General features: G+C 69.9%; 54 protein-coding genes and 1 tRNA gene (1 of these 55 only partly in view). 40 read left to right on the top strand and 15 right to left on the bottom strand.

Annotation, left to right across the window (positions count from 1 at the left end; genetic code table 11):
• The 5 genes from CJ226_RS13985 to CJ226_RS13965 form a co-directional block, all read right to left on the bottom strand.
• Positions 1 to 171: the start of an ABC transporter ATP-binding protein gene (locus CJ226_RS13985; RefSeq protein ID WP_102209560.1), read on the bottom strand. Its footprint begins 1,479 nt before the window's first position; the window shows 171 of its 1,650 coding nt (coding positions 1–171); it begins with the start codon at positions 169 to 171; its stop codon lies beyond the left edge, outside the window.
• 1 nt (position 172) lies between these two features.
• Positions 173 to 1,087, bottom strand: coding sequence for an ABC transporter permease (locus CJ226_RS13980; RefSeq protein ID WP_082758500.1), 915 nt, complete (start codon positions 1,085 to 1,087; stop codon positions 173 to 175).
• Entirely contained in the window at positions 1,084 to 2,127 is a 1,044-nt protein-coding gene (locus tag CJ226_RS13975; RefSeq protein ID WP_060921166.1) for an ABC transporter permease, read from the bottom strand. Before CJ226_RS13975 ends, CJ226_RS13980 begins: the two co-directional genes overlap by 4 nt.
• A gap of 72 nt (positions 2,128 to 2,199) precedes the next feature.
• Positions 2,200 to 4,005, bottom strand: a complete 1,806-nt coding sequence (locus CJ226_RS13970) for an ABC transporter substrate-binding protein (protein WP_257996672.1) — start codon at positions 4,003 to 4,005, stop codon at positions 2,200 to 2,202.
• A gap of 314 nt (positions 4,006 to 4,319) precedes the next feature.
• Entirely contained in the window at positions 4,320 to 5,468 is a 1,149-nt protein-coding gene (locus CJ226_RS13965) for a M20/M25/M40 family metallo-hydrolase (protein WP_102209558.1), read from the bottom strand.
• 93 nt (positions 5,469 to 5,561) lie between these two features.
• On the opposite strand from CJ226_RS13965, the gene CJ226_RS13960 reads away from it, so the two are divergent.
• From CJ226_RS13960 to CJ226_RS13910, 11 genes are all read left to right on the top strand, one after another.
• On the top strand, positions 5,562 to 6,338 hold the full coding sequence (locus CJ226_RS13960; protein ID WP_146008248.1) for a GNAT family N-acetyltransferase: 777 nt from the start codon (positions 5,562 to 5,564) through the stop codon (positions 6,336 to 6,338).
• Entirely contained in the window at positions 6,335 to 7,018 is a 684-nt protein-coding gene (locus tag CJ226_RS13955) for a MurR/RpiR family transcriptional regulator (protein WP_102209556.1), read from the top strand. The genes CJ226_RS13960 and CJ226_RS13955 overlap by 4 nt, the downstream gene beginning before the upstream one ends.
• Positions 7,015 to 8,163 carry an o-succinylbenzoate synthase gene (gene menC / locus CJ226_RS13950; protein WP_102209555.1) on the top strand — a complete coding sequence of 383 codons (1,149 nt, stop codon included), beginning with the start codon at positions 7,015 to 7,017 and terminating at the stop codon, positions 8,161 to 8,163. The genes CJ226_RS13955 and menC overlap by 4 nt, the downstream gene beginning before the upstream one ends.
• Before the next feature lie 31 nt (positions 8,164 to 8,194).
• Positions 8,195 to 9,082 (top strand): aminotransferase class IV, encoded by an 888-nt coding sequence (locus CJ226_RS13945; protein WP_102209554.1) that lies wholly within the window; start codon positions 8,195 to 8,197, stop codon positions 9,080 to 9,082.
• Positions 9,066 to 10,196: a dipeptidase gene (locus CJ226_RS13940; RefSeq protein WP_257996671.1), complete on the top strand. Its 1,131-nt coding sequence runs from the start codon at positions 9,066 to 9,068 to the stop codon at positions 10,194 to 10,196. The genes CJ226_RS13945 and CJ226_RS13940 overlap by 17 nt, the downstream gene beginning before the upstream one ends.
• Positions 10,193 to 10,906: a type 1 glutamine amidotransferase gene (locus CJ226_RS13935; protein ID WP_062634125.1), complete on the top strand. Its 714-nt coding sequence runs from the start codon at positions 10,193 to 10,195 to the stop codon at positions 10,904 to 10,906. Before CJ226_RS13940 ends, CJ226_RS13935 begins: the two co-directional genes overlap by 4 nt.
• Positions 10,903 to 12,429 (top strand): serine hydrolase, encoded by a 1,527-nt coding sequence (locus tag CJ226_RS13930; RefSeq protein ID WP_102209553.1) that lies wholly within the window; start codon positions 10,903 to 10,905, stop codon positions 12,427 to 12,429. Before CJ226_RS13935 ends, CJ226_RS13930 begins: the two co-directional genes overlap by 4 nt.
• 84 nt (positions 12,430 to 12,513) lie before the next feature.
• Positions 12,514 to 14,127, top strand: coding sequence for an ABC transporter substrate-binding protein (locus CJ226_RS13925; RefSeq protein ID WP_102209552.1), 1,614 nt, complete (start codon positions 12,514 to 12,516; stop codon positions 14,125 to 14,127).
• A 46-nt stretch (positions 14,128 to 14,173) separates the two neighbouring features.
• Positions 14,174 to 15,121 (top strand): ABC transporter permease, encoded by a 948-nt coding sequence (locus CJ226_RS13920; RefSeq protein WP_102209551.1) that lies wholly within the window; start codon positions 14,174 to 14,176, stop codon positions 15,119 to 15,121.
• Positions 15,118 to 15,930, top strand: a complete 813-nt coding sequence (locus CJ226_RS13915; protein ID WP_102209550.1) for an ABC transporter permease — start codon at positions 15,118 to 15,120, stop codon at positions 15,928 to 15,930. Before CJ226_RS13920 ends, CJ226_RS13915 begins: the two co-directional genes overlap by 4 nt.
• The gene (locus CJ226_RS13910) at positions 15,927 to 17,435 is read left to right on the top strand and encodes an ABC transporter ATP-binding protein (protein ID WP_102209549.1); all 1,509 of its coding nucleotides are present in this window, start codon (positions 15,927 to 15,929) and stop codon (positions 17,433 to 17,435) included. The genes CJ226_RS13915 and CJ226_RS13910 overlap by 4 nt, the downstream gene beginning before the upstream one ends.
• Here the strand turns inward: CJ226_RS13910 and CJ226_RS13905 are convergent.
• Positions 17,425 to 18,066, bottom strand: coding sequence for a pentapeptide repeat-containing protein (locus CJ226_RS13905; protein ID WP_102209548.1), 642 nt, complete (start codon positions 18,064 to 18,066; stop codon positions 17,425 to 17,427). The genes CJ226_RS13910 and CJ226_RS13905 overlap by 11 nt on opposite strands.
• A 364-nt stretch (positions 18,067 to 18,430) precedes the next feature.
• On the opposite strand from CJ226_RS13905, the gene CJ226_RS13900 reads away from it, so the two are divergent.
• From CJ226_RS13900 to ndk, 5 genes are all read left to right on the top strand, one after another.
• Positions 18,431 to 19,303, top strand: a complete 873-nt coding sequence (locus CJ226_RS13900) for an endonuclease domain-containing protein (protein ID WP_257996670.1) — start codon at positions 18,431 to 18,433, stop codon at positions 19,301 to 19,303.
• Positions 19,304 to 19,615: 312 nt separating this feature from the next.
• Complete coding sequence (gene ileS, locus CJ226_RS13890; RefSeq protein WP_102209547.1) at positions 19,616 to 23,038, top strand: isoleucine--tRNA ligase; 3,423 nt, start codon at positions 19,616 to 19,618, stop codon at positions 23,036 to 23,038.
• Positions 23,035 to 24,387, top strand: a complete 1,353-nt coding sequence (locus CJ226_RS13885; RefSeq protein WP_102209546.1) for a folylpolyglutamate synthase/dihydrofolate synthase family protein — start codon at positions 23,035 to 23,037, stop codon at positions 24,385 to 24,387. The genes ileS and CJ226_RS13885 overlap by 4 nt, the downstream gene beginning before the upstream one ends.
• Complete coding sequence (locus tag CJ226_RS13880; protein WP_257996669.1) at positions 24,384 to 24,800, top strand: DUF4233 domain-containing protein; 417 nt, start codon at positions 24,384 to 24,386, stop codon at positions 24,798 to 24,800. Before CJ226_RS13885 ends, CJ226_RS13880 begins: the two co-directional genes overlap by 4 nt.
• A gap of 1 nt (position 24,801) precedes the next feature.
• On the top strand, positions 24,802 to 25,218 hold the full coding sequence (gene ndk / locus CJ226_RS13875; RefSeq protein WP_025104977.1) for a nucleoside-diphosphate kinase: 417 nt from the start codon (positions 24,802 to 24,804) through the stop codon (positions 25,216 to 25,218).
• Positions 25,219 to 25,285: 67 nt separating this feature from the next.
• On the opposite strand, the gene CJ226_RS13870 is transcribed toward ndk, so the two are convergent.
• A complete protein-coding gene (locus CJ226_RS13870; protein WP_025104976.1) occupies positions 25,286 to 25,897 on the bottom strand; it encodes a vitamin K epoxide reductase family protein in 612 nt (203 codons plus the stop codon).
• Positions 25,898 to 26,179: 282 nt separating this feature from the next.
• On the opposite strand from CJ226_RS13870, the gene CJ226_RS13865 reads away from it, so the two are divergent.
• On the top strand, positions 26,180 to 28,612 hold the full coding sequence (locus tag CJ226_RS13865) for an Rne/Rng family ribonuclease (RefSeq protein ID WP_102209544.1): 2,433 nt from the start codon (positions 26,180 to 26,182) through the stop codon (positions 28,610 to 28,612).
• On the opposite strand, the gene CJ226_RS13860 is transcribed toward CJ226_RS13865, so the two are convergent.
• Positions 28,574 to 28,843 carry a DUF4031 domain-containing protein gene (locus tag CJ226_RS13860; protein ID WP_025104974.1) on the bottom strand — a complete coding sequence of 90 codons (270 nt, stop codon included), beginning with the start codon at positions 28,841 to 28,843 and terminating at the stop codon, positions 28,574 to 28,576. The genes CJ226_RS13865 and CJ226_RS13860 overlap by 39 nt on opposite strands.
• 213 nt (positions 28,844 to 29,056) lie before the next feature.
• On the opposite strand from CJ226_RS13860, the gene rplU reads away from it, so the two are divergent.
• The 11 genes from rplU to CJ226_RS13805 all read left to right on the top strand — a co-directional run bounded on the left by rplU (position 29,057) and on the right by CJ226_RS13805 (position 36,707).
• Positions 29,057 to 29,365 (top strand): 50S ribosomal protein L21, encoded by a 309-nt coding sequence (gene rplU / locus CJ226_RS13855; protein ID WP_025104973.1) that lies wholly within the window; start codon positions 29,057 to 29,059, stop codon positions 29,363 to 29,365.
• Between the two features lie 18 nt (positions 29,366 to 29,383).
• Complete coding sequence (gene rpmA / locus CJ226_RS13850; protein WP_025104972.1) at positions 29,384 to 29,641, top strand: 50S ribosomal protein L27; 258 nt, start codon at positions 29,384 to 29,386, stop codon at positions 29,639 to 29,641.
• A 98-nt stretch (positions 29,642 to 29,739) separates the two neighbouring features.
• Entirely contained in the window at positions 29,740 to 31,239 is a 1,500-nt protein-coding gene (obgE, locus tag CJ226_RS13845; RefSeq protein WP_025104971.1) for a GTPase ObgE, read from the top strand.
• The gene (gene proB / locus CJ226_RS13840; protein ID WP_025104970.1) at positions 31,236 to 32,021 is read left to right on the top strand and encodes a glutamate 5-kinase; all 786 of its coding nucleotides are present in this window, start codon (positions 31,236 to 31,238) and stop codon (positions 32,019 to 32,021) included. Before obgE ends, proB begins: the two co-directional genes overlap by 4 nt.
• 9 nt (positions 32,022 to 32,030) lie before the next feature.
• Positions 32,031 to 33,284, top strand: coding sequence for a glutamate-5-semialdehyde dehydrogenase (locus CJ226_RS13835; RefSeq protein WP_062634149.1), 1,254 nt, complete (start codon positions 32,031 to 32,033; stop codon positions 33,282 to 33,284).
• Positions 33,285 to 33,351: 67 nt separating this feature from the next.
• Complete coding sequence (locus tag CJ226_RS13830; RefSeq protein ID WP_102209543.1) at positions 33,352 to 33,573, top strand: hypothetical protein; 222 nt, start codon at positions 33,352 to 33,354, stop codon at positions 33,571 to 33,573.
• Positions 33,574 to 33,579: 6 nt separating this feature from the next.
• Positions 33,580 to 34,182 carry a nicotinate-nucleotide adenylyltransferase gene (gene nadD / locus CJ226_RS13825; RefSeq protein ID WP_029989831.1) on the top strand — a complete coding sequence of 201 codons (603 nt, stop codon included), beginning with the start codon at positions 33,580 to 33,582 and terminating at the stop codon, positions 34,180 to 34,182.
• Positions 34,179 to 35,240, top strand: a complete 1,062-nt coding sequence (locus tag CJ226_RS13820) for a hypothetical protein (protein WP_102209542.1) — start codon at positions 34,179 to 34,181, stop codon at positions 35,238 to 35,240. The genes nadD and CJ226_RS13820 overlap by 4 nt, the downstream gene beginning before the upstream one ends.
• Entirely contained in the window at positions 35,240 to 35,620 is a 381-nt protein-coding gene (gene rsfS / locus CJ226_RS13815; RefSeq protein ID WP_062634155.1) for a ribosome silencing factor, read from the top strand. The genes CJ226_RS13820 and rsfS overlap by 1 nt, the downstream gene beginning before the upstream one ends.
• Position 35,621: 1 nt before the next feature.
• The gene (locus CJ226_RS13810; RefSeq protein ID WP_102209541.1) at positions 35,622 to 36,311 is read left to right on the top strand and encodes an SDR family oxidoreductase; all 690 of its coding nucleotides are present in this window, start codon (positions 35,622 to 35,624) and stop codon (positions 36,309 to 36,311) included.
• A gap of 138 nt (positions 36,312 to 36,449) precedes the next feature.
• Positions 36,450 to 36,707 (top strand): hypothetical protein, encoded by a 258-nt coding sequence (locus CJ226_RS13805; RefSeq protein ID WP_231868195.1) that lies wholly within the window; start codon positions 36,450 to 36,452, stop codon positions 36,705 to 36,707.
• A gap of 61 nt (positions 36,708 to 36,768) precedes the next feature.
• Here CJ226_RS13805 and CJ226_RS18160 read toward each other — a convergent pair whose 3' ends face one another.
• A complete protein-coding gene (locus CJ226_RS18160) occupies positions 36,769 to 36,942 on the bottom strand; it encodes a hypothetical protein (protein WP_180964609.1) in 174 nt (57 codons plus the stop codon).
• Positions 36,943 to 37,348: 406 nt separating this feature from the next.
• Here CJ226_RS18160 and CJ226_RS13800 point away from each other — a divergent pair, with 406 nt between their 5' ends.
• Entirely contained in the window at positions 37,349 to 38,074 is a 726-nt protein-coding gene (locus CJ226_RS13800) for a hypothetical protein (RefSeq protein WP_146008247.1), read from the top strand.
• A 60-nt stretch (positions 38,075 to 38,134) separates the two neighbouring features.
• On the opposite strand, the gene CJ226_RS13795 is transcribed toward CJ226_RS13800, so the two are convergent.
• Entirely contained in the window at positions 38,135 to 39,142 is a 1,008-nt protein-coding gene (locus CJ226_RS13795; protein ID WP_102209539.1) for a CPBP family intramembrane glutamic endopeptidase, read from the bottom strand.
• 117 nt (positions 39,143 to 39,259) lie between these two features.
• Between CJ226_RS13795 and CJ226_RS13790 the strand changes: the two genes are divergently transcribed.
• Positions 39,260 to 39,760 carry a hypothetical protein gene (locus tag CJ226_RS13790; protein ID WP_102209538.1) on the top strand — a complete coding sequence of 167 codons (501 nt, stop codon included), beginning with the start codon at positions 39,260 to 39,262 and terminating at the stop codon, positions 39,758 to 39,760.
• Entirely contained in the window at positions 39,757 to 40,089 is a 333-nt protein-coding gene (locus tag CJ226_RS13785) for a transcriptional regulator (protein WP_102209537.1), read from the top strand. Before CJ226_RS13790 ends, CJ226_RS13785 begins: the two co-directional genes overlap by 4 nt.
• Positions 40,090 to 41,425: 1,336 nt before the next feature.
• Here the strand turns inward: CJ226_RS13785 and CJ226_RS13780 are convergent.
• Positions 41,426 to 41,498 (bottom strand) — tRNA-Ala (locus tag CJ226_RS13780).
• A gap of 134 nt (positions 41,499 to 41,632) precedes the next feature.
• On the opposite strand from CJ226_RS13780, the gene CJ226_RS13775 reads away from it, so the two are divergent.
• From CJ226_RS13775 to CJ226_RS13755, 5 genes are read left to right on the top strand one after another with little or no spacing between them, the layout of a single operon-like run.
• On the top strand, positions 41,633 to 42,700 hold the full coding sequence (locus tag CJ226_RS13775; RefSeq protein WP_102209536.1) for an NAD(P)/FAD-dependent oxidoreductase: 1,068 nt from the start codon (positions 41,633 to 41,635) through the stop codon (positions 42,698 to 42,700).
• Positions 42,701 to 42,742: 42 nt separating this feature from the next.
• Positions 42,743 to 43,534 (top strand): hypothetical protein, encoded by a 792-nt coding sequence (locus tag CJ226_RS13770; protein WP_102209535.1) that lies wholly within the window; start codon positions 42,743 to 42,745, stop codon positions 43,532 to 43,534.
• Positions 43,531 to 44,058 carry a hypothetical protein gene (locus CJ226_RS13765; RefSeq protein WP_102209534.1) on the top strand — a complete coding sequence of 176 codons (528 nt, stop codon included), beginning with the start codon at positions 43,531 to 43,533 and terminating at the stop codon, positions 44,056 to 44,058. The genes CJ226_RS13770 and CJ226_RS13765 overlap by 4 nt, the downstream gene beginning before the upstream one ends.
• 28 nt (positions 44,059 to 44,086) lie before the next feature.
• A complete protein-coding gene (locus CJ226_RS13760; RefSeq protein WP_102209533.1) occupies positions 44,087 to 44,743 on the top strand; it encodes an SDR family oxidoreductase in 657 nt (218 codons plus the stop codon).
• Positions 44,744 to 44,748: 5 nt separating this feature from the next.
• The gene (locus CJ226_RS13755; RefSeq protein WP_180964608.1) at positions 44,749 to 45,957 is read left to right on the top strand and encodes a glycoside hydrolase family 3 N-terminal domain-containing protein; all 1,209 of its coding nucleotides are present in this window, start codon (positions 44,749 to 44,751) and stop codon (positions 45,955 to 45,957) included.
• A 3-nt stretch (positions 45,958 to 45,960) separates the two neighbouring features.
• Here the strand turns inward: CJ226_RS13755 and CJ226_RS13750 are convergent, their stop codons facing one another.
• Genes CJ226_RS13750 through CJ226_RS13740 form a run of 3 tightly spaced genes read right to left on the bottom strand, consistent with a single transcriptional unit; the run spans position 45,961 to position 48,527 of the window.
• Complete coding sequence (locus tag CJ226_RS13750; protein ID WP_062634228.1) at positions 45,961 to 46,824, bottom strand: hypothetical protein; 864 nt, start codon at positions 46,822 to 46,824, stop codon at positions 45,961 to 45,963.
• 1 nt (position 46,825) lies between these two features.
• Positions 46,826 to 47,851 carry an App1 family protein gene (locus CJ226_RS13745; protein ID WP_062634229.1) on the bottom strand — a complete coding sequence of 342 codons (1,026 nt, stop codon included), beginning with the start codon at positions 47,849 to 47,851 and terminating at the stop codon, positions 46,826 to 46,828.
• A 4-nt stretch (positions 47,852 to 47,855) separates the two neighbouring features.
• Entirely contained in the window at positions 47,856 to 48,527 is a 672-nt protein-coding gene (locus tag CJ226_RS13740; RefSeq protein ID WP_102209532.1) for a DedA family protein, read from the bottom strand.
• A gap of 41 nt (positions 48,528 to 48,568) precedes the next feature.
• Here CJ226_RS13740 and CJ226_RS13735 point away from each other — a divergent pair, with 41 nt between their 5' ends.
• The 4 genes from CJ226_RS13735 (at position 48,569) to CJ226_RS13720 (ending at position 54,154) form a co-directional block, all read left to right on the top strand.
• A complete protein-coding gene (locus tag CJ226_RS13735; protein WP_062634231.1) occupies positions 48,569 to 49,891 on the top strand; it encodes an anthranilate synthase component I family protein in 1,323 nt (440 codons plus the stop codon).
• Between the two features lie 46 nt (positions 49,892 to 49,937).
• Positions 49,938 to 52,502, top strand: a complete 2,565-nt coding sequence (gene leuS, locus CJ226_RS13730) for a leucine--tRNA ligase (RefSeq protein WP_102209531.1) — start codon at positions 49,938 to 49,940, stop codon at positions 52,500 to 52,502.
• Positions 52,503 to 52,671: 169 nt separating this feature from the next.
• Positions 52,672 to 53,277, top strand: coding sequence for a ComEA family DNA-binding protein (locus CJ226_RS13725; RefSeq protein WP_062634235.1), 606 nt, complete (start codon positions 52,672 to 52,674; stop codon positions 53,275 to 53,277).
• 85 nt (positions 53,278 to 53,362) lie between these two features.
• Positions 53,363 to 54,154: a hypothetical protein gene (locus CJ226_RS13720; RefSeq protein ID WP_102209530.1), complete on the top strand. Its 792-nt coding sequence runs from the start codon at positions 53,363 to 53,365 to the stop codon at positions 54,152 to 54,154.
• A 311-nt stretch (positions 54,155 to 54,465) separates the two neighbouring features.
• On the opposite strand, the gene CJ226_RS17855 is transcribed toward CJ226_RS13720, so the two are convergent.
• Entirely contained in the window at positions 54,466 to 55,695 is a 1,230-nt protein-coding gene (locus CJ226_RS17855) for a DUF2510 domain-containing protein (protein WP_146008246.1), read from the bottom strand.
• Positions 55,696 to 56,175 lie beyond the last annotated feature (480 nt).

Below are 56,175 nucleotides of genomic sequence, written 5' to 3'. Positions count from 1 at the left end.
GACGCTCATGGCGAGAGTGGACTTGCCGGAGCCGGACTCGCCGGCGATGCCGAGCGTCTGCCCGGCGGGGAGGGTGAGCGAGACGTTGCGCACGGCCGCCACCTCGTCCCGACCCGACCGCCCCGAGGTGCGGTACGTGATGGAGACGTCGTCGAAGATCAGGTCGGGCATCTCAGCGGCTCCTCAGCGTCGGGTTGGTGATGTTCTCGACGGCGCGGCCCATCAGGGTGAACGACAGCACGACGAGGACGATGGCGATGCCGGGCACGAGCACGTACCACCAGTAACCGCTGGTCGCCGCGGAGACGTCCATCGCGTTCTTCAGGATCGAGCCCCACGACTGCAGGGTGGTGTCGCCGAGGCCGAGGAACGCCAGGGTGGATTCGGAGATGATCGCCGAGCCGACCGTGAGGGTCGTGTTGGCGAGCACGAGCGGGAGCACCCCGGGGAGGAGGTGCTTCATGATGATGTGCCAGTGCCCGGCGCCGAGGGCCCGGGAGCGCTCGATGTAGTCGCGCGATTCGACGGACAGGGTCTGCGCGCGGACGACGCGGGCGGTGCCGGCCCAGGAGGTCAGGCCGATCGCGATGATGATCGTCCAGACGCCGCGGCTCAGCACCGACGACAGCACGATCGCGAGGATCAGCGACGGCAGCACGAGGAAGAAGTCGATGATGCGCATCATCAGCCCGCCGAAGAAGCCGGTGAAGTGGCCGGCCGAGAGACCGACGAGGGTGCCGATGATCATCGACATCGCCGTGGCGGCGAGGCCGACGAGCAGGGACACCCGGGCGCCCCACACCATGCGGACCCAGATCTCGCGACCCTGATGGTCGGTGCCGAGGGGATGCTCCCAGGACGGCGGGGCGAAGCGCTGCACGTCGACGAGCTTCGTGACGTCGAGCATGCTCGCGGGGGCGATCACGGGAGCGAAGATCGCGATGAGCGCCACGATCACGAGGAAGACGAGGCCCACCATGCCCGCTCGGTGCTGGGCGAACTGCCGACAGAAATCGACGAAGGCGGTGCCGCGGCGGTGCCACGCCAGAGCGCGGGGCGAACGGATGGTCGGGGATGCCGTGGTCATGCGCGCCTCACCCTCGGGTCGAGCTGCCGGTAGATGAGGTCCGCGATGAGGTTCATCGCGATGATGATCGTGGAGAACACCACGAAGGTGCCCTGCAGGAGCGGGAGGTCGGGGCCGGAGATGGCCTCGAAGGTGAGCTTCCCGAGCCCGGGCCAGGAGAACACCGTCTCCACCGTGACGGCCCCGGCGATGAGACCGCCGATGTGCATGAAGACGAGGGTGACGGTCGGCAGCAGCGCGTTGGGGACGGCGTGCCGACGGCGGACGAGGTCCTCCCGGAGGCCCTTGGCCCGCGCGGTGGTGAGGTAGTCGGCGCCCATCTCCTCGAGGAGCGAGCTGCGCATCACCATGAGGTACTGCGCGTACACGACCGCGACCATCGTGATCACCGGGAGCACCATGTGCGAGATCACGTCCAGGACCGCGCCGACCGGATCGGTGGGCGGGTTGGGGGAGACCATGCCCCCGGTCGGGAACCAGTGCAGCGTGCCGCCGAAGACCATCAGGAGCAGCAGGGCCAGCCAGAAGGTCGGCACCGACCAGAACACGAGCGACGTGCCGGAGACGATGCGGTCGAAGGTGGAACCGTGCTTCCAGGCCGCCTTCTGTCCGAGCCAGAGGCCGAGGGCGATCGCGATGATCGCCGCCGTGCCGGTGAGGAGGATCGTGTTCCAGAAGTACTGGCCGATGAGGTCGGACACCGACGTGCGGTAGACGTAGCTCGTGCCGAAGTTCAGGGTGAAGACGTTGCCGAGGTAGTCGATGAACTGTTGCCACAGGGGCTTGTTCAGACCGAGCTGCTCGCGCAGCTGATCGGCCTGTTCGGCGCTCATCCCGCGCTCGCGGGCGATCGAGGCCACCGGATCGCCCGGCAGGATCTTGAAGGCGAAGAATCCGAGGAGGATCACCATCGCCAGGCTGATGGCCGCGCCGCCGAGCTTGACCAGGAAGTAGCGGAGGGCGCCGACGCCCTTCGGCTGCTCCTCGGCCGCGGCGCTCGTCGCGATGGCGGAGGTGGACGGGGGTACCGCGTTGGACATGGGGGTCTCCTTACAGCGGACCGGGAGACGCCGCGGAGGCGGAGGCCCGCCACCCGCGGCGTCTCGCCGGACTCATTCGACGTCGGCGATGTTGCGGCGACGGATCAGGAAGAAGATGAGCCCTCCGATGATGACCACCCCCACGACGATGCCTCCGATGAGGAGTCCGGTGTTCGTGCCGGTGCCGCCGGCGGTCGCGCCCTCGACGGGCTCGACGGTGAGGTAGCCCCAGTAGCCGGCCTGGTTGGCGATGATGCCGCCGTCCTTCGGCTGCAGCGTGAAGCCCGTGAAGCGGTCGGAGCGGTAGGCCTCCAGCGAGTTGGCGTACCAGGTGGCGACCTGCGCGGTGTCGGTGTAGTTCAGCGCGAGCATGTCGTGCACGATCTCCTGGCGCTTCTCGGCGTCGATCTCGGAGCGCTGCGCGGCGTACATCTCGTCGAACTCCGGGTTGCAGTACCCGTCCTGCGTGGTGCCGCCGGTGCCGTCGGTCGCGGTCGGCAGGTTCATGCAGGTGTTGATGCCCAGCTGGTAGTCCGGGTCGGGGTTGACCGACCAGCCGCTGAAGTACAGGTCGTAGTCGCCGGAGGTGGCCTTCGCGCTGATCGTGTCGGAGTCGGTGGACTCGACCGTGATCTCGATGCCGATGTCCTTCATCCACGGGACGAAGAAGTCGGAGATGGACTGCTCGTTCGCGTCGTCCGCGTCCGTCAGCAGGCGCAGGCTCAGGCGCTGGCCGTCCTTCTCGCGGATGCCGTCGGCGCCGGGATCCCAGCCCGCCTCGTCGAGCTTCGCCTGCGCGGCCTCGGGGTCGAAGCCCACGATCACGTCGTCGTCGTCCGACAGGTGCCACTTCGGGAAGGACGCCGGGATGAAGCTCGTCGCGAGCGTGCCCTCGCCGTCCAGGACCTTGTCGAGGAGGGTGGCCGTGTCGGTGCCGAGACGGATGGCCTGGCGCACCTCGAGCTCCTTCAGCGCGGCGTTGCCGGTGCCGTAGGGCACGTTGTCGCGGGTCTGCTGACCGACGTTGATGCTGATCGAGTGGTAGCGGCGGCCCTCACCGGAGTGCGTGGTGATGCCGTCGACGCCCTCGAGTGCCGAGAACTGGGTGGGGGTGAGGCCGGTGACGAGGTCGACGTCGCCCGCCTTGAGCGCCTGCACCTGGGCGTCCGAGTTCGTGTAGTACACGTACTGGATCGCGTCGATCTTGGGGGCGCCGCGCCAGAAGTTCTCGTTCGCCTTCAGCACGATGGACTGGTTGGCCGAGTAGCTGTCGAGGACGAACGGGCCGGAGCCGACCACGTCCGCGTCGTTGGTGAAGGTCGTCGGGTCGTCGACCTCCTCCCAGATGTGCTTCGGGACGATCGGGATCTCCGAGCCGGGGTTCGGGGCCTGCGGGGTCTTCAGGGTGATCACGACGGTCTTGTCGTCCGGGGCCTCGACGGTGTCGAAGTTGGAGACGAGGTTGCCGTTGGCGGTGCCGAGGGCGGGCACCGTCATCATCTGGTCGTACGTGTACTTCACATCGGCGGAGGTGATGGGCTCGCCGTCCGACCAGACGAGGTCGTCCTGGAGGGTGAAGGTCCACGTCTGGCCGCCGTCGGTCGCCTCCCAGCTGTCGGCGAGGCCCTTCGTGGGGGAGCCGTCCTCGGCGTCGTTCTGCACGAGCGACTCGTAGACGTACCGGATGATGTTCGTCGGCGTCAGGTAGATCGAGATGAACGGGTTGAACGTGTCCACGAATCCGGAGGTAGCGATCCGGAGCGTCGTGTCGGAGGCCGGGGATTCGGTGGCGGCGCTGACGGACTGCGCCTGAGCGGCACCGACCGGAGCGGCGAGGAGGAGCGCGGAGGCGATCGCGGCGGCGGTCAGACTTCGCACGGTTCTGGAGCGGGGGGCAAGACGCATGGAAGGTCCCTTCGGGCGCCGCCCGGATCCACAGTGAAGCCGGGTCGGTGCTGACCATGCAAGCGGAAGACGGCCCCGTGGTCAAGACATTCGATGCGTATCGCGGAAGAAAAATCGCGCAGATCGGAAAGATCGCCGGCCGTCGAGCGGGTGTAACACGGCGGAAACACGCGGATGCCAGGATGCGCGCATCGGAACGAGGGGAGCGAAGGATGACTCCTCGATGCGGACATCCGGAACGTATCTCGGGCCGGTTCGGGTCGGGCACGGGAACCGGAATCGTATCGTCACTCTGCCGGGACGGTGAGCACGGCACGCAGAAGCGCGATGCGTTCGTGCAGGGAGGAGCGCAGGAAGTGCTCGTCCAGCGCATGCGCACCGCCGCCCCGGGGGCCGAAGCCGTCGACGGTCGGCAGACCCTGTCCGCCGAGGAGGTTCGTGTCGCCCGCGCCGGCCGCGGGGCGGCCGTCGACCTGCTGGCCGAGCGCGGCACCGGCCGCGGCGATCCGGGTGAGGAGGTCGGTGTCCTCCGCCGAGGCCTGCCAGGCGGGCCGGGCGCTCAGCACGGCGACCTCGAGGCGGGCGCCGGGGCGCACCGGTGCCAGCTCCTGGAGGGCGCTGAGGACGCGCTGCTCGCTGTCCGGGTCTTGGAAGCGGAGGCCGATCTCGGCGGCCGCGTGCGCCGGCACCACGTTGGTCCTCGCGCCGCCGTCGATGACGCCGACGTTGCACAGCACCGGACTCGGAAGCTCCGGGTCCGCCACGATCGTGCGGACCAGGAGGAGTTGGTCGACGAGCTCGTCGATCGCGGAGACGCCATGCTCGGGGTCGAGGGCGGCGTGGGCCGCGCGGCCGGTGACGGCGATGCGCACCCGGGCGCTGCCGCGGCGGCCGACCTTGAGGGCGCCGTCGGGATGCGGGGACTCGAATCCGATGGCGCAGGCCGCGCCCCTGGCCCGTTCCGCGAGCTGGGGGCCCGAGACGGGGGAGCCGATCTCCTCGTCCGCGACGAGCACGATCCGCACGGCGCGCCGCTGTTCGAGCGGCACGGACTGCAGGTGCCGCAGGGCCTCGAGCATCACCACAATGCCGGCCTTCATGTCGTAGGCACCGGGGCCGCGCACGACATCGCCGTCCTCGGCCCACGGCAGGTCGTCCGTCAGCGTGCCCGCCGGCCAGACGGTGTCGGTGTGGCCGACGAGGAGAACCGGGTCTCCGGTACCGGGGACGTCGATGACGAGATCCGTTCCGAGCTCGTGCGGGATCCGCTGGACGCTGCCGCCGACGCCGGCGAACCAGGCGGACAGCAGGTCGGCGATGCAGGCGCTCGCCCCCGTGTCGCGGCTCGGCGTCTCGATCAGCACGAGTTCGCGCACGAGTGCGATGATGTCGTCGGAAGGATGGTCCCCGTCGCGCACTGCCGAGAGAGTCGTCACGGTTACGAACCGTATCTTGCCCCTTGATCGCCCCGCAACCCGCCGATAGCATCGCTCACAGCAGCAGGACTCCTCGATCTTAGGAAACGTATCGTGCCTCATTCTTCGGTGGCCGCCGGTGTCGCCCACGGCTGCCGCGAACTCACCCGTTACACCGAGTTCCGTGAGGCCGCCGCGCTGTACGCCCGCGTCTTCGCGTACACGGAGAACGAGTACGCCCTCAACGCCAACCTGCTCACCGCCCTCGCCCGCAACGGCGGTTCCGCGGTCGGCGCCTTCGCCGACGACGGGGAACTGATCGGGTTCGCGTACGGGTTCGCCGGCTGCGACACCACCGGCGCGTCCTTCCACTACTCGCAGGCGGCCGCCGTCGATGCCGCGCACCAGGGACGCGGCGTCGGCCAGGCGCTCAAGCTCGCGCAGCGTGCCGTGGCCCTGCGCTGGGGGCAGCGGACGATGCGGTGGACGTTCGATCCGCTGCTGTCACGCAACGCACACTTCAACCTGAGCTCTCTCGGGGCCGTCGGCATCGCCTACGAGCGCGACTACTACGCCCGCCCCGACACCGACCGTCTGGTGGTCTCCTGGGACCTGGACGTCGCCGATCGTCCGACCCGTCGGTCGCTCCCCGTCCCTCCCGTGCTCGGGCCGGACGACTGGGGGCGGGCCGTGGCGGCGGACGGCGCCGCCTGGATCGCGATCCCGACGCGACCCGGCGCCCTCGACGCCGAGGAGCGCGCGGTGCTGCGGCGGGATCTGGAGCGGACGATGACCGCGGCATTCCGCCGCGGGGACGTCCTCGTCGGGGCCACGCGCCTCGACGACGACACGGCGGTCTACCGCGCGACACCTCGGGAGGGCACGGCATGAACGACCACGACCACGAGGATCGCGACCTCGTCTCTCCGCGAGACCGGTACGGCGAGCGCATCCGCACCAACCTGTCCGCCGAGAGCATCCAGGCGCGGATCATCGAGACGGAGCAGCGCACGCTCGCCCAGACCTTCGAGGAGCTCAGCCGCTCGGCCCAGGTCCCGCAGGCCGCGGCGCTGCTGCTCGGTGCCCGGCGACGGTACGTCGCCGGCGAGGGCAAGGCGGCGGCGTACGCGCAACTCCTCAACGCGGATCTCTCGGCGACGCTGTCGAACGTCTTCCTCGTCGACGGGCACGCGCTGCAGCCGCTCACCGTGCTCACCGACGTCCGGGCCAGCGACGTGCTCATCGCCTTCTCCCTGCGGCGCTACCGCGAGGAGACCGTGCGGCTCGGGCGGCTCTTCCACGAGGCGGGCGGTCAGCTCGTCGTGATCACCGACAGCGAGGACGCCCCGCTCGCATCCATCGCGACCTCGCTCATCCGGGTGCGCACGGGATCAGCGTCGTACGCCGACTCGCCGACCCCGGTCGCGGCGGTGTGCCACCTGCTGAGCGCGCTCACCACGGCGAGCGCGAAGGGAGCGCGCCGGCGGCTCGCCGAACGCGACCGGTTGGTGGCGCGCCTGGGTCTCTACGGCCCCGAGACGGCGCGGCCCCGCCCGGAGGAGGACGCGTGAGGGTCGTCCGCGTCCGGCTGTTCGCCCTGCGGCAGGCGCTGCGTCACAGCTTCGAGACGAGCTCGCACCGCAAATCCGGCATCGAGCATGTGCTCGTCGAGGTCACCGATGCCGACGGGCAGACGGGGTGGGGGGAGATCGCGTCGCCGTCCGATCCGTTCTACGGAGCGGAGACCACGGTCACCGCGTGGGAGATCGCGACCCGCTACCTGGTGCCCGCGCTGCTCCGTGCCGAGGGCGAGGAGCCGGCGGAGCTGGAGGCGTCGTGGGCACGGGTCCGCGGGCACGAGTTCGCGAAGGCCGGGTTCTCCGGCGCGGTGTGGGACCTGGTCTCCCGGAGGCGGGGGATCGCGCTCGCCGCGGCTCTCGGCGGGACGCGCGACGAGGTCGTCGCGGGGGTGTCGCTGGGCATCGAGCCGTCGATCGACGAGCTGCTCGCGCAGGTGGAGCTGCAGCGCGCCGCCGGCTACCCCCGCGTCAAGCTCAAGATCGCTCCGGGCTGGGATGTCGAGCCGGTGCGTGCGGTGCGCGGCGCCTACCCCGACCTCGACCTCCACGTGGACGCGAACGGCGCCTATGCCGGTGACGAGCGGGCGACCGCGGTGTTCGCACGCCTGGATCGCGAGGCGCTCACCATGATCGAGCAGCCCTTCGCGCCGCGGGATCTCGTGGCCCATGCCGATCTGCAGTCGCGGCTCGACACGGACGTGTGCCTGGACGAGTCGGTCGTCGACCTCGGCGACCTGCGGACCATGATCCGGCTGGGGGCGGGGCGGGTCCTCAACATCAAGGTGTCGCGGATGGGCGGGCTCACCGTCGCCCGCGCGGCGCACGACGTGGCGCGGGACGCGGGCATCCCCGTGTGGTGCGGCGGGATGCACGAGTTCGGCGTCGGGCGGGCTGCGAACGTCGCGCTGTCCTCGCTCCCCGGTTTCCTGCTGCCGTCGGATGTGTCGGGATCGGACAAGTACTACGAGTCCGACATCATCGCACCTCCGGTGACCGCCGTCGCCGGTCGCGTCACGGTCCCCACCGGACCGGGGATCGGACACGAGGTGCTCGCCGAGCGCATCGCCCGTGACGCGTCCCGCGTCTTCGACTCCTCCGCGGCCGAGGCCCCTGAGGCCGTCCTGACCGCGGGCTGACCGGCCCCGAACCCTTCGAAAGCGGAATCTGATGCGCGCACTGCTGCTGTACCGGCTCGATCTCGCCGCCGAGGCCGCGGAGGACGGGATCCATGCCGTCGATCCGCGGGAGCCGATCATCCGGGCGACCGACCTCGGCGTCACCCGCGGCGACGGCGTGTTCGAGACCGCCGTGGTGCGCGGGGGCAGGCCGCAGGCGCTGGAGGCGCATCTCGCGCGGCTGGAGCGTTCGGCGCAGCTCCTAGGGCTGCCCGCACCAGGCCGCGAGCGATGGGCACGGGCGGTGCGCCGCGCGGCCGCCGAGGTCTCCCGTCCCGGAGTGCTCCGCGACGGGGAGATCGCCTCGATCAAGTTCGCGATGACCCGCGGGGACGAGATCGACCCGGCCGGACCGACGGGGTGGGTGCTCGGCTTCGCGGGAGAGGACCCGGAGGCCGTCCGCGCGCGGGGCGTCTCCGCGGTGGTGCTCGACCGCGGGTATCGGCACGACGTCATGGAGACGGCGCCCTGGCTGCTGCAGGGAGCGAAGTCCCTCGCCTACGCGGTGAACCAGGCGGCCCTGCGGGAGGCACGGAGCCGGGGTGCGGACGACGTCGTCTTCGTCAGCGCCGACGGGTTCGTCCTCGAAGGGCCGCGGTCGACGCTGATCGCGCGGCTCGACGGGGCGCTGGTCACGCCACCGCCCGAGTACGGGGTGCTCCCCGGGACGACCCAGGCCGACGTCTTCGCGGGACTCGCCGAGGTGCCCTCCCGCGTCGGTCCGATGATGCGGGACGATCTGGAGCGGGCGGACGCCCTCTGGCTCTGCTCCAGCACCCGCGGTGCGGTGCCCGTGCGGGAGCTGGACGGCGTCGCACGCGCTGTGGACCCGGTGCTCACCGCGCGGATGAACGCGGTGCTGGATGGACGAGAGGACTGAGATGGTCGACGCGGACCTGCCGATCGATCGGGTGATCGACGGCCACAACGACCTCGCCTGGGCGAGCAGGACGCTGCTCGGCTACCGGGTCGCGGAACTCTCCGGCCCGGTGGCGGCCACGCAGACCGATCTGCCGCGACTGACCGCGGGCGGGGTCGCCGGCCAGTTCTGGTCGGTCTGGGTCGATCCCGTGCTGGAGGGGGCGGAGCAGGTCGTGGCCACGCTCGAGCAGATCGACTTCGTGCACCGCCTCGTCGACGCCCACCCGCAGCGCTTCGCGATCGCTCGGACGGCGGCCGACGCGCGTGCGGCGATGGCGGAGGGGAGGATCGCCTCGCTCATCGGCATCGAGGGCGGGGACCAGCTCGGCGGATCGCTGGCCGTGCTGCGGCAGTTCGCGCGGCTCGGCGCGCGGTATCTCACCCTCACCTGGTCGCGGACGATCGCCTGGGCGGATTCCGCGACCGACGAGGCGCGCCACGGGGGTCTGACGGACTTCGGACGCGAGGTGGTGCGCGAGATGAACCGCATCGGTGTGCTCGTCGACCTCTCGCACGTCGCTCCGACGACCATGCGGCATGCCCTGGAGATCACGACCCGCCCGGTGATGGTGAGTCACTCCGGCGCCCTCGCTCTTTGCGACCATCCTCGCAACGTGCCGGACGACGTGCTCGCCGCGATCGGCGCGCAGGGCGGCGTCGTGATGGTGCCGTTCGTCCCCACGTTCGTCTCGCAGGCCCGCCGCGACTGGTGGGAGGCCGGGGGAGAGGGAGAGGCGCCGCGCGTCGGCGTCGAGGACGTCGCCGATCACCTGGACCACGTGCGTCGCGTGGCCGGCGCACAGGCGGTCGGGATCGGCGCCGACTACGACGGCTCCGATGCGATGCCGGACGGTCTCGGCGACGTCTCGGGGTACCCGGCGCTGTTCGCCGAGCTGCGGCGTCGCGGCTGGTCGGAGGACGACCTTCGGGCGGCGGCGCACGAGAACGTCCTCCGCGTGCTGGAGGCGTCGGACCCCGACCACGAGGCCTTCCTCGCCGGCCGCGCAGGAGAGCCCGCCGCGGCCGCGCTCGCTCCCGCAGTCGACACGACGGCGCGGGAGGGGGCGCTGTGAACCCGCGCGTCCTCGTGATCGTGAACTCCGCGAGTTCCGGCCCGCGCCGCCTCGGCACCTGGCTGCGGGAGAAGGCGATCGACGTCGACGAGGTCGTGGGAGCCGAGCAGCCGCTGCCCGCCTCCCTGGACGGCTACGCCGGACTCGTCATGCTGGGCGGCGGGCTCATGCCGGACGATGATGACTGCGCGCCGTGGCTCGCGGCAGAGCGGGCGCTCGCCGCGGAGGCCATCGACCGCGACCTCCCCACCCTCGGCATCTGCCTGGGCGGTCAGCTGCTCGCCCACGTGGCAGGCGGCGAGGTCGCCGAGAAGACCGGACCCATCGAACGCGGCGCAACCCCCATCCGCCCCACCGCGGCAGGACGTGCCGACGCCCTGTTCGCGGCCCTCGGCGATGAGGCTCCGATGATCGAGAACCATCAGGACATGATCACGCGGCTGCCATCCGCGGCGGTGCTGCTGGCGACGAGCGCCGCCGTCGAGAACCAGGCCTTCCGGCTGGGGGCGCGGGTGCGCGGCGTGCAGTTCCATCCCGAGGCCTCCGCGGCCGACCTCGCCCGATGGGACGACGCGGCGCTGCGGGGAGAGGGACGCTCGCTTCCCGCCCTCATCGCCGCCGCCGAGCGCGTGCACGACCACAACACCGCGGCCAGCCGCGCGCTCATCGAGGCCTTCGCCGACGAGGTGCGCGCCGGGGTCCCCGTATGACCGGGCAGGATGCGGATCGCCTCGTCACCGCCGAGTCCGCCGCGGAGGCACTCCGCCACGGCCTGGACGAGCGCGCGCGTCGTGCCGCCCCGGCCGCCATCGCCGCGGTGGCCGAACGGGGAAGTGTCCGCGCAGTGCTCACCCACGGCCATCCCCGCGCCGATGTGGCCCCGACGACGCGGGACACGGTCTTCCGCATCGCGTCGATGTCCAAGAGCTTCCTGGCCGCCACCGTGCTCTCCCTTCGAGACCGCGGGCTGCTCGACCTCCATGTGCCGATCCGCACCTATCTGCCGGAGGCCCGGCTGCGGCATCGGGGTGCGGACGTCGAGGTCACCGGCGACCTGCTGCTCTCCAACCGGTCCGGTCTGGGGGAGGACAACGCCTGGGTGGACCGGCATCTCGGCGCCTCCCGTGCGGAGATCGCCGCCGTGTTCGCAGGTGGGGTGCACCTCGCGGCCGCGCCGGGAACCGTCTACCAGTACTCCAACCTCGGCCAGTCGCTGCTCGGCCGCGTCGTGGAAGCGGTGACGGACCGGGCCGTGGAGGACGTGATCCGGGAGACCCTGCTCGAGCCCCTCGGGCTGCGCCGGACGGCGCACGTGTCGGACGGCTACGCGCCGGAGACGCTGGCCGGCGGTTTCCGGACGTTCGACGACGGCACCACGTTCCGCCCCGAGCCGTTCGTGGGGTCCGGCGCGCTCGGCTGCATCGGCAGCATGTTCAGCACCGTCGACGACATCGCGAGATGGATGTGGTTCCTCGGCTCGGCCTTCACCGACGACCCGCTGGCGCCCGACGTGCTGGCTCCGGCGTCGCGTCGGGAGCTGCAGCAGGCCCGCACCCCCATCCCGGTGCCGTCGGCGATGTTCGACGGGCGCGACCTCGCGGGGGCCGGCTACGGCTACGGCCTCTTCGTCGAAGACGACCGGCGGTTCGGGCGGATCGTGCAGCACTCCGGCGGTCTTCCGGGATTCTCGGCGCACATGCGCTGGCACGCGGCCAGCGGCATCGGCGTCGTCGCCTTCGGGAACTCCGACGAGTTCGGCGCCCGGCGGATCGCAGGCGCCGCGCTCCAGCAGCTGCTCGAACGGACGGACGCCCCCTCCGCGGTCCTGCACCCGTGGGCGGAGACGGTCGCCGCCGCGCAGGCTCTCGACGCCGCGATCCGCTCGGGACGGCCCGCCGCCACGTACCCGTTCCTCGCCGACCATGTGCTCGATGACATTCCGGCCGACGTCCGCGATGCCCGGCTGGAGGCACAGGTCCAGGAGATCGGCGGATTCCGCGCAGACCAGGACCCGTTCCCCGACCGTGTGGTGGCCGCGGCGACCGAGGCCGAGCTGCGCTGGCGGATCGCGGGGAACCGCGGCGACCTCCTCGTCGACGTGCGGCTGGTCGGGCTGCCGGAGCCTCGCGTGCAGGGGGTGAGTACGGCGGTCGTCGCGCTAGGGCAGACGCGTGTCGAGGGGGAAGGGGCCGGGGCCGCAGAGCGACACCGGATCATCCTGCCGTCGCCCTGATCCCGGGTCGGACACAGATCGACCGGGTCCAAAAAACCGCCCTAGGATGGAGACATACCGACCCGTCCGTTCTGAGGAATCCTCATGCCCGCCACCCCTGTGCGTCGCCTCCTTCCCCTCGCTGCGCTCGCCGCCGCCACTGCCCTACTGCTGACCGCGTGCGCGGGCCCGTCCACGGAGAGCGACGGCGGTGAGCTCGTGTGGTCGATCGAGGGCGCGAACCTGTCCGCAGGGCACATGGACCCGCAGGTGAGCCAGCTCGACGTCTCCGGCATGGTGCAGCGCGCGGTGCTCGACTCCCTGGTGTTCCAGGAGGACGACGGCACGTTCAGCCCGTGGCTCGCGAAGAGCTGGGACGTCTCGCCGGACAGCACGGAGTACACCTTCACGCTGCGCGACGACGTGACCTTCACCGACGGCGAGCCGTTCGATGCGGAGGCCGTGAAGGCGAACTTCGACCGGATCGTCGACCCGGAGACCGCCTCGGCCCAGGCGGCGAGCATGCTCGGCGCGGACTTCTACGCCGGAACCGAGGTCGTCGACGACCACACGGTGAAGGTCTCGTTCACGCAGCCGTATGCGCCCTTCCTGCAGGCGGCCAGCACCCCGCAGCTCGGCTTCTACTCGCCGGCCGTGCTGGCCGAGTCGGCCGACAAGCTCAAGGCGGGCGGTCCCGACGTCACGGTCGGCACCGGACCCTTCGTGCTCACCGAGTACACCGCCGACCAGGAGATCGTCTACACGCGCAACGACGACTACGCCTGGGGTCCGCACGAGACGAAGGCGCCGGCGTTCGAGACGCTGCGCGTGCAGATCCAGCCGGAGGCGTCGGTGCGCACCGGAGTGATCGAGAGCGGAGAGGCCGACCTCGCCAGCAACATCCCGCCGAACCAGGTCGCCGGTCTGGACGACGCCGGCGTCACGGTCGACTCGGTGGAGTACCCCGGACTGCCCTACTCGCTCTACCTGAACGAGAAGTACGGCGTCTTCGCCGACGAGAAGGTGCGGCAGGCGTTCGCCCGCGGCATCGACGTCGACGCGGCGGTCGAGGAGATCTACTTCGGGCAGTTCCCGCGGGCATGGAGCGTCCTCGGCAGCACGACCCCGGGCTATGACGCGTCGCTGGAGGACTCCTGGCCGTTCGATCAGGACGCCGCGAACGCCCTGCTCGACGAGGCCGGCTGGACGGAGCGCGACGCGGACGGCATCCGCATGAAGGACGGCGAGCGCCTGTCCGTGCGATGGATCGCCTGGACCCCGGTCCCCGACGACCGCGCGGCGCTGGCCAACGCGATCCAGTCGGATCTCAAGGCCGTCGGCTTCGAGGTGCAGCGCGAGGAGCTGGAGCCCGGTGCGTACAACGCCCAGTACGAGCCCAAGACGTTCGACCTCACCGACTGGGGCTTCTCCGGCGTGGACGCCGACTTCCTCCGTGCGCACCTGCACACCGACGGCTTCCAGAACGCCTCGCAGGTGAGCGATCCGGAGATCGACGCGCTTCTGGAAGAGGCCGTCGCGTCGAGCGACCAGGACGCCCGCAACGAGCTCTACACGCAGCTGCAGCAGTGGAACGCGGAGTACACGGCCATCGTCCCGCTCTACAGCCCCTCGGCGATCACGGCGGTCGGCGAGCGCGTGCAGAGTCTGGACTACGACCTCTACGGGCGGCCGCTCTTCTACGATGTGAGCCTCGGCTGACATCCGGCGGCCGTCGTTTCGAGGGAGCGGGCGGAGTGATCGAACCGTGAAGGCGGTGCTCGGCCGCGCCCTCGGGCTCGTCGCCTCGGTGGTCATCGTGCTGTGGGGCGCCGCGACGGTCGCGTTCCTGGCCTTCCGGGTTATCCCCGGCGACCCGGTCTCGGTGATGCTCGGCCCGCAGGCGCAGGTGAGCGAGGCGGTCAAGGACGGCATCCGCGCCGATCTCGGGCTCGACCGCCCGCCGCTGGAGCAGTACGTCGGCTTCATCGGGCAGCTCGCCCGCGGCGACCTCGGCGAGTCGTATCAGCTGCGGCTGCCGGTGACCGAGGTCATCGGACGACAGCTCGGCGCGACCGTGCAGCTCTCGGCCCTGGCGCTGGGGATCGCCGTCGTCCTCGCCCTCGCGGTCGCGGTCTTCGTGCGGGGCCGCGTCGGGCGCACCGTCGCCGCCGGTGTCGAGCTCGTGGTGCTCTCCTCGCCGGTGTTCTGGATCGGGCTGCTGCTGCTCAGCGTCTTCGCGTTCGGTCTCGGCTGGTTCCCCGTCTCGGGCACCCGCAATCCGGCGACCATCGTCCTCCCGGCGATCACGCTCGCCCTCCCGGTGGCGGCACTGCTCAGCCAGGTGCTGCGTGATGGGCTGATGCAGGCGGAACGGATGCCCTTCGCGGAGACAGTCCGTGCGCGGGGTGCCGGACCCACCTGGTTCACGCTGCGGCACGGGGTGCGCCACGGCGCCGCGTCGGCGGTCACCCTCGCGGCCTATCTCACCGGCTCGGTCCTCGGGGGTGCGGTTCTCGTCGAGACCGTGTTCGCCCGGCCCGGCCTGGGGCGGGTCACCCTCGCCGCCATCAACGACCGCGATCTCCCCGTCCTCACCGGCATCATCCTGCTGAGCGCTCTCGCCTTCGTCGTCATCAACGTGGTGGTGGAGCTCGTGCATCCGCTCATCGACCCCCGCGTCGCCGCCTCCTCCCGACCCGGAGTCGTCCGATGAGTCGGGGGCAGCGCATTCTTCTGGGCTCCGCCGTGCTCGTGCTGGCGGTGGTCGCCGTCGCCGCGCTGTGGCCGGGGCTGCTCGCCACGCACGATCCGCTGCAGACCGAGGTTCGGGCCGCTCTGCTGCCGCCGAGTGCCGAGCACCTCTTCGGCACCGATCAGAGCGGCCGCGACGTGTACTCCCGCGTGGTGTTCGGCGCGGGGCGCTCGGTCGGGATCGGGCTTCTCGCCACCGCCATCGCCCTCGCCGCGGGCCTGCTCGTGGGGGCGCTCGCCGGCATGTCGCCTCGGGGTGTGGACGTCACGCTCATGCGCATCAACGACGTGCTCATGGCGTTCCCGGAGTTCCTGGTGGCGCTCGTCGTGGTGGCCGTGCTGGGACCGGGACCGGTGAACATCGCCATCGCGGTGACGCTGGCCGCCGCACCCGTGTACGTGCGCCTCGCCCGCGTGCAGACCAGGACGCTGCGCGTGGCCGAGCATGTCGAGGCCGCCCGGATCCTCGGCGTGCCGCCGCTGCGGGCGTTCCGGCGCCATGTCGTGCCCGGGGTGCTGGGGGCGCTGAGCGTGCTGGCGACCATCGGCATCGGGTCGAGCATCCTGGCCGCGGCCGGACTGAGCTTCCTGGGTCTCGGGCCGTCCGAGCCGACCCCGGAGTGGGGCCTCATGCTCGCCGGCGGGCGCAATGTGCTCGGACAGGCCTGGTGGGTGTCGGTCTTCCCCGGACTCGCGATCACGCTGACGGTGGTGTGCGCGACGGTGGTCGGACGCATCCTCCGGACGCGGGCGGACGGGAGGGACGCATGAGTGCGGCGCTGGAGGTCGAGGGACTGCGGATCGCCTTCGCGGGGAGTCCCGTCGTGGATGACGTCTCGTTCACGGTGGACGCCGGAGAGTGCGTGGCGATCGTGGGGGAGTCGGGGGCGGGGAAGTCGCTCTCGGCCCGCGCTCTGCTCGGCCTCACGCCGCCGACGGCAGACGTCGCCGTCGACCGGCTCCGCGTCGACGGGGTGGACGCCGCCACCCTGACCGAGCGCGGCTGGCGGCGGCTCCGGGGGACCAGGATCGGCCTCGTCTCGCAGGACGCCCTCGTGTCACTGGACCCGTTGCGACGGATCGCGGACGAGATCGCCGAGCTGCTGCGGCTGCACCGCCTCGTGCGCGGGCGCGCGGCCCTCGCCGCGCGGGTGCGGGAGCTTCTCGGACGGGTGTGGATGCCCGACCCCGACCGCCGTGCACGGCAGCGTCCGCAGGAGCTCTCCGGAGGATTGCGGCAGCGCGCGCTCATCGCCTCGGCGCTCGCCGGGAACCCCGCGGTGCTCGTCGCGGATGAGCCCACCACGGCCCTGGACGCGACCGTGCAGGCCCGGATCCTCGTGCTCCTGCGGGAGATCGTGGACGACGGCACCGCCGTGGTCTTCATCAGTCACGACTTCGCGGCGGTGCGACGGGTGGCGGATCGCGTGCTCGTGATGAAGGACGGCCGGATCGTGGAGTCCGGCCCGGTCGCGGAGGTGCTCGCCGCCCCCCAGCACCCGTACACGCGGCAGCTCATCGCGGCGACGATGCATGAGCCGCGGGAGGAGCGTGCGACGTCCTCGGAGGCCGTGGTCGTTGCCGAGGAGGTGTCCAAGGCGTTCGGCGGGGTGGCCGCCGTCGTCGACGCGTCGTTCACGGTGTCCGCCGGTCGGACGCTGGGCATCGTCGGCGAATCCGGATCGGGCAAGACGACCCTCGCCCGGATGCTGGTGGGCGTCGAGAGGCCGGACACCGGAGTGCTGCGCTGGAACGGAACGCCGCGCGTGCAGCTCGTGCACCAGAACCCGCTCGGCGCCTTCGACCCGCGGTGGACCGTGGGGCGGTCGCTGGAGGAGGCGCTGGAGGCGGGAGGGGTGCCGCGTGGTGCGCGTCGGACGCGAGTGGCGGCGCTGCTCGCGGAGGTCGGGCTCGATGCGAGTCTGGCGGCGCGACGGCCGGCGGCGCTGTCGGGCGGGCAGCGGCAGCGGGCGGCCCTCGCCCGAGCGCTCGCCGCTGACCCGGACGTGCTGGTGCTGGACGAGCCCGTCTCGGCCCTCGACCCCTCGGTGCGCGAGCGGGTGCTCCGGCTCCTCGCGCGGGTGCAGGAGGAACGGCGGCTCACGATGGTCTTCGTCTCCCACGACCTCGACGTCGTCGGCGCCGTCGCGGACGACGTCCTGGTCATGCAGGACGGCCGGATCGTCGAGCAGGGGCCCACGGCGGCGGTGTTCGCGGCGCCGCAGCATCCGTTCACCCGGGAGCTGCTCGCGGCCAGCGGCCCCGTCAGTCCGTGACGGTGATCCCGAGCCCGGCCGCCATCACCGGGGCGAGCTGCTGCACCTGCACCGACGAGAGCGTGGTGCCGCGCAGGCTCTGGACGTCGAGGTAGGAGAGCGCGTCGAGGCCGCGGAGGTCCACATCCTTCGCGCGCAGGCCCCGGGGGTCGACCTCGTCGCTGCGCGTGGCCTGGAACCGGACGCGCGTCAGTTCGGCCTGCGGGATGTCGATCGTGCGGACGGCGCATCCCACGACGTCGACGTCTTCGGCGCGGGCGGCGCCCAGATTCAGGTAGTCGATGCGCACGTCCCGCAGCTCGAGCTCCGCCACGCGGGCGTCGCCGAGGTCGAGGGTCCCGATGCGGCCGCCCGTGATCCGGAGTCGACGGATGCTCGCGTTCCGCAGCCGGAGCGACGCGATGCGCGGTTCGGGCAGGTCGACGTCGAGGAGCGTGGCCCCGGTGAGCTCGATGCTGTCGGCGTCTGCCTGGACCGCGCACTGCTCGAGCGTGGCGTACGCGAGGTCGACGGTGCCCGTGAGCTCCAGCGCGGCGGCGAGGAGGTCAGCCCGGCGCGCGGCTTCACGGGGCTCCAGCACGGGTGGGAGGTCGGGCGCGGACACACGGGGTGCGGTCGGGGAGTTCGGCATCCCCCGAGGCTATGTCCTCCCTCCGACACCCTCACTCCTCCGTGCTCCTGCTCCGGTCCCAGGTCGCAGATCCTCGCCGCGTCGCCCCCTCTCGCGCATCCCCTGCGACAGGAGTCACAATCGGCGACCTCACCCCAGCCCACCCCGGGACTGCCCCAGCTCCGTGGCTCCGGGCCTCAGCCTGCGGGAGGTCGCTGATCTGCGCCGCGTCGCAGGCCCTCGGCAGGTTCCTCCGACGGGGGCGTGAATCTGCGACATCGAGCGGGGGTACGGAGCAGAGGGACTCGTGCTGCACAGGAGAGGGAGTGGGGGAGTTGTGCACAGAGGGTGGGAGGAGCTGACCGAGACAGGGAACGAGGGAGGGGTGGGGAGCAGCATCGAGGGCATGAACGGGATGAGGCGGGCGCGGCTGCTGCAGGCGATGCGCGAGGTCGACGGAGTCGCACGGGTCGAGCGGCTGCGGGACCGCGGGGTCAGTCGGTACGACCTCGAGATGGCGGTCGCGGAGCGGATGATCCGGCGGGTGCGGGTCGGGTGGGTGGCGCTGCCCGATGCCGATCCGCGTCGGGTGACCGCGGCCCAGCACGGTGTTCTGCTGACGTGCGTGACGCAGGCACGGCGGCTGGGCATCTGGGTGCATGACGAGAGACCGCGCCTTCACCTCGCGGCCAGTCCGGGCAGCCGGGGCGGGAAGCCGCAGGAGGCCCGCGTGCACTGGGCTCGGCCACTGGTCCCGCGACACCCCGATGCCCTGGAGGACCCGATCGAGAACGTGCTGAGCCTGGTGTCCACGTGCGAGCCGTACGAACAGGCGCTCGCGACCTGGGAGTCGGCATTGAACAAGGGACTCGTCGATCGAGAGAGGCTGCTGCGACTCCGCTGGGGACCGCGCGGGCGGCGGCTCCTGGCCGAGGCGCTGCCGTTCGCGGATGCGGGGCTCGAGACCTACCTGCGCGTGCGACTGCGCTGGCTCCGGCTGCCGCTGCGCTTCCAGACGTGGATCGCCGGGCACAGGGTGGACGCCCTGATCGGCGAGCGACTCGTGCTGCAGATCGACGGCGGCACGCACGTCGGAGTCCAGCGCGACCAGGACAACTGTCATGATGCGGAGCTGAAGCTGCGCGGCTACCACGTCATCCGTCTGGGCTATCACCAGGTGATGGACGAGTGGCCCGCGGTGCAGGACCTCCTCATGCGCGCCGTCGCCCAGGGACTGCATCGTGCTCGCACGGCGTGATGTCGCAGATTCCGCCCCGGGTCGCAGGGATGTCTCCAGATCCTGCGACGTCGAAGAGAATCCGCGGGAGGAGGAGCACGCGTACAATGGGCACACGAGCATCGATCCGGCCATCACCGGGGAGCTCTCGGAAGAACGGTCCGGCGACGGACTCAGTAGAACCGAGCGGGGCAGGCCCGTCATAGCCGCAGTGAGAGTGGTCCGTGGGTCTCTGAGCTTGGCGAGGGGACGCAGGGGCACGCGAGGTGGTACCGCGGTCCGCGAGGATCGTCCTCGCAGCAGCATCCGCCACGACGACCACTGCGAGAGACCATGACCTACCCGCGCTCCTCCTTCGGCCCCGCCGCCGACCCTTCGACCAGCTCAGGGACCCAGGGGTCTGTGGCGCCGAGCCCCCGCTTCCCGCAGATCGAGGAGGAGGTGCTCGACTTCTGGAAGACCGACGACACCTTCCGCGCCTCCATCGAGCAGCGCGAGGGTGCTCCCGAGTGGGTGTTCTACGACGGCCCTCCTTTCGCGAACGGTCTGCCGCACTACGGCCACCTGCTCACGGGCTACGCGAAGGACGTGTTCCCGCGCTTCCAGACGATGATCGGGCACAAGGTCGACCGCGTCTTCGGATGGGACACCCACGGGCTCCCCGCCGAGCTCGAGGCGATGAAGCAGCTCGGGATCACGGAGAAGAGCGAGATCGAGGAGATGGGGATCGACGTCTTCAACGAGAAGGCGCGCTCCTCGGTGCTGAAGTACACGCGGGAGTGGGAGGACTACGTCACCCGCCAGGCCCGGTGGGTGGACTTCGAGCGCGGCTACAAGACACTCGACCTGGGCTACATGGAGAGCGTGCTCTGGGCCTTCAAGACCTTGTACGACAAGGGGCTCGCCTACGAGGGCTACCGTGTGCTCCCGTACTGCTGGCGCGATGAGACGCCGTTGTCCGCCCACGAGCTGCGCATGGACGACGACGTCTACCAGATGCGACAGGACCCGTCGGTCACGGTCACCTTCCCGCTCACCGGCGCGAAGGCCGAGGCGCTCGGGCTCACCGGCGTGCGCGCCCTCGCCTGGACGACGACCCCCTGGACCCTGCCGACCAACCTCGCGCTCGCCGTGGGGCCGGACATCGAGTACGTCGTGCTGCCCGCCGGTCCCGCCGGCGCCTCCGACGTGCACCAGGGGCGCGCCGCTCCCTCGGCCGACCAGCTCGCGGTCGAGGCCTCCGCGCACCGCTACCTGCTCGCGAAGGATCTGCTCGGCGGGTACGCCAAGGACCTCGGTTACGAGAGCCCGGAGGACGCGCTCGCCGCGGTCGACGTCACGCTGCGCGGTGCAGAGTTGGCGGACGTCACCTACGACCGCCTGTTCGACTACTACGCGGACGAGGAGACCTACGGCACGGGGAACGCCTGGCGCATCCTCGTCGACGACTACGTCACCACCACCGACGGCACCGGCATCGTCCACCAGGCACCCGCCTACGGTGAGGACGACCAGCGCGTCGCCGGCGCCGCGGGCATCCCGACGATCCTGTCGCTCGACGACGGCGGGCGCTTCCTCCCGAACGTCACGGATGTCGCTGGCGAGCTGTGGATGGACGCGAACACCCCGCTCGTGCGGATCATCCGCGACAACGGTCGCCTGGTCCGGCTGCAGAGCTACGAGCACTCCTACCCGCACTGCTGGCGCTGCCGGAACCCCCTGATCTACAAGGCCGTGTCGAGCTGGTTCATCCGGGTCACCGACATCAAGGACGACCTCCTCGCGAACAACGAGCAGATCACCTGGGTGCCGGAGAACGTGAAGGAGGGGCAGTTCGGCAAGTGGCTCGAGGGCGCCCGCGACTGGTCGATCAGCCGCAACCGCTACTGGGGCTCGCCCATCCCGATCTGGAAGAGCGACGACCCGGAGTACCCGCGCGTCGACGCCTACGGCTCGCTGGAGGAGCTGGAGCGCGACTTCGGCACGCTGCCGCGCAACCCCGAGGGCGAGGTGGACCTGCACCGCCCCTACATCGACGACCTGACGAGGCCGAACCCCGACGACCCCACGGGCAAGAGCACGATGCGGCGCATCGGCGACGTCTTCGACGTGTGGTTCGACTCCGGCTCGATGCCCTACGCCCAGGTGCACTATCCGTTCGAGAACCAGGAGTGGTTCGACTCGCACTCCCCGGCCGACTTCATCGTGGAGTACATCGGCCAGACCCGCGGCTGGTTCTACGTCATGCACGTGCTCTCGACGGCGCTGTTCAACCGCCCGGCGTTCACGGGCGTCAGCTGCCACGGCATCGTGCTCGGCAGCGACGGCTACAAGATGTCGAAGTCGCTGCGGAACTACCCCGACGTGTCCGAGGTTCTGGACCGCGACGGGTCCGACGCGATGCGCTGGTTCCTGATGTCGAGCGCAGTGCTCCGTGGCGGCAACCTCATCGTCACCGAGGAGGGCATCCGGTCCGGCGTGCGGGAGTTCCTGCTGCCGCTGTGGAACTCGTGGTACTTCTTCGCGACGTATGCGAATGCTTCGACAGGCTCGGCACCCCAGGGAGGCGGGTACGAGGCGTCGTGGCGCACCGACTCGACCGACGTCCTCGACCGGTACATCCTCGCGCGGCTGGGCGACCTCGTCCGCGAGGTCCGGGCCGATCTGGAGGGTTTGGACTCGACCACCGCGTCCGCGCGGCTGCGCGACTTCGCCGAGGTGCTGACGAACTGGTACATCCGCCGTTCGCGCGACCGGTTCTGGGTGGGCGTGACGGACGACCCGAAGAGCCGCGAGGCGTTCGACACGCTCTACACGGTGCTGGAGACGCTATGCCGCGTGGCCGCGCCGCTCGTCCCGCTGATCAGCGAGCGCGTGTGGCAAGGTCTCACCGGCGGGCGCAGCGTGCACCTGCAGGACTGGCCGGATGCGGATCAGTTCCCCGCCGCCGACGAGATCCGTGACGCCATGGATGCCGTCCGTGAGCTGTCGAGCGTCGGCAACGCGCTGCGCAAGAAGGAGAAGCTGCGCGTGCGGCTGCCGCTCGCACGGCTCACGGTGGTCTCTCCGCTCGCGGGCGACCTCGGTCAGTTCGAGGACATCCTCCGCGAGGAGCTCAACGTGAAGACCGTCGAGCTCGTCCCGCTGACCGACGAGGCGGCGGGGGAGTACGGCATCAGCCACCGGCTGAGCGTGAACGCCCGCGCTGCGGGTCCGCGCCTCGGCAAGGACGTGCAGAAGGCCATCCAGGCCGCGCGCTCGGGTGACTGGTCCGAGACCGACGGCGTCGTGACCGCCGGCGGCATCGCGCTGGAGCCCGCCGAGTACGACCTCGTCCTCGAGACCACGGGTCGCCCCGAAGGGGAGGCCCTGGCCATCGTCCCGTCCGGCGGGTTCGTCCTGCTCGACACCGAGACGACGCCGGAGCTGGAGGCCGAGGGCATCGCCCGCGACGCCATCCGCGTCGTGCAGGAGGCGCGCAAGAACGCCGGGCTCGACGTCAGCGACCGGATCGTGCTGGCCCTCAACGCCGCTCCCGCGGAGGCGGCGGCGCTGGAGACCCATGCCGACCTCATCGCCGCCGAGACGCTCGCCGTGGCGTTCGCCGTGCAGCCGACCGATGACCTCGACCGGCTCGTCGACGAGGTCACCAGCCCCGGAGACGGCGTGCATCGGAGCGGGGCGAAGGCTCTCGGGGCGGGGAAGGCGCCGCTCCTCGTCACGATCGACACGAACCTGGAGAAGGTGGGCGCATGAGTGCGAGAGACCGGGCCGACGCCGTCTACGAGACGCTGCTGAGCCGTGCCGGGGAACGCTGGGTGCAGCCGCGCAAGGAGCGGACGGCGCGGATCCTCGAGTACCTCGACGATCCCCAGCGCACCTACCGCGTCATCCACATCACCGGCACCAACGGCAAGACGTCGACCGCGCGGATGATCGAGAGCCTGCTGCGCGCCCATGACCTGCGCACCGGGCTGTTCACGAGCCCGCACCTGGAGCGCTTCACGGAGCGCATCATGATCGACGGCGAGCCGATCTCCGATGAGGCCGTCGCCGACGCCTGGGACGAGATCGAGCCGTTCGTGGGGATCGTCGACGCCGAGCTCGAGGCGGCGGGGGAGGCCCCGCTGACGTTCTTCGAGCTGCTCACGGTCCTCGCCTTCGTCGCGGTCGCCGACGCGCCCGTCGACGTGCTCGTGCTCGAGGTCGGCATGGGCGGCGAGTGGGACTCCACGAACACCGCGGACGGCGACGTGGCGGTGTTCGCTCCGATCGACATCGACCACGCGGACCGCCTGGGACGCACGATCGCCGAGATCGCCCAGGTCAAGGCCGGCATTATCAAGGAGGGCGCCGCCGTCGTCTCCGCCCAGCAGCCCGCCGAGGCCGCCGAGGTGCTGCGCCGCGTGGCCGCGGAGCGCCATGCCACCATCGCCTTCGAAGGCGAGGACTTCGGGCTCGCGGAGCAGAAGCTCGCCGTCGGCGGTCAGCTCCTCACCATCCGGGGCCTTGCGGGGCAGTACGAGGAGGAGTACCTGCCGCTGTACGGCGCGCACCAGGGCCACAACGCCGCGCTGGCCGTCGCCGCCGTCGAGTCGCTCATCGGCGGCGCCGGCCAGGCGATCGCCGGCGGCGTGATCTCCGACGGACTCCAGGGCAGCACGTCTCCCGGCCGCCTGCAGCTCCTCGGCATCGCCCCCACCGTCATCGTCGACGCCGCGCACAACCCGCACGGAGCTGCGGCGCTCGCCCAGGCGCTGGACGACAGCTTCGACTTCGACGAGTGGGGCCTGGTGCTCGGCGTCCTCGCGGACAAGGACGCGGCGGGTATCGTCGCGCGGCTCGCGCCGGCCGCCGCGCACGTCTTCGCGACCGCGCCGGAGTCGGACCGCGCCAGCGATGCCGACCTCATCGCCGATCTCGTCGAACAGGCCGGACAGCGCGCCACCGTGCACCCGTCCCTCGCAGACGCCGCGGACGCGGCCCGGGAATGGGCGGCCTCGTCGGATCGTCGGGCCGTGGTCATCGCCGGCTCCGTTGTGCTCGCGGGCGAGGCGATCGCGCTCTCCGAGGAGGAGGACTGGAAGTCGGGGTGGCGCGCATGAGTGCCGCCGCCGCCCCGCGTCGACCGCGCGCCCCGCGCACCCTCGTGCAGAAGCTCGCGCCGGTGGTGCTCGGCTTCGAGGCGATCGTCGTCTTCCTCGTCGGCCTCACCATCTTCGGCCTGAAGGCTCTGCCGGCGGGCATCGAGCAGTGGTGGGGGATCGTGGGCGGTGCCGTCGTGGCCGTGGCCTGCGTCGTCATCGCGGGCATGATCACGAAGCCCTGGGCGATCCCCGCCGGGTGGATCGTGCAGATCGTGGTCGCGCTGTCGGCCATCGCCGTCCCAGCGGTGCTTCTCGTCGTCCTGATTTTCGGCGGCATGTGGGCATATGCGACCATCATGGGGGCCCGCCTGGACGCACGACGCCCCAGCGAGTCTCCGACCGCGCAGAATGCAGACACAGAGAGTGAATGACATGGCCACCGAAGAAACCCTCGTCCTCGTCAAGCCGGACGGTGTCGCCCGCGGCCTCACCGGAACGATCCTCGCCCGCATCGAGGCGAAGGGATACGCCCTCGTCGACATCCGCCTCGTCGAGCCCGACCGCGACCTGCTCGCCGCGCACTACGCCGAGCACGAGGGCAAGCCGTTCTACGAGCCCCTGCTCGAGTTCATGATGTCCGGCCCCTCGGTGGCGATCCGTCTCGCCGGCAACCGTGTCATCGAGGGCTTCCGCTCCCTCGCCGGCACGACCGACCCCACGACCGCCGCGCCCGGCACCATCCGTGGTGACTTCGGTCGCGACTGGGGGCTCCAGGTGCAGCAGAACCTCGTGCACGGCTCGGACAGCCCCGAGTCGGCCGCCCGCGAGCTGGGCATCTGGTTCGACTGACCCCGATCCTCACGACGAAGCCCGTCCGCCGGAATGGCGGACGGGCTTCGTCGTTCTCACGGAGAGATCAGAAGAGGATCTTCGCCATCTCGCCGAGGAAGTCGAGTCCCTGCAGCTGCGCGAGGAAAATGATGAGCGCGTACGCGATGACGGTCGCCAGCGGCACCCACGGCATGAGCTTCTCGGCGCGCGCACGGACCTTCGCGTTGCTCGTGAAGGTGCCGTTGCGGGCCAGATGGACCATCGTGGCGAAGAAGGTGGGGATCGTCACCGCCCAGGTGACCATGCACCAGGGGCAGAGCACGAAGAGGCTGTACAGGCTCTGCGCGATCAGCCAGCACACGAGGCCGAAGGCGAAGGTGATGCCCGCGCCGAACGCCGCCCAGAACCATCGCGGGAACCGTGCCCCGGCGAGGATCGCGACGCCGACGACGAGCGGCGCCATCCAGCCGGTGAGGCCGATGATCGGGTTGGGGAAGCCGAACACCGATCCCTGCCACGACTGCAGGTTGACGCTGCACTGGATGAACGGGCTGAGATCGCACCCGAGCGCTTCCTGCGGCTTCTCCAGCAGTGCGAACTTCTCGACGGTGAGCTGGAAAGCGGCGTACCAGCCGATGACGCTCGCGATGATCAACCACACGGCATAGACGACGGGGCGGGTGCGCTGCTCGCTCATGCTCAGGATTATCCCAGCGACGGCTATGGAAAGGGCGAGAACCGCCCGGAGAAAACGGGCGGTGAGCGACGGGATGCCGCGATCGGACCGATGTGGTGCGATAATGACCTGTGATGCGATGAACGGCGTTGCCGCGACACGCGTCGAGCAGACTTCGGGGCCCATGCCCCACGCGACCAGAGCCATGAGCCGGTCGCAGGCCGATTGAGTTCGCGGCACCCGCGGGTGCCGCATGAGATTTCACGGGACACGCAGTGGACCGTGCCAGGGAGCACGCCAGAGATGGCCGATGAGAACAATGACAACAACGCCCCCGCCCTCGACGCCCCGGCTGATGCCGCGGAGCCGCTGACGGCGCCCACCGAGGCCGCAGAGCTCGAGGCGGAGAGCGAGGCTCCCACGGCGCAGGCTCCGTCCGAGGACGTCCCTGCGGAGTCCGAGGCTCCTGCGGAGTCCGAGGCGCCGGCGGAGTCCGAGGCTCCTGCCGAGCCCGAGGCCCCTGCCGAGCCCGAGGCCCCTGCGGAGTCCGAGGCTTCCGCGGAGTCCGAAACTCCCGCGGAGTCCGAAACTCCTGCCGAGCCCGAGGTCCCTGCGCAGCCGGAGAAGCCCGCGCCGGTCACCGCCGTGTCGCTCGGACTGCTGCCCGAGGTCTTCGTGTCGCAGGTGTCGACCCAGCTGCACTTCTACGCACCGGAGATCGTCCCGCTTCCTGCACGCCCCGCTCGCGACGACCGTGCGCCGGAGCGCGACCAGGACGAGTCCGGGGGAGGCCGCCGGGGGCGTCGTCGTCGTGGCGGCTCCGAGGGCGACGACCAGCGCGACGAGCCGCGGCAGCGTCAGCGCGTCGTCGAGTACATCACCGAGCCGAAGGCGATCAAGGGCTCGACGCGCCTCGAGGCCAAGAAGCAGCGCCGTCGTGACGGCCGCGACGCCGGTCGCCGCCGTCCGGTCGTGACCGAGGCCGAGTTCCTCGCACGCCGGGAGTCCGTCGACCGCAAGATGGTCGTGCGCTCCAAGAACGGCCGCACGCAGATCGGCGTGCTGGAGGACGGCGTGCTCGTGGAGCACTACGTCGCCCGCAATCAGGACGCCTCGCTGATCGGCAACGTCTACCTCGGTCGCGTGCAGAACGTGCTTCCCAGCATGGAGGCCGCGTTCGTCGACATCGGTCGCGGCCGCAACGCCGTGCTCTACTCGGGCGAGGTCGACTGGGACGGCGTCGAGACCGGCAACCAGCCCCGTCGCATCGAACTGGCGCTGAAGCCGGGCGATCGCGTGCTCGTCCAGGTCACCAAGGACCCGGTGGGTCACAAGGGCGCCCGCCTCACGAGCCAGATCTCGCTGCCCGGCCGCTACCTCGTGTACGTGCCCGGCGGCTCGATGAATGGCATCAGCCGCAAGCTGCCCGACAACGAGCGCGCGCGACTCAAGCGCATCCTCAAGGAGGTGCTGCCGGAGTCGTCCGGCGTGATCGTCCGCACGGCGGCCGAGGGCGCCACCGAGGAGCAGCTGACCCGCGACGTGCAGCGCCTCACCTCGCAGTGGGAGCACATCCAGAAGCAGGTCGAGAGCCAGCAGGCCCCCGCGCTCCTGCACGCCGAGCCCGACCTGCTCGTGAAGATCGTCCGTGATGTCTTCAACGAGGATTTCACGAAGATGCTCATCCAGGGCGAGGAGTCGCAGCGCACGATCCGGGCGTACCTGGAGAGCGTCGCCCCCGACCTGCTCGAGCGCGTCGAGGCCTATGAGGACGACGTCGACCCCTTCGACGCGTTCCGCATCACCGAGCAGATCGAGAAGGCGCTGGACCGCAAGGTGTGGCTGCCCTCCGGCGGCTCGCTCGTGATCGACCGCACCGAGGCCATGACGGTCGTCGACGTCAACACCGGCAAGTTCGTCGGCTCGGGCGGGAACCTCGAGGAGACCGTCACCAAGAACAACCTCGAGGCCGCGGAGGAGATCGTCCGCCAGCTGCGTCTGCGGGACATCGGCGGCATCATCGTCGTCGACTTCATCGACATGGTGCTGGAGTCCAACCGCGACCTCGTGCTGCGTCGACTCATCGAGTGCCTGAGCCGCGACCGGACGAAGCACCAGGTCGCCGAGGTCACCTCGCTCGGTCTGGTGCAGATGACGCGCAAGAAGCTCGGCCTCGGCCTGCTGGAGACCTTCAGCGAGGCGTGCGAGGTGTGTGCGGGTCGCGGCGTGATCGTGCACCACGACCCGGTCGTGAAGCACCGCGCGAACGGCAACAACAACAACAACAACGGCGGCAACGGCAACGGCGGACGCCGCCAGCGCGGGAACGGCGGCAACGGCAATGGCAACGGCGGCGGAAACCACTCCGCCCCCGCCGCCCCGCCGGTGACCCACAGCATCACCGAGGGGGCCAAGTCGGCGCTCGCGCAGATCGCCGCGTCCACGATCGCGCCTGCCGGTGACGCGGTCGCCGAGGCTCCCGCCGCCGAGCCCGCACCGGCTCCCACGTCCGAGCGCCCGAAGAAGGCCCGGAAGAAGCGCGGGGACCGCAAGGGGCCGAAGACGCCGACCGAGGAGCTTCTCGACTCGGTCCTGGACGCGCTCCCGGAGCCGAAGGCGCCGGGTCAGGGTCGTGGACGGCGTCGGGTCACCACCGCCGCGCTCTCCGGCACGCCGGTGTCCGTGAGCTCGGAGGCGTCAGTGGCGCCGGTCGCGTCCGCGGACCCGGAGGCCTGACGCGATCAGGCGGGTGACCAGCTCCCTGCCGGAGACGTGCTGTGCACCGCCGGCGATGAGCCGGGGGACCGCGTCCTCAGGGACGTCGTAGTGATCAAGGTCGAAGGCCCGCGCCGGGATCCCGTGGCTGCGCGCGAACGCGTGCAGCTCGTCGAGGTTGTCGTCGCTGACCAGGTGCGCCCACAGGCGTCCGTGGGCGGGCCAGCGGGGGTCGTCGACGAGTACGGTCACTCCGTCAGCCTACGACCGGCCCCGTCACCCGGCTCACTTTGCGAGGTCGTCCGGCATCCGGTAAAGTAGTCCCTTGGTGCGCATGCCGCCTCGTCCTCGACGGCCGAAGCGGAGAGTCTTGCATTCGCGCCCGTCGTACCAGCGACGCATGCAAGCAACAGTCTTCCCGTGAGATTCTCGGAGCCGCGTGCTCCCCAACGAAACAGGTATGAAGTGGTTTACGCAGTAGTGCGCGCCGGTGGCCGGCAGGAGAAGGTCGAGGTCGGCACCATCGTTCAGCTCGACCGTGTTCAGGCTGCCCAGGGCGACAAGATCCAGCTGCCCGCCGTGCTGCTCGTCGACGGCTCCACGGTGACCACCGACGCCGACGCGCTGGCGAAGGTCACCGTCACGGCTGAGGTCGTCGGCAACCTCCGCGGCCCGAAGATCGTCATCCAGAAGTACAAGAACAAGACCGGCTACAAGAAGCGTCAGGGCCACCGCCAGGAGCTCACGCGCGTCAAGATCACCGGCATCAAGTAAGACCGAGGAGACCAGGACATGGCACACAAAAAGGGCGCAAGCTCCACCCGTAACGGTCGTGACTCCAACGCACAGCGCCTCGGCGTGAAGCGCTTCGGCGGTCAGCAGGTCCTCGCCGGCGAGATCATCGTCCGCCAGCGCGGCACCCACTTCCACCCCGGCGCCAACGTCGGCCGTGGTGGCGACGACACCCTGTTCGCTCTGGCCGCCGGTGCGGTCGAGTTCGGCGCGAAGGGCGGCCGCAAGGTCGTCAACATCGTCGCTGCTGCTGAGTGATCACAGCACCACGCTAAACATCCGGTTCGGGGCGGGCTTCGGCTCGCCCCGTCCGTGTATCTGCCGTCAGGCACCCTGAGCAACCGAAGGACTCGCACATGGTCACGTTCGTCGACACCGTCACTCTGCACCTGCGTGCAGGCAAGGGCGGCAACGGCTGCGTCTCCGTGCACCGGGAGAAGTTCAAGCCCCTCGGCGGTCCGGACGGCGGCAACGGCGGCGACGGCGGCGACATCGTGCTCGTCGCCGACACGCAGACCGGCACGCTGCTGTCGTACCACCACTCGCCGCACCGCTCGTCGGGCAACGGCGGACCGGGCATGGGCGACCACCGCTCCGGCTTCGACGGCGAGACCCTGGAGCTCCCCGTCCCGGTCGGCACCGTGGTCAAGAACCCGAACGGCGACGTCCTGATCGACATGATCGAGCCGGGCGAGCGCTTCGTCGTGGCCGCCGGCGGTCAGGGTGGACTGGGCAACGCGGCCCTGGCGACCCCCAAGCGCAAGGCTCCCGGGTTCGCTCTGCTCGGCACCCCGGGCTTCGAGGGCGATGTCGTGCTCGAGCTCAAGACCGTCGCCGACGTGGCGCTCGTGGGCTACCCGTCCGCGGGCAAGTCGAGCCTCATCGGCGCGATCTCGGCCGCACGGCCCAAGATCGCCGACTACCCCTTCACGACGCTGCACCCGAACCTCGGTGTCGTCCAGGTGGAGGACTTCCGCTACACCGTCGCCGATGTGCCCGGCCTCATCGAGGGCGCCAGCGAGGGACGCGGGCTCGGACTCGAGTTCCTGCGGCACGTGGAGCGCTGCTCCGCCCTGCTGCACGTGCTCGACTGCGCGACGCTGGAGCCGAACCGCGACCCGATCTCCGACCTCGACGTCATCCTCGCCGAACTGGCCGCGTACGAGGTGCCGGAGGGGCAGACGCCGCTGCTGGAGCGCCCGCAGTTCGTGGCGCTGAACAAGGTCGACGTGCCCGAGGCGCGTGACCTCGCCGACCTCGTGCGTCCTGACCTGGAAGCCCGTGGTTTCCGGGTGTTCGAGATCTCCACGGTCTCGCACGAGGGGCTGCGCCCCCTCACGCTCGCCCTCGGCGAGCTGGTCGAGCAGCACCGTAAGGAGACCGCGGTCGAGGCGCCGCGCGAGCGCGTCGTCATCCGGCCGAAGGGCTCCGTGAAGCCGTTCACGATCCGCGTCGAGGGCGGCACCTACGGCAACATCTACCGCATCCTCGGCGAGAAGCCGGTGCGCTGGGTGCAGCAGACCGACTTCCAGAACGAGGAGGCTGTGGGCTACCTCGCCGACCGTCTGGAGAAGCTGGGCGTCGAGGACGAGCTCTTCCGCCTCGGCGCCGTGCAGGGGTCGACGGTCGTCATCGGCGAAGGCGACAGCATCGTCTTCGACTGGGAGCCGACGATGAGCTCCGCCGCCGAGCTCATGACCGCGCCCCGCGGCACCGACCCGCGTCTGGCGCCGAACGCCCGCCGCACCACGTCCGAGCGGCGCGAGCAGTACTACGAGCGCATGGACGCCAAGGCGCAGGCGCGCGCCGAGCTGGAGGCCGAGCGCCTGGCCACCTACCGCGAGGACGAAGCGTGACCGCACGCACGCGCGCCGACCTCGCGACGGCGACGCGGATCGTCGTGAAGGTGGGCTCGTCGTCCATCAGCGGCGAGTCGTCCTGGCGCATCCCGGTGCTCGTCGAGGCGCTGGCCGCGGCGCATGCCCGCGGAGCAGAGGTCGTGCTCGTGTCGTCGGGAGCGATCGCCTCCGGCATCCCCTTCCTCCGCCTGGACGCGCGGCCCACCGACCTCGCCACGCAGCAGGCCGCGGCTGCGGTCGGCCAGAACATCCTCGTCTACCGGTATCAGGAGGCCCTGCGGCCCTTCGACATCGTCGCCGGTCAGGTGCTGCTCACCACCGGAGACCTCGAGAACCCGACGTCGCGGTCGAACGCGCGTCGCGCCATGGAGCGTCTGCTCGGGCTGCGCATCCTGCCGATCGTGAACGAGAACGACACCGTCGCGACACAGGAGATCCGCTTCGGCGACAACGACCGGCTCGGCGCTCTCGTCGCCCAGCTCATCGAGGCCGACGCGCTCATCCTCCTCAGCGACATCGAGTCGCTGTACACGCGCCCGCCGAGCGACCCCGGGGCGGAGCCCATCGACATCGTGGCCCCCGACGCCGATCTCTCCGGGCTGGAGTTCGGCGCCACCGTCGTCAACAGCGTCGGCACCGGGGGAGCGGCCACGAAGGTCTCCGCCGCCCGGCTGGCCGCGGCTTCCGGCATCGGCGTCCTGGTGACCAGCGCGGACCTCGTCGCCCAGGCGCTCGCGGGTGCCGACATCGGAACCTGGTTCGAGCCGGCCACCTCCTAGACTGGGCGGATGACCGACCTCACCCCTCAGACGCGCCTGGAGCGGGCCAAGGAGGCCTCGCGGGAGACCGCCGCTCTCACCAGCGACGACAAGGCGCGGGCGCTGGAAGCCGTCGCCGTCGCCCTCGAGGCGAACGCCGCCCGGATCATCGAGGCCAACGAGCGCGACGTCGCGCGCGGGCGTGACGACGGCATCGGCGAGTCCCTCATCGACCGGCTCCGCCTCGACGAGAAGCGGGTGTCGGCTCTCGCCGCCGCCGTCCGCCAGGTGGCCGCGCTGCCCGATCCCGTCGGCCGGGTGGTGGGTGGCCATCGGATGCCCAACGGCGTGGCTCTCGAGCAGGTACGCGTCCCGTTCGGGGTGGTCGGCGCGATCTACGAGGCGCGTCCCAACGTGACCGTCGACATCGCGGCGCTCGCGCTGCGATCCGGCAACGCCGTGGTCCTGCGCGGAGGCAGCGCCGCGCGCGACTCGAACACGGTGCTCGTCGACGTGATGCGCGCCGCCCTCGGTACGGCGGGCGTGACGCCGGAGGCGATCCAGACCGTCGACGACTTCGGGCGCGACGGGGCGAAGGCGCTCATGCACGGCCGCGGCTTCATCGACGTGCTCGTGCCGCGCGGCAGCGCCGGTCTCATCGAGACCGTCGTGACGGAGTCGACCGTGCCGGTCATCGAGACGGGCGCGGGGAACGTGCACATCCTGCTCGACGAGAGCGCCCCCGACGACTGGGCCTGCGACATCGTCGTGAACGCCAAGGTGCAGCGGCCGAGCGTGTGCAACGCGGTCGAGACGGTCCTCGTGCACCGGCAGGCCGCCCCGCGGCTGATCCCCCTCGTCGCGAGCGCGCTCATGAGCGAGGGTGTGGCAATCCACGGCGACGATGTCGTGGCGGGCCTCGTCGCCAACGTGATCCCGGCCACGGAGGAGGACTGGGCCACCGAGTACCTCAGCCTCGACGTCGCCATGAAGGTGGTCGACAGCCTCGACGACGCTCTCGACCACATCCGCCGATACAGCACGGGTCACACGGAGTCGATCATCACCACCGACGCGCGCAACGCGGAACGCTTCCTGGGCGAAGTCGACTCCGCGGTCGTGATGGCAAACGCCTCGACCCGATTCACCGACGGGGCCGAGTTCGGCTTCGGCGCTGAGGTCGGGATCTCGACGCAGAAGCTGCACACGCGCGGCCCGATGGGGCTCTCCGAACTGACCAGTACGAAGTGGCTCGCGCGTGGGGCAGGTCAGACGCGCGGGTGAGGGCTAGACTGGGGGACGCTGTATCCCCACAGGACCCCCGAGACAGCACGCCACGAACGGAGTCAGGATGAACCTCGTCGCACAGATCGCGATGGCCGCCGCAGAGACCGAGCACCACGGCAACGTGGCCCTCGAAACGGTGATCTTCGGAGTCATCGCCGCGATCGTGTTCGCCGCGCTCGGTCTTGTGACGCTGTCGTACAAGAATGTCGCGAACCGCCACTCGGCGAAGGCCGAGGCCTGGGCGGCGAAGCACGGCAAGGAACACGAGGCGGGACACGGCCACTAGGCCCTCATGAGCACCGCGACCACGCGCGCACCGCGCATCGGCGTGATGGGCGGCACCTTCGATCCGATCCATCACGGCCACCTGGTCGCCGCCAGCGAGGTCGCGCACTCGTTCGATCTCGACGAGGTGGTGTTCGTCCCGACCGGTCGTCCGTGGCAGAAGGCCGACGTGACGCCCAGCGAGCACCGCTACCTGATGACCGTGATCGCCACGGCGTCCAATCCGCAGTTCACGGTCAGCAGGGTCGACATCGACCGCGCGGGACCGACGTACACGATCGACACCCTGCGGGATCTCAAGGCTCAGCGTCCGGACGCCGAGCTGTTCTTCATCAGCGGTGCTGATGCCGTGGCGCAAATTCTCAGTTGGAGAGACCATGATGAACTGTGGGAGTTGGCCCACTTCGTCGCGGTCTCCCGCCCAGGACACGTTCTGAGCATCGACGGCCTCCCGAGCGACGACGTCAGCCAGCTCGAGGTGCCGGCGCTGTCGATCTCGTCGACGGACTGCCGTGAGCGCGTCCGTGACGATCAACCGGTCTGGTACCTCGTCCCCGACGGGGTCGTCCAGTACATCGCGAAGCATCATCTGTATCGGAGCAAGGCATGAGCACATCGGATCAGCGAGGTCCGCTGACGCGGAAGCAGCTGCGGGAGATCCGGTTGACGGGATCCACCCCGATCATCAGCGAGGAAGAGGCCAAAGCCGCCGCGGAGTCCGCTCCTCCCGCCCAGCCGCTGCCCCGCGCCGCCGAGCCCGTCGTCGTCCCCCCGGCGCCGGTCGCCGAAGGCCCGGTCGAGCCCGGTGCCGCTCCGCTGACCCGCCGCCAGGCGCGGGAGCAGGAGAAGATCAAGACCGCCTCGGTCCCGGCTCACGGCACGGAGGATCACGCCGCGCACGATGTCGCGGCGGATCAGCAGCCGGCGGCACCGACGGAGGAGGACGACGCCGTCGATGACGAGGTCGCCGCGGAGCCCGTCAGCGCCGCCGACGTCGCCGACACCGTCGGCACGGTGCCCCTCGTCGAAGACGAGGGCCCGCAGACGGAGTCGGCCCCGTCGGATCTGTCGGAGGTCCTCGGTGTCCCCGCGGAGGACGAGGCCTCGGACGAGGATCTCCTCGAGGAGGAGGGCGACGACGACATCGAGCCGGGCGAGCGCCCGACCGTGAGCCCCACGTTCGGGGAGGGCGTGCTCCAGGAGGACGCGCCCGCCGAGCCCGCGCCGTTCCGTCCCTCATTTGACGAGCTGCTCACCTCGAACGACTCCGGGGGCACCCAGCACTCGGCACCGAACGCCCTGATCTTCACGCCGTCAGCCGGTGAGGGGTCGCTGTCCGGGCCGGTGGCTTCCACGGGCGAGATCCTCGTCACGGGGTCCTACGAACTGCCCAAGGGGCTCGGTTCGCAGGGGCACGCTCACGGCACCACGGACGGCAAAGAGGTCGACGCCGTCCTCATCGACGGGGAGCTCCCGCCCGCGTCGTCCCCGACTCCGATCGCGGCGAGCTCCGCGGTCAGCACCATCAAGCCCGCCGGCGAGGTGATCCGTCCGCCGGCACCCGAGAAGGGCAACCGGCTGATGCTGATCGCCGCCATCGTCGCGGGCGCCCTCGCGCTGGGCCTGGGCACGGCCCTGGTCATCGCCTTCACAGGAAACGTCTTCTGATGCAATCACCCGAAACCGCCGAAGAGATGCTGCGCATCGCCGCCGACGCCGCCGTGGCCAAGGGCGGTGAGGACCTCGTCGCGCTGAACGTCTCCGAGCCGCTTCCGCTCGTCGACATCTTCCTCCTCGTGACCGGCAACAGCGAGCGGAACGTCGCCGCGATCGCCGACGAGATCGAAGACCGTCTCGTCGAGTCCGGTCACAAGCGCGTGCGCCGGGAGGGGCGTGCCGAGGCGCGCTGGGTGCTGCTGGACTTCGGCGACCTCATCGTCCACGTCTTCCACCAGGAGGAGCGGGTCTACTACGGCCTGGAGCGTCTGTGGAAGGACTGCCCGGTCATCCCGCTCGAGGTCGCCGAAACGTCGGCCGACAACGCCTGACATGGCCACGCACCTGCTGACCGGTGCGGGGTCGGGCATCGGCGCGGTCCTCGCCCGACGGCTCGTGGAGCGCGGCGACGACGTCGTGGTGCTCGCGCGCGACGCGGGACGGGCGCGACAGATCGCCGAGGAGCTGCCGGGGGTCTCGACCCTGGTCGGTGACCTCGCCCAGCCGGGACGCCTGTCGTGGGCGCTCTCGAAGCAGAGCCTGCCGGATCGCATCGACTCCCTGGTGCACGCGGCAGGCGTCGTCGATCTCGGAACGGTGGGGGAGCTCACCCCGGCGCTCTGGGACCAGCAGCTCGCCGTCAATCTCGTCGCTCCGGCGGAGCTCACCCGGCTCCTGCTTCCCGTGCTCCGGGTCTCGCGGGGGCATGTCGTGTTCGTGAACTCCGGCGCCGGGCTTCGGGCGAGCCCGGGGTGGTCGGCCTACGCGGCCTCGAAGCACGGCCTGCGGGCTCTCGCCGACGCGCTCCGGCAGGAGGAGGCCGAGCACGGTCTCCGCGTGACCTCGGTGTATCCGGGGCGGACGGCGACGCCCATGCAGGAGCGGGTGCACCGGCAGGAAGGTCAGGAGTACGACGCGGCGCGGTTCATCACACCGGAGGCGGTGGCGACGACGATCCTCACCGCGCTCGACCTGCCGCGGGACGCCCACCTGACGGATCTCACGGTGCGTCCCCAGGGCTGAAAAGGCCGATCCCCCCATTCTCCTGCATCTCGTCGCGAAGGTGTCAAGGCCCTTCCCTTCCCCGGCGGGGTATCGGAGGCTCGTCATCAGAGAGTCCTGGAGGGCCGACTGATGTCAGAAGTTCCTGATCCCCGTTTCGTGCTTCACCGCATCACGCCGTCGGAGTGGGTGATCAACGATCTGCGCTATCCCCCGAACGACCCGCGTCATGTCGTCGCCTGCGTGTACGAGCTCGCCGACACCGAGGTCGAGGTGACGTGGCTGCGCGATCTTCCGCTCGCGATCCGATACGGCACGGCGTTCGAGGTGCTGGAGGAGGTCGAGCGGATGCAGGGGGCGAGCCGGGCCACACGGCCCATCTCCATCCCGCACCGTCCGCCGCTGCTGGCCACCTAGTCCGCTCGGCACGACAGATGGGCGCCCCTCGCCGAGGTGGCGCCCATCATCGCTGTCGGAGTCAGTCGCCTTCGCCGGTGGTCGCGGCGCGGTCGGCCTCCGCGCTGTCGATCCGTGCGTCGTCGATGTCCTCGTCGAGCACCTCGTCGCCGTCGACTTCGCGCGTCGGGACGTCTTCCTCGTCGCCGTCCGCGATCGGCGGGAGAGGTGGGATCGGGGGAGTCGTGTTGGACATGTCGTCTCCTTTCGTCGGACGCCCTCTGTCTACGCGCGCTCGCGTCTGCGGGGGAGGTGGTTGACGGGGCATGCCGGCGGCCGCTAGGAGGTCACGCAGCATCAGGTGATCGGGCCACAGCAGGCAGGTCGTCCCCGAGCGCGGGCCTTACGGCGTCAACGCCTGATGCGGTGCCTCGGCAACCGACCCGGGTACGCAAAAACCCCCGGCGGACCGAGGGTTTTTCGTGGACCTGAGGGGACTCGAACCCCTGACCCCCTGCATGGCTTGCGTGCAGTCTGGTCTTTTCTGGTTGTTGTTGATCTGCGATGGACTTTAGCAACTGCCGTGGCTTCGGTGTCGGCAACAGTCGGGTTGGTTACCGTTAGTTGCTGCTGTTTAGCGTGAGTAAGTCGGGACTTCTCCGGTGTCTGGCTGGCGTGGATCCTCGCCAGTAGCCGCCGGGTTCACGCTCTCCGAGGGCATGAAGGCCGGTGACCGCGACACCGCGGCGGCCGCGTACAACATCCCGAAGAACGAGCTCGCCAAAGGCACCCGCATCGGACTCCGCGTCACCAACACCGGTGACGTACCCCTGAAGGACGTTGCCCTCACGGACAAGACCCACCAGGGCGCGTCCGGGTCCGTGACGGGCATCATCTGCACCGTCGACGGCAAGACCGTCGCCGGTGACAAGATCGGGAACCTCGCGGTCGGCGAGTTCGTCGACTGCAAGGGCACCCTCACCGGTGTGAAGGACGGCAAGACGCACGCGGACACCGCGACCGCGTCCGGCAAGTCCATCTACTCCGGCAAGAAGGTCACCGACGAGGGCCCGTGGTTCGCGAAGACTCCGGCCGTGGCCGGGTCCGGAGCGTCCCTCGCGGCGACGGGTGGTGCCGTCGGCGGTGCCGTCGCCCTCGGCGCCGGCCTTATCGCGCTCCTCGGTGCAGCTGTCGCGACGTTCACGCGTCGCCGCAGCAGACCTCCTCGCGGAGCTGACACCCCCAGGAAGCGGGTGGTGCGTCAGGTCACACCTGGTGCATCACCCGCTTTCGCGTCGGGCACGTGCCAGGGAGCGAGCACGGTTCCGCCGCTCCGGGTGTCCGGGGGGCGAGGACGTGACGCTGACGGGGGGCTTATCCCCAGTTAAAGGAGGTCGGGAGAAAGCGGGCGGTGACGGCACGCGGGGAGGCGCCAGATGTTGCGGCGGTCAGCCAATGCCATGCGGTGCCGCCTGACCGGGCCTCGCGCGGAGTGCGAGGCTCCGATCCTGGTCGCTTCCAATGAGAGCGCGACCGCGTTCGATTCCGAGTCGGTCGGCGAAACGGACGATGAGGACGGTGTAGCCCACGACGCCGATGGTGGAGATCAGTAGTCCGGGGAGTCCGAGGACGCCGTCGCTGAGATCGATGCCCATCGCGTTGAGCAGCATCACGAGGATGTTGTTGACGACGTGGAGAGCGATGGCAGCTTCCAGGCCGCCAGTGCGCCAGGTGAGCCAGGCGGCGGCGACGGCGAAGACGGTCACGTCGAGCATGCCCCAGAGGTCGTAGTAATGCCCGAAGGTGAACAGCGGGATGGGGAGGAGGATGGCAAAGACGGGGCGGCGGAGCCAGGCACCGACGAGCTGCATGAGGTAGCCGCGGAAGACATACTCTTCCGCCATTGCTTGGAACGGGATCAACACGATTACGAGAACGCTCAGCAACCAGACGTTCGGATGGGTGAAGTCGACGCGGGTAGGCGCGCCCATGGCCAGCCGGAGCCCCAGAGCGGCCAACAACACGATGGGGAGGACGCTCGCGGCGATGATGACGCTCACCCCGAGCCATCTCATGCGCAGCCGGCCGGTGACGGACGACAGGTACCCGACGCCGCGGCCCTGAACGAGCCTGGAGGCGAAGAAGAGCGCCGGAAGCATCAGAATAATCGGCACGACCGTGATGACCAGAATCATCGGGTTCTCCGGGTCGGCGATCCGCGTCGTGGCGGGCATCTCCGAGACCTCCCCATCCGAGCCCAGGGTGGAGCCGACCTGCATCTCTGCAGCGATGAAGGCGGCGATGAGGAGAGCAAAGACAGTGATTCCGAGGATCCCAGTGACGAGAGGGCTCCACCACCGATAACCAGGGCGCAGGCGCGCCAGTCGATGAAACGCCATGAGTGGCTCTTCCGGGGCGCCGGCCGAGTGGTTCTGGCCATCGGTGCTTTTCGTCATGCTTCCTCCTGGGCGAACCAAGTCGCCGCACTATGCTGATGATGCGTAACACGTTAGCTCCGAGTCTACGGGTTTTCCAAGTTGGAAAGTATTCGATGTTGCTGTTATGTTTCCGGCATGGAAAGAGAATCGCTGGGGAACGGGGACCACGACGACCGTCAGGGTCGAGACATCGATCCGAATGCGCTGCTTCTGCTGGGGACTCGGGCCGCATCCCGGGCATTGCAACATGTGGTGTCGCCGTGGTGGGTGTACGTGCTCACCGCCGTCATCTGGGGGGCGGCCTTCTCCGTGGTCTTTGCAACGAAGGCGTTCTGGGTCATCGCGCTGGCCTTGGCGGCTATCGCCCCGGTTGTGACATGGCTGAAGACACGGGTGACGGGAGTGAAGATCTCGGACCGGATGCAGTTGAGCGCGGTTCGCGGTTCCACGGTGGGGTGGCTGGTGGCTGCGATCGGTGTCTACCTAGTGCTGCTGATGCTTGGGACCGTCTGGAGCGAATTCTATGGCTGGGGTTGGGCCCAGTGGGTGCTCGGCGCACTGGTGGGGCCCGTGTGGGCGTTCGCCGAATGGCGCATCGACGTCGGAATCCGCAAGACGCTTTTGGAGGCCGCATGATCGATACGGACGAGGTGATTCATTCGCCGAATCGCCTCCAGATCTGCGCCTACCTCAACTCGGCGGAACAGGCGGAGTTCGCCGTGCTCCGCGATCTGCTGGGAGTCGCGGACTCCGTTGCGAGCAAACACCTCACGGTGCTAAAAGAAGCCGGATACGTGAGCGTGTCGAAGGCCCGAGGCGTCGGACGGCCGCGCACGTGGGTGCGGATTACCGATGAGGGCCGCGCCGCATATTCGCGTCATGTCGCGGCGCTGCACAAGATCATCGGAACACCCCCGCCCGACGGGTCCACCCAGGAGCAGGACCATCCCTCACCGCCTGAGTGACCAATGGTCGCCCTGTCTTCCTCGCAGGAGATGGGACCAGCCATCCAGAAACTGAAATTATAGTCATTACCGTCTTTCGAAAGAGGTCTCAGGTTGCGTTCCATCGGTCTTCCTGCCGGAGTAGTGCTCATGTTGAGTGCGGTCACGGCATCCCTCACTGGATGTAGCGTCAATGCTGCGTCGGTTGTCAGTTCATGCCATGGCGACATCTGCACGGTGAACCTCAAGGGTGCTCCTGCAGAAATCGAGATTGACGGAGGGCCTGTTATCCGCCTTCTGCAGAGCGATCGAGCCGAGTCTCGCTTCGCCCTCGACGCCCTCGTGGTGTCATGCAGACAAGGCGAGACTGTAGTAGCCGGCCTGTACAACGCCATCTGCACTCGGGTATCACAGGATGAACTGACCCTTGAAGTCAGCGAACGAGCACGCGTTTCGGGCACACACTTCGGTCATCGCTAGGAGCCAGCCCGTGGGCGGTGCAGGTGGCGTCGTCGCAGCGTCGTCCTTCGCCGTTCCGAGCCCTGGTGCTGTTACTGGTGTTCCTGCTCGCCCCGGGGTGGAATGCTGACCCCGGCGGCTGTTGTGTTTCGGTCGTGTGACGGGACATTCACGAACGTGACCTCGTGAGGCCGTGCCGAGGTACCGCTGGAGTGAGCCGCGCCGCCTTCGTCATGTCACGGCGCCTGCGCAAGATCATCGGAACGCCCCGCCCGAAGCATATAGCGATATTCTCGCCCTATGGTCGAAACGAGTGATTCTGCACATCGGAATACTGCACATCAGAATATTGCACGGTTGACCAAAAGGTTAGGATGGACAGCATTCTTCGGAATCGTGATAATTCCCATCCTTGTGGCGGTGGTATTCTCTAACGCTGGCCCCAGCGAGGAGCCAATCGCATTCGTGAGAATGGCTTTCGCGCAAGTGGCTGCGGCAGTGTGCAGTTTTTGCGCTGCCGCTGGGGTACTGTTCTACGCCTGGTCTGAGAAATTGCCGCGCTCAATAGTCGCGACATACGCGGTGATCCTGATAGCTGTGGCATCCGCAGCGATTACGACACTGTCGGGGTTGGCGGAGCGTCTCATCCTTAGCGTGGCCTCATAGCAGGGTGCGCGAGTGGGGCGGCCAGAGCCCCCCAGATTCTCGAGGCCGCATCGCACGGCGCAAGTCGCCGGTGAGGATACACTGGCAGCTCAGCATGCTCAGCACGTGGGCGCTCGTTGCTTTTCGTCCGAGATGGTTAGAACTCGTCGAAAAATCGTGAGTAAGTCGTGAGCGGCCTCGAAACGGTGCTCCTCAGAAACGCAAAAACCCCTGGATCACCAGGGGTTTTTCGTGGACCTGAGGGGACTCGAACCCCTGACCCCCTGCATGCCATGCAGGTGCGCTACCAGCTGCGCCACAGGCCCAGACGCTGCTCCGGGAACCCCGGGCAACGTGAAAACACTACTACACGATTCGGCATCCGCACCAATCGGGGCGGGCCGCCCGGGCGCGTCGTGGAGCCCGGAACATCCATCCACGCCCGAGCGTTCGATCCATCGTGGACATCCTCGACAGCCTCGTAATCGGTGCCGGCCAGGCCGGACTGTCCGCGTCGTTCCATCTGCGGCGTCGGGGAGTGGAGCACCTCGTCGTAGACGCCGACGAGCGGGCCGGAGGAGCATGGCAGCACCGGTGGGACGCCCTCACGATGCGTGACGTACACGGGGTGGCCGAGCTTCCCGGTGACACCCCGCCGCCTCGAGACGTGCGTCGGGCGAACGTCGTGGTGCCCGCGTACTTCGCCGCCTACGAGGAGGCGCACGACCTTCCGGTGCTGCGGCCGGTCCACGTCCGTCGGGTTCGCGACGACGCGGGTGTTCTCCTCGTCGAGGCGGAGGAGGGGGAGTGGCGCACCCGCACCCTCGTCAATGCGACCGGCACCTGGACGCAGCCTTTCGTCCCGCACTACCCGGGGATGGAGACGTTCCTCGGGGAGCAGTTCCACACCGTCGACTACCCGGGCCCGGAGCACTTCCGCGGCAAGCGGGTGCTGGTCGTCGGCGGCGGTGCGTCCGCCGTGCAGTTCCTCGGTGCCCTCGCCCCTCTCACCGAGACCCTGTGGGTCACCCGACGCCCGCCCGTCTGGCGCGACGACGACTTCACGCCGGAGGCCGGTGCCGCCGCCGTCGCGCTCGTCGAGAAGCGGGTGGCGGCCGGGCTGCCCCCGGAGAGCGTGGTCAGTGTCACGGGTCTCATGCTGCGCCCCCAGGAACGGGAAGCGGAGCGCCTCGGCGCGTATGCCGACCGTCGCCCGCTCTTCCAACGCATCGAACCCGACGGCGTGCGCTGGGCCGACGGATCGTTCGAGCGGGTGGACGTGATCCTGTGGGCGACGGGGTTCCGGCCGGCCATCGGCCACCTCGCCCCGCTCCACCTGCGCAGTGCCGCGGGTGGGATCCAGCTCGACCGCGGCGGCCGCGGTACGACGGCGGTGGCCGACCCCCGGGTGCAGCTCGTCGGGTACGGCCCCTCCGCGAGCACCATCGGCGCGAACAGGGCGGGGCGGGCCGCTGCGGCCGGTGTCGTCCGGGCGCTCGCGAAGACGGGAGCCGTGGTCTCGTCCTGACCGTTTCGTCGTCCGGCGCGTCCTGTGGATACGCTGGGAGGCATGCTGCGCATCATCCTGACCGTCGTCTGGCTGCTGCTCTCCGCGTGGCTCGTGGTGTGGGTGGGGGAAGGCCTGTTCGGCGTGAACCAGCGGGAGTCGATCCTCCCCTTCGCGAGCGGTGACGGCCTGGGCGGACCGATCGTGATCGGCGTCGCCTGGGGCCTGCTGCTCACCTTCGGCGGATCGATGTCGGGTCTGGCGCGGCGCAAGAAGGTCCGCGGGCCGACGCAGATCGGCGTCGGCGCCGTCGTCGAGATGTCGCGCACCGGCGTGACCGTGAACGACGTGCCCCAGTACGACCTGTTCATCCGGGTCAGTCCCAGCGTCGGCGACGACTTCATCGGACAGCTGCGCATGCTGCTCGACGCCGGTGACGTCGGAGCGCTGCAGGTGGGGCAGCCCGTCCCGGTCCGCTACAACGTCGACGACCCCGACACGGTCGAGCTCGCCGACCTCAGCGACCCGAGCGTCCGAGAGGCGATGCTGCAGTGGCGCATCGACCGGGGCCTCATCGACCCGTCCCAGGTCCGCGCGCGTACGACGGGGACCCAGGTGCCCGCGTCCGTCGTCGAGGTGCGTCCGACCGGACGGCGCCGTGAGGGGCAGAGCGAGCTTGCGCTGAAGGTGCTCGTGGCCCCCGAGGGAGCAGAGCCGTGGGAGGCCGACACCACCGTGTTCGTCTACCCGCAGGCCGTGTCGCGCCTGCAGGTAGGGGCACCGATCTGGGCGTTCTACCGGCGGGAGGACCCGCGCACGGTCGCCGTCACCCTCGAGAAGGAGGCGGCACGATGAACCCCCTCGACACGCTGATGTGGCTGGTGAACTTCCCCGCCGCGCACGGCTATGCGATGGTCTTCATCGCGGCGTTCTCGATCCTCGGGCTGTTCGCGGTCTCCGCGCGAGGCACGACCGGAGGCGGCTCGCTGCGGGCTGTCCGTGAGCGGGAAGGCCTTGTTCCGGCGGGCACGCGATCCAGGGGGAACATCGGCGGCTCCGTGGTCCGCGTGTTCTTCCGCGTCCTGGCCTTCGTGATGCTCGGTTCCCTCATCATCGGGATCCTGAGCCTGACCGGTGTCCCGGTGACCCGCGCGTACATCTTCGAGAACGGTCGTCCCACGACGGGTACGGTCGACGGGGACTGGGTGACGTTCACGGCGGCCGACGGCACCGAGTACACGCTGGAGAGCGACTTCTTCACCCCCGCCGTGTACCCGGACCGTGACGCGTGGATCCCGACCGGGACGCCCGTCGTCGTGCGGTACCTCCCCTCGCATCCGCAGGCCTTCGTCATCGACACTTCGCAGACCCCGGGCTGACGTCAGTCGAGGCGCGTAGGGTGAAGACATGTCGCGCATCCTCGTCTTCGGCGGCCACGGCCGCATCGCCCTGCTGCTCGCCCCGCTCCTCGTCGCCCGCGGTCACGAGGTCACCGGGGTGATCCGGAACCCCGATCACGTGACGGAGGTGGAGAACGGCGGCGCGATCGCGCTCGTCGCCGACATCGAGACCATGGACATCGACGCCCTCACCGAGATCCTCCGCGGACACGATGCCGTGGTGTGGTCGGCGGGTGCCGGAGGCGGGAGCCCGGAGCGTACGTACGCGGTCGACCGCGACGCGGCGGAGCGGACCATGGACGCGGCGGAGCGCGCGGGCGTGCGACGCTACGTCATGGTGTCGTGGATCGGCTCCACGGCCGATCACGGCGTGCCGGAGGGCGACTCCTTCTTCCCGTACGCCGACGCGAAGTGGGCCGCAGACGAGCACTTGCGCGCTTCCGACCTCGACGGGACGATCCTCGGCCCCGGCACGCTGACCTTCGATGACCCGACCGGTCGCATCCGCATCGATCCGGAGGGGCGCGGCGAGGTCTCCCGCGCCGACGTCGCGGCGGTGATCGTCGCGACCCTGGAGGACCCGGGCACGATCGGGCGCACGATCCGCTTCGGCAACGGCGACGAGGAGACCTCGGTGCCGATCGTCGAGGCGCTCGCGCGCTGAGGGCGATGAAGCGGAGTCGGTCACTCGGGCGCCGGGCACGGCGAGGTGCCGGCGCCGCGCTCGTCCTGGTCGCCCTTGCCGGTGGCGCCTCGCTGTCGGCCGTCGCGCAGTCCAGCGCCGAGTCCGCTGAGGCGGTATCGGTGCAGGCCGCAGAGCCCGGCGCGGTCCGAGAGCAGGCCGCCGCTCTCGTCGCGGACATGAGCACCGCGGAGCAGGCGTCATCCATCGTGATGGGACATATCGGCGGGACCGATCCGGCGGCGCTGCGTGCCTACATGCAGTCGGGGCTCGGCGGATTCATCCTCATGGGCGGGAACATCCCGGCCACGGAGGAAGAGCTCCGCACACTGACGGCGGCGCTGACCGTCGACCCCGCCCTCCCGCCGTTGATCGCCGTGGACCAGGAGGGCGGCATCGTCTCGCGCCTGCCCTGGGACACCTTCCCGGCGTCGACGACCCTGAAGAGCCGTCCGGTCGCCGAGACCTCGGCAGCCTTCGCGGCCCGCGGCGCGCTCGTCGCCCGCGCGGGGATCACCGTCGACTTCGGCACGGTCGCCGATGTCCCTGCCGACCCCGGCTCGTTCATCTTCGGGCGGGCCCTCGGCACCGATCCGGAGAGTGCCGCCGACCGCACCGTGGCGGCGACCACGGCCCAGGAGCACTTCGTCGCGTCCACGCTCAAGCACTTCCCCGGGCACGGAGCGGCGCCGGGCGACTCCCATCACGTGATCCCGAGCACCGGCATGACGAAGGCCGCCTGGCGTGAGACGGACGCCGTCCCGTTCGCCGCCGGTATCGACGCCGGTGCCTCGGTGCTCATGTACGGCCATCTCGTGTACACCGCCGTGGACTCCCGACCGGCGTCGCTCTCCGCGGAGTGGCATCGCATCGCGCGGGAGGAGCTCGGCTTCGACGGCGTGGCCGTGACGGACGACCTCGGCATGCTGCTGTCCTCGGGGGACCCGGCGTACGCCGACCCCGTCGCGAACGGTGTCGCCGCAGTCGCGGCCGGCAACGACCTCGTGCTCATGATCGCGGGGTCCACCGCCCAGACCGCGACCGACATGGCCGCGGGGATTACCGCGGCGGTCGACGCCGGGACGCTGCCCGCCGAGCGTCTGGAGGACGCGGCGACCCGGGTGCTCACCCTGCGTCTGCAGCTCGCCGCAGCGTCGTCGTCGTGGGCCGTCTGCGGGGACTGCGCCGCCGGCTGACGCTCAGGCGGCGGCGCGCTCGTCCGGGCCGAGCCAGGCGGTGAGGAGGGAGGCGCGGAGGGCGGCGCCACGGTCCGCGAAACCACGCTGGCGCCGGACGTACTCGGCCTTGCCCTCCGGCGTCTCGATGCGTACCGGTTCGACGTCCCACGCCGACAGGTCGTACGGGGCGGCCTGCATGTCGAGCAGCCGGATGTCGCGCGCCAGCTCGAACGCGTCCAGCAGCAGCTCTCCGGGAACGAGCGGGCCGAGCTTCATCGCCCACTTGTACAGGTCCATGCCGGCGTGCAGGCAGCCGGGCTGTTCGAGGAGGGGCTGATCCTCTCTCGTCAACGCCGCCCGGTTGCGAGGCACCGCCTCCGGAGTGAAGAACCGGAAGGCGTCGAAGTGCGTGCAGCGGAGATCGTGTGACTCCACCACGGCATCCGTGCCCGCCTGCCCCAGCCGGAGGGGGACGGCATGCCGATGCTCTGCGGCGCGGTAGACCATCGCCCATTCGTGCAGACCGAAGCAGCCGAACTGCCCGGGACGGGAACCCGTGCGGCGCAGCATGAGGGCGACGAGGCGAGCGAGCTCGGGCTTCTCGGCGGCGAAGCGCTCGGCATCCGGCGTCACGCCGTCGGGGGTGACCCCGGGGGCGTACCAGCGCCATGCCACCCGCTCGGACGCGTCCGCCAGCTCCACACCCGCTCCGGGGTGCCAGCGGCGCAGCTGCGCGGGCTTGTAGCCGTAGTAGGTGAAGAGGAAGTCCCACACCGGGTGCTTCTCGCCGCGCGCCACACGGTCTCGGTGCGAGGCGGTCAGCGCGTCGGCTCGTTCCCGATGCGCGTCCTCGCGCCGAAGCCAGTCGTCACGGGTGAGGATCATGTCAGTGCAGGATGCCGGCGTCGCCGAGCTGGTCGCGCAGGCCCGCGCCGTCCTCGGCGCTCACCCACGGCACCTCGTCCGCGTCATGGGATTCCATCTCGGCACGGCCGCCGGCGAGCACCGCCTCGGCAGGCAGCAGCCGCCGGATCGCGACACCCGCGACCGAATCCGGGTGCTCCTCCTGGAACTGCGTGTAGATCGCCTCGTCATGCTGACCGTCGTCGCCGATCAGGAGCCACTTGACGTCGGGGAACTCGGTGGCCAGTCGCCGGAGGTTCGTGAGCTTGTGGTCGCGCCCGCTGCGGAACCAGCGATCGTGCGTGGGGCCCCAGTCGGTCAGCAGCAGCGAGCCGGCGGGGAAGAGGTGACGACCGAGGAACCGCGACAGCGTGGGGGCGACGTTCCAGGCGCCGGTGGAGAGGTAGACCATCGGAGCCCCCGGGTGCTGCCGGAGCAGCTGGTCGAGCAGCACGGCCATCCCCGGGACCGGGATGCGGGCGTGCTCGTCGACGACGAACGAGTTCCAGAAGGCGATGAAGGGCCGGGGGAGCGCCGTGACCATGACCGTGTCGTCGACGTCGGAGACGACGCCGAACCGGGTGCTCTCCGCGACGACGAAGGCCCGCGCCTCGATCGGCTCCTGTCCCTCGACGGTGATCGTGAAGGTCTGCCAGCCGGGTTCGAGGTCGGCGCGGATGACGGTGTCGATGACGCCGCCGCGGTCGGCGACCACCCGATGCGTGCTGTCGCCGACATGCACGTCGACCGAGGCGAAACCCACGGGGATGCCGACGAAGCTGCGCCAGCCGCGGATGCTCGCCGGTTCCCCGTCGCGGCCTCGGCGCTGCGGCGGGACGATCAGCACGCGACCGAGAACACGGACCCACCCGGGGCCGCCGTAGCCCGGGAAGGGCAGCACGGTGGCGCTCCGGCCGCGGCGGCGCGCTCGTCCCTCGCGCCACACGTGCAGGCGGTGCTCGAGACGGGCGAACCAGTGGATCCTGGGCGCCGGGGGTGCGGGGGCCATTGCCTCAGTCTTTCATGTCGGCGTCGGACTCCGCCGCCGGGGCCTCCAGATGACGAGCTTCGAGACGGTGCAGCAGCCGCTTGCCCAGGTAGGCGAGCACGAGGAACAGGGCGATGACTCCGACGAAGAGGTAGCCCGCGAAGTGCACGCGGTCAACGAGCTCGCGGAAGCTCCCGGCCGCCAGCGAGGTGACGCTCACGTACGCCGAGGCCCAGATGATGCAGGCCGGGGTCGTCCAGGCCAGGAAGCGCCGGTAGGGGTACTCGCTCATCCCCACCGTGAGGGGGACGAGGGAATGGAGGACCGGGAGGAAGCGGGAGAGGAAGATGGCGATGCCGCCGCGTCGGGCCAGGTAGTTCTCCGCGCGCACCCAGTTGTGCTCGCCGATCCGCCGTCCGAGCCAGGAGGCACGGATGTAGGGGCCCAGCCAGCGGCCGAGCCAGAAGCCGATGCTCTCGCCGATGAGGGCGCCGACGACGACGGCCACGCCCATCGCGATGCCCTCGAGGGGAGTGGCGACCCCCATCGAGGCGATGATGACGATCGTGTCGCCGGGGACGACGAGGCCGATGAGGATGCTCGTCTCCAGCATGACGGCGAGACCTGCGACCAGCGTGCGCGTGACCGGATCGATCGACTGCACGGTGTCGAGGAGCCAGAGCAGGAGGTCGTCCACCCCATGAGGATACGGGAGCAGCCGGGTCCTAGGCTGGAAAGGTGCCCGACCGCCTGACCCCCCGAGCCCTGCCGTCCTGGGTGGCGCCGGAGCGGCTTTTCGCGGTGCTCGCGCAGCGGCACGCGGACGTGTTCTGGCTCGATGCGGGCGCTGACGCCGCCGAGGGATGGAGCTTCCTCGGCACCGGGGTGGCGGAGCCGCTTCCGGAGGACGTGCGCCTGGATGCCGGGTCCGTCGAGGCCGGGATGCCGCCGTTCCGCGGGGGATGGGTGGGCTGGCGTGATTACGAGAGCGGAGCCGCCCGCGCGGGAGCTCCGGTCGCCACCGAGCCGGAGCCGGAAGCCCGGACGTGGCTGCGCGTGACCACGGCCGTAGCGGTCGATCACGCCGCGCACCGCCTGTGGTTGCTGGCCGCGGAGGAGGAGAGCGGTGAGGGGGAGCGCTGGCTGCAGTCCGTTCTGCGCGACGCCGGCTCCGAGGCGCCGACGCCGCGGGTGCTGGAGGACCGACACGTCGCCGAGGCCCGCCACACTCCCGCCGCGTACGAGCAGCTCATCGACCGCTGCCGCGACCTCATCCACGCCGGGATCGCCTACCAGCTCTGCCTCACGACGCGGTTCACCGTGCCCGGGGTCCACGACCCCGTCGCGGTGTACGGGCGGCTCCGGGCGGCGACGCCGGCGCACCACGGGGGATTCCTGCGCATCGGGGGACGTGCGCTCCTCAGTGCCAGCCCTGAGCAGTTCCTCCACGCCGGCGGTGGCGTCATCCGCACCCGTCCCATCAAGGGCACGCGTCCTCGGGGCGCCGATGCCGCGACCGATGCCGCGCTCGCCGCAGAACTCGCCGCGGATCCGAAGGAGCGGGCCGAGAACGTCATGATCGTCGACCTCATGCGCAACGACCTCTCCCGGGTCTGCGTTCCGGGGTCGATCCGCGTCGAAGGCCTCTGGGAAGTCGAGACCTATCCGGCCGTGCATCAACTCGTGAGCACGGTCAGCGGCACGGCCGCGGAGGGGATCACGGTCGGGGCGCTGCTGGAGGCGGCGTTCCCCGCCGGAAGCATGACCGGAGCACCGAAGCTGTCGGCGATGACGCAGCTGCACGACCTCGAGGGCGCCCCTCGCGGCGTCTACGCCGGCTGCTTCGGCTACATCGGCGTCGACGGTGCTCTCGATCTCGCGATGGTCATCCGCAGCATCGTCGTGGACGAGGAGGCGGCGTTCGTCGGCGCCGGTGGCGGGATCACGTGGGGATCGGTGCCCGCGGCCGAGGTGCGTGAGGTCGCCACGAAGGCCCGCGCCCCGCTCGCGGCGCTGGGCGCGGAAATGCCCGCCACCTGGCGTTCCGATATCCTGAACTGATCCCGTTTTTCCCTTCAGATTGGTCGTGCGTTCGTTGTCCGAGAACATGTCCACCGCTCCCGTCGACGAGGAGTTCTCCTCGCCGCACGCCATCCAGGCCAAGTGGCAGAAGTACTGGGCGGAGCACGAGACGTTCCTCACGGGCGGAGACGACGACACCCGGCCGCGGCGCTATGTGCTGGCCATGTTCCCGTACCCCTCCGGCGACCTGCATATGGGGCACGCGGAGAACTACCTCTACTCCGACATCGTCGCCCGCTTCTGGCGTCACCGGGGCCACAACGTCTTGAACCCGATCGGGTGGGACTCCTTCGGGCTGCCGGCGGAGAACGCCGCGATCCGCCAGGGTGCTGACCCGCGCGAGTGGACGTACCAGAACATCGCGCAGCAGAAGGTGGGCTTCCAGCAGTACGGCGTCTCCTTCGACTGGAGCCGGGTGCTGCACACGTCCGACCCCGAGTACTACCGCTGGAACCAGTGGCTGTTCCTGAAGATGTACGAGCGGGGCCTGGCGTACCGGAAGAAGAGCCCGGTCAACTGGTGCCCGAACGACCAGACCGTGCTGGCCAACGAGCAGGTCGTGGACGGGCGCTGCGAGCGCTGCGGCTACGAGGTCGTCAAGAAGAAGCTCACCCAGTGGTACTTCCGCATCACCGACTACGCGGACCGCCTGCTGGACGACCTGAACCAGCTCGAGGGGTTCTGGCCGCACAAGGTGCTGCAGATGCAGCGCAACTGGATCGGCCGCTCCGTCGGCGCCGACGTCGACTTCCGCATCGAGGGGCGCGAGGAGCCGGTGACGGTGTTCTCGACGCGCCCCGACACCCTGCACGGTGCGACGTTCTTCGTCGTGGCGCCCGACGGCGACCTGGCCGCCGAGATCGCCGCGGAGGCCGAGCCCGAGGTGCGCGAGCGCTTCCAGGCCTACCTGGCCGAGGTGCAGAAGACCACCGACATCGATCGGCAGTCCACCGACCGTCCCAAGACGGGCGTGTTCCTGGGCCGCTACGCGATCAACCCGGTCAACGGCGAGAAGCTGCCGATCTGGGCGGCCGACTACGTGCTGGCCGACTACGGGCACGGCGCCGTCATGGCGGTCCCGGCGCACGACCAGCGCGACCTCGACTTCGCACGCGCGTTCGACCTGCCGGTCAAGGTCGTCGTCGACACCACCGCTCCGGTCACCGGTGCCATGCCGGTCATCGAGGTGGACGAGGACGGCGTCCCGATCGATGCGGACGCCGCGCTCGACGAGCAGAACCCGGCGAAGACCGGCGTCGCGCTCACCGGCGAGGGGCGCATGATCAACTCCGGTCCGCTGAACGGACTGTCGAAGCGCAACGCTATCGCGCGCGCCATCGAGCAGCTGGAGGCCACGGGGACGGGTCGGGCGGCGAAGAACTACCGCCTGCGCGACTGGCTGATCTCGCGTCAGCGGTTCTGGGGGACCCCGATCCCGATGCTCCACACCGAGGACGGCCGTATCGTCCCGGTGCCGGAGGACCGGCTGCCGGTCAAGCTGCCGAGCGTCGAGGGCCTCGACCTCAAGCCGAAGGGGACGTCCCCGCTGGGCGGCGCCGAGAGCTGGGTGCGGACGACTGACCCGGAGACCGGCGACCCGGTGCTGCGCGATCCGGACACGATGGACACCTTCGTCGACAGCTCCTGGTACTTCCTCCGGTTCCTGTCGCCGAACAGCGACACGGTGGCGTTCGACCCCGCCCAGGCGGCGCGCTGGGCCCCGGTGGACTCGTACATCGGCGGTGTCGAGCACGCGATCCTGCACCTGCTGTACGCACGCTTCATCACGAAGGTGCTCTTCGACATGGGGCTGATCGACTTCACCGAGCCGTTCTCCAACCTGATCAACCAGGGCATGGTGCTGCTCGACGGACAGAAGATGTCGAAGAGCAAGGGCAATCTGGTGCTGTTCCAGGAGGAGCTCGACGCCCACGGTGCCGACGCGCTCCGCGTCGGTCTGGCCTTCGCCGGTCCGGTGGAGGACGACAAGGACTGGGCGGACGTGTCGACCACCGGTGCGCAGAAGTTCCTCGCGCGCGCCCTGCGGATCGCGCACGAGGTCGCCAGCCCCGTCGACGTCGTCTTCGACGGAGGCGACGCGGCGCTGCGCCGTGCGACGCATAAGCTGCTCGCCGAGGCGCCCGCGCTGGTCGAGCAGACGAAGTTCAACGTGCTCGTCGCCCGTCTGATGGAGCTCGTCAACGTGACCCGCAAGACGATCGACGGCGCTGCCGGTGCTGCCGACCCCGCCGTCCGTGAGGCGGCGGAGACCATCGCCGTCATGCTCGACCTCATCGCCCCGCACACCGCGGAGGAGATGTGGGAGATCCTGGGACACGAGCCGTCCGTCGGACTCGTGTCGTGGCGCTCCGCCGATCCGGCGCTGCTCGTCGAGGACACCGTCACCGCGGTCGTGCAGATCGGCGGCAAGGTGCGCGCGCAGCTCGAGGTGCCGGCACGCATCGGCGAGGCCGAGCTCGAGGCGCTGGCGCGAGCCGATGAGCGGGTCATCCGGTCGATCGGCGATCGCGAGATCGTCAAGGTCGTCGTGCGAGCCCCGAAGATCGTCAGCATCGTCGTCAAGGGCTGAGCCACGGGGGTGCTCCGCGGTTCCGTGGACCCGGACGCGAAGGGATGATGTCGCGTTCACGTCGCGACCGGGAACGGCTGTCCTCCACGACGAGTCCCTTCTGAGTGTCTTTCCACGGGCACTGGCTTCGGGGGCGGGAAGGGGCGGAGCGGGCGCATAGTGTGACCGGATGACCTCGTCCCCGCCTCCACCTCCTCCGCCTCGTCGGGGGCTCCGCCTCGGCCTCGGTGCGGCGGTCGTGCTGGCGATCGTCGCGCTCTCCACGGCCGTCGGCCTCGGGCTGGTGCGCGGCCAACCGTCGTCCGTCGATGCGGTCCCGCTCGCGGAGAGCTCGGCGTCGGTCGAGCCCGAGCCCGCGCCCGCGGAGATCTACGTGCATGTGCTCGGGGCGGTCGAGCGCCCGGGCCTGTACGTCCTGCGCGCCGACTCCCGGGTCGTCGACGCTCTCGCGGCCGCGGGCGGGTCGACGGATGCCGCCGACCTCGCGGGGGTCAACCTCGCCCGACGGGTCGAGGACGGGGAGCAGATCCTCGTGCCGGTCGTGGGTGCCGTCGCCGACCCCTCGTCCGGGCCTCCCGGCGACGGTACCGTCGATCTCAACACGGCGGATCAGACGGCTCTGGAACAGCTTCCGGGAATCGGGCCGGCGCTGGCCGAGCGCATCGTCGCGTGGCGCGAGGAGAATGGTCGCTTCCGCACGGTGGACGACCTCCTGGCGGTACCGGGGATCGGGGAGAAGGTCTTGGAGGGGCTGCGAGACGGGGTGCGCGTGTGAGCAGTTCCTCTCGCTGGGGATCGCAGGTCGGCGGCGGTGGTCGCGGCGGGCGGAGCGGGCATCGGCGCGACTCTAGCTTGATCGGATGCAGGAGCTGCCGCGTTCGTCCCCGGGCTCCGAGCGGGGGATCGGCGTGACGCGTGATCTGCGCCTGCTCCCGGTGGCGGTCGGTGCCTGGGGTGTGGCCCTGGTCTGCGTGTTCATGCCGGGAGCGGCGGGGTGGGTGGCGGGTGGATGCCTGGCGGCCGCGGGGATCATCGGCGCCGCGCTCGCGATCCGGCGCCGCGCAGTCGCGACGATCGGGGGACTGGCCATCGTGGTTCTCGCGACGGCGGCGGCCGTGGCGTTCACCGTGTTCGCACAGTCCGCGGACCGTGACGCCGTGCACGCGTGGGGAGGCAGAGCCGTCGAAGCGGTCGGTGAAGTCTCGTCGTCGGCGTCCGTGGGACGCGATGGGCGTCTGTGGATGGACGTGCAGCTGCGGGGCATCGGTGCGCCCGGGGCCGTGGCGCCGGCGGTCGGTCCAGTGCGCATCGGCATCGAGGAAGCGGAGGGGTTCGTCCTCGGTGCGCAGGTTCGGGTGACCGGAGAGAGTGCGGAAACGGATGCGGGGGAGCGGGCGGCCCTCGTCGTCTTCGTCACCGCGGGAGCGGTGGAACGGTCTGCACCGGGCGTCTTCGGATTCGCTGCTGACCTCCGCCGGTCGTTCGTCGAGCGCGCCACCCGACTCCCGGAGCCCGGTGCGGGCCTCCTTCCCGGGCTGGCCGTGGGCGACACGACCGCTGTGCCTGCCGCAGTCGACGCCGACATGCGCACGAGCGGCCTCAGCCACCTCACCGCCGTATCCGGAGACATCGGTCGTTTGAGAGGTGGGTAATGGCTGGCTGCTATTTTCGCGCGCCTTCAGCCAAGGAGAGCCACCGCTCTCGACTTCTCGCGGGAGCCGATGGCGGCGTTCAAGGGCGGCGTAAACGATGACGGCTCAATCAGCGCTGGACGCGAGTGGATCCGTCGTGTTCACCTGATCCGCACCGCCGCCAGGCTCCGCGGTTTGCCGACGTTATTATCGCGTGGGGGCGTTTCAAAATGGAGGGCAGAGGTCGAGGACGCGGAAAGCGTTCTCCCGGCGTGATGACGCGGGTCGGCGCCGTCGCAGCGCAGAGCCTTTTTAGGGCGGAGGACGCCGCCCTAAAGACCGATTACCCGTGCCTTCATCGCCGTGGCCTGTTCCGCCGTGATTGCGCCTGAACGTTCGAGGGCCACAATGCGCTCAATCTGACTGGTGAGGTCGGCATCGTCGCTCGGTGATGGCGTCGCCGGGGGCGACGAAGAGACCTGCGACGAGCGAGCGTCTCGCTCCATCCCGTCCGCGATCGCATTGATCCGCTGAGCGATCGATCGAGCAGACCCAACGCTCTGAACCGGGATGTTCATTGAGAAAGTCCACTCGCGGGAGCCGACGTGGAACTCGGCTTGTCGAGTATCCGTCTTCTCCTTCTTTCCGAACGCCAACGCGGGAAGGAGGGCGGTGCCCGGAAGCACCGACCCGATGAGACCTGCTGTCATCGATGGGCGTGACGTGACCTGGACCTGGCCGTCCAGGAACACCTGCGCCTGCGTGAACGCGTCGATCGGGCGCGCCTCCGCACCCCGATGAACGCGGTCGTCGAACACCGTGAGTTTCGGGGAGAAGTTCGCGGAGACGACGATCCCGACCATAGTGGGGACGTGTGCTCCCATTGATCGGCGCAATTCGTTCAGCTGACTAGTCGCCAACTCGACGCCACCCTTGATCTTCTGGGATTTGGACCACACCAATAGCGCATGCGACATCGCGACTTCTGCGGAGCGATCGCCGCTCTCTATGACTGTTCCGATCGTTTCTACTCTTCGAGACAGTGCCCTTCGGAATACGTCCTCTACAGCTGCCGTCTTCTCGGCGCGCGTCACTTTACCTGTCGAGAGGGTCCGGCCTGTGGCTGTCTCGAACTCCCGTGCAAGGCGTTCTACAACGAGGGGGGATTGAGCAGTCAACTTGGATGGCACACCAATGAGCATCGCTTTGCGGCCCTCGCGGATGCGGATTCCGGTGGTCAAGACTTCAAGCGTCGAAAGGTCATCCCACGGCACGACCCGCGGCTTATCGCCGACGAGCCCGCGGCCGAGCCAAGTGGTCCCCTCGAGGTGTATACCCTCGGGGCGAATATCGATGATCACGCCGGATGCGGCGAACGGGAAGAGTGCAGCCTCTGGTTGAGGTTCTACAAGCGCCTCCATCGTCGTCGGCTGGTCGATGGGACCTGTGTCGATCCTGCTTGGAGATGTGACCTGTCGGTGCTGATCAAGCCACTGCGTGCCGTCCCAGTACGTTTCCCAAGCCGGTCCATTCGCATACCAGCCCGCTGCAGCTCCACCCACGATGCTCCCCTTCGAGACCGCCCCAATGACGGCATCCCACAGCGAGAACTTACTACTTCAGCGGTCGCCTCCGCTCAAGATTGCCACCCAGATCGTCGTGTGAAAGGACGTCGTCGACCGATCTGGAACGGCAGACAGAGAGGTACCCCGTGGTACGAGGTAGCGGATGGACGGCAGATGGGCACGATCCGGTCGAGACCGATACGCGCGCATGACCAGGGCAGCGGCGGACGAGCTTGAGCAAGTCGTCGAGTTATGACGTGGTTGGACAGGTCAATCGATGCACTATGCCCGATCTGACAGTTGTGGGCGCGCTGTACCGTCGTAGCGCGTGCAGATGATGCGGAAGGCGTGACGTGATGCGATAGAACTGGACGATGCAGACTGCGTCCGACTGGGCGACACTGGCCGCGTCCGTTTGAGTGGTGGTCTTTCGCTTCGTTGCGATGATCAGCTGTCGTTAGTTTAGGCGGCGGTGAT

This window comes from Microbacterium sp. UMB0228 (assembly GCF_002871415.1).
In the GTDB taxonomy this organism is placed as follows: domain Bacteria; phylum Actinomycetota; class Actinomycetes; order Actinomycetales; family Microbacteriaceae; genus Microbacterium.
Note: the sequence above shows the minus strand (reverse complement) of the source record. Positions and strands in the feature narration are given on the sequence as shown.

Excerpts from the sequence above, each read along its gene's own strand:
- CJ226_RS13980 (WP_082758500.1), bottom strand. The coding sequence starts at position 1,087 with ATGACCACGGCATCCCCGACCATCCGTTCGCCCCGCGCTCTGGCGTGG.
- CJ226_RS13975 (WP_060921166.1), bottom strand. The coding sequence starts at position 2,127 with ATGTCCAACGCGGTACCCCCGTCCACCTCCGCCATCGCGACGAGCGCC.
- CJ226_RS13955 (WP_102209556.1), top strand. The coding sequence starts at position 6,335 with ATGAACGACCACGACCACGAGGATCGCGACCTCGTCTCTCCGCGAGAC.
- CJ226_RS13945 (WP_102209554.1), top strand. The coding sequence starts at position 8,195 with ATGCGCGCACTGCTGCTGTACCGGCTCGATCTCGCCGCCGAGGCCGCG.
- CJ226_RS13940 (WP_257996671.1), top strand. The coding sequence starts at position 9,066 with ATGGACGAGAGGACTGAGATGGTCGACGCGGACCTGCCGATCGATCGG.
- CJ226_RS13930 (WP_102209553.1), top strand. The coding sequence starts at position 10,903 with ATGACCGGGCAGGATGCGGATCGCCTCGTCACCGCCGAGTCCGCCGCG.
- CJ226_RS13925 (WP_102209552.1), top strand. The coding sequence starts at position 12,514 with ATGCCCGCCACCCCTGTGCGTCGCCTCCTTCCCCTCGCTGCGCTCGCC.
- CJ226_RS13915 (WP_102209550.1), top strand. The coding sequence starts at position 15,118 with ATGAGTCGGGGGCAGCGCATTCTTCTGGGCTCCGCCGTGCTCGTGCTG.
- CJ226_RS13910 (WP_102209549.1), top strand. The coding sequence starts at position 15,927 with ATGAGTGCGGCGCTGGAGGTCGAGGGACTGCGGATCGCCTTCGCGGGG.
- CJ226_RS13905 (WP_102209548.1), bottom strand. The coding sequence starts at position 18,066 with ATGCCGAACTCCCCGACCGCACCCCGTGTGTCCGCGCCCGACCTCCCA.
- ileS (WP_102209547.1), top strand. The coding sequence starts at position 19,616 with ATGACCTACCCGCGCTCCTCCTTCGGCCCCGCCGCCGACCCTTCGACC.
- CJ226_RS13885 (WP_102209546.1), top strand. The coding sequence starts at position 23,035 with ATGAGTGCGAGAGACCGGGCCGACGCCGTCTACGAGACGCTGCTGAGC.
- CJ226_RS13880 (WP_257996669.1), top strand. The coding sequence starts at position 24,384 with ATGAGTGCCGCCGCCGCCCCGCGTCGACCGCGCGCCCCGCGCACCCTC.
- ndk (WP_025104977.1), top strand. The coding sequence starts at position 24,802 with ATGGCCACCGAAGAAACCCTCGTCCTCGTCAAGCCGGACGGTGTCGCC.
- CJ226_RS13870 (WP_025104976.1), bottom strand. The coding sequence starts at position 25,897 with ATGAGCGAGCAGCGCACCCGCCCCGTCGTCTATGCCGTGTGGTTGATC.
- CJ226_RS13865 (WP_102209544.1), top strand. The coding sequence starts at position 26,180 with ATGGCCGATGAGAACAATGACAACAACGCCCCCGCCCTCGACGCCCCG.
- rpmA (WP_025104972.1), top strand. The coding sequence starts at position 29,384 with ATGGCACACAAAAAGGGCGCAAGCTCCACCCGTAACGGTCGTGACTCC.
- obgE (WP_025104971.1), top strand. The coding sequence starts at position 29,740 with ATGGTCACGTTCGTCGACACCGTCACTCTGCACCTGCGTGCAGGCAAG.
- CJ226_RS13835 (WP_062634149.1), top strand. The coding sequence starts at position 32,031 with ATGACCGACCTCACCCCTCAGACGCGCCTGGAGCGGGCCAAGGAGGCC.
- CJ226_RS13830 (WP_102209543.1), top strand. The coding sequence starts at position 33,352 with ATGAACCTCGTCGCACAGATCGCGATGGCCGCCGCAGAGACCGAGCAC.
- nadD (WP_029989831.1), top strand. The coding sequence starts at position 33,580 with ATGAGCACCGCGACCACGCGCGCACCGCGCATCGGCGTGATGGGCGGC.
- CJ226_RS13820 (WP_102209542.1), top strand. The coding sequence starts at position 34,179 with ATGAGCACATCGGATCAGCGAGGTCCGCTGACGCGGAAGCAGCTGCGG.
- rsfS (WP_062634155.1), top strand. The coding sequence starts at position 35,240 with ATGCAATCACCCGAAACCGCCGAAGAGATGCTGCGCATCGCCGCCGAC.
- CJ226_RS13810 (WP_102209541.1), top strand. The coding sequence starts at position 35,622 with ATGGCCACGCACCTGCTGACCGGTGCGGGGTCGGGCATCGGCGCGGTC.
- CJ226_RS18160 (WP_180964609.1), bottom strand. The coding sequence starts at position 36,942 with ATGTCCAACACGACTCCCCCGATCCCACCTCTCCCGCCGATCGCGGAC.
- CJ226_RS13795 (WP_102209539.1), bottom strand. The coding sequence starts at position 39,142 with ATGACGAAAAGCACCGATGGCCAGAACCACTCGGCCGGCGCCCCGGAA.
- CJ226_RS13790 (WP_102209538.1), top strand. The coding sequence starts at position 39,260 with ATGGAAAGAGAATCGCTGGGGAACGGGGACCACGACGACCGTCAGGGT.
- CJ226_RS13785 (WP_102209537.1), top strand. The coding sequence starts at position 39,757 with ATGATCGATACGGACGAGGTGATTCATTCGCCGAATCGCCTCCAGATC.
- CJ226_RS13770 (WP_102209535.1), top strand. The coding sequence starts at position 42,743 with ATGCTGCGCATCATCCTGACCGTCGTCTGGCTGCTGCTCTCCGCGTGG.
- CJ226_RS13765 (WP_102209534.1), top strand. The coding sequence starts at position 43,531 with ATGAACCCCCTCGACACGCTGATGTGGCTGGTGAACTTCCCCGCCGCG.
- CJ226_RS13760 (WP_102209533.1), top strand. The coding sequence starts at position 44,087 with ATGTCGCGCATCCTCGTCTTCGGCGGCCACGGCCGCATCGCCCTGCTG.
- CJ226_RS13755 (WP_180964608.1), top strand. The coding sequence starts at position 44,749 with ATGAAGCGGAGTCGGTCACTCGGGCGCCGGGCACGGCGAGGTGCCGGC.
- CJ226_RS13750 (WP_062634228.1), bottom strand. The coding sequence starts at position 46,824 with ATGATCCTCACCCGTGACGACTGGCTTCGGCGCGAGGACGCGCATCGG.
- CJ226_RS13745 (WP_062634229.1), bottom strand. The coding sequence starts at position 47,851 with ATGGCCCCCGCACCCCCGGCGCCCAGGATCCACTGGTTCGCCCGTCTC.
- leuS (WP_102209531.1), top strand. The coding sequence starts at position 49,938 with ATGTCCACCGCTCCCGTCGACGAGGAGTTCTCCTCGCCGCACGCCATC.
- CJ226_RS13725 (WP_062634235.1), top strand. The coding sequence starts at position 52,672 with ATGACCTCGTCCCCGCCTCCACCTCCTCCGCCTCGTCGGGGGCTCCGC.
- CJ226_RS13720 (WP_102209530.1), top strand. The coding sequence starts at position 53,363 with ATGCAGGAGCTGCCGCGTTCGTCCCCGGGCTCCGAGCGGGGGATCGGC.